The sequence below is a fragment of the Corynebacterium sp. L4757 genome (assembly GCF_043673995.1).
GTDB lineage: Bacteria > Actinomycetota > Actinomycetes > Mycobacteriales > Mycobacteriaceae > Corynebacterium.
This window is the reverse complement of record NZ_JBIMEN010000006.1, coordinates 1-57,103: the sequence shown is the minus strand read 5'-3', so window position 1 is coordinate 57,103 and position 57,103 is coordinate 1. Positions and strand designations below refer to the sequence as shown.

The following is a 57,103-nucleotide window of genomic DNA, read 5'->3' as shown; positions in this document are numbered from 1 at the left end:
ATAGAAACAGCAGTGGCACGGGAGCCATCATCAGGCACGCGAATGACCATCAAAGTATCGGTGTTTTCCTCGCCATCATCGACGCCGGCATGAAGAGCCGCCAACTCTTCATCGGAAAGCCTATTGCCGTGGGCATCGGTACGGGAGTCGGAGCCGACCAGCAAGATATCAACGGCGCCGTCAATATTGTTTTTGAAACCCTGGCCGCCGCCGTCTTCACCGCCCAAGTTGAGGTTCGACGCAGAAGACATGCCGCCGCCGAGCCTGCCGACGGTGAAATAACCAATGCCGGAAATAATCAAGATGATCACAGACAGTAGGGCAATAACGGTCTTTAATGCCACGGAACCTGTCTGAGAAGTCGCCGGAGCTTGCGTAGGCGCAGGTTGAATATCACGCGCTTTCCGGAAATTTTCAGAGCTCACTTAAATTTTCGCTTCCCTATTTGATTAGGCGGGCTGGTCTAGTGGGTACTCATTCTAGGACATGCAGCGATGAATCCCGCATCAATACCAAAGCGTTGGCGCAATGATCGGCCAAATCTGGCGAAAATATCTCAAACTTCTCCTTATAATATATGGACCATTTCACGGGGTTGTGGTGCGTCGGAGTAGCAAAGGCAAAATAGTTTCACGCCAATTGTGAGTTAGCGGTCACAGGTCGTGGCCCCGGCAGTGTCAAAGGCTGCTTGGGGACGTAGGTTTGGGTACGCTAAGTGCCATCGTGAACGACTTAACTACATCTCAACCAACTGCGGAAGCGCTTCCCCTAGGCATTGTCACGGTGACTTTTTCACCGGGTGACTACCTCGGACGCTTCATCGACTCGATTTCGCATGCTCTAAATCAAAACGTGCGAATCGTGTTGGCAGATAATGGCTCCACCGATGGGGTCCCGCAGGCTGCTGCCGCCAGCCACGAGTGCGTGGAATTTCTAGATACCGGGGGAAACCTCGGTTATGGCGGCGGTATGAATGCTGGCGTTGAGTCTTTGCGCGCCGCGCGTGCGGCAGGGGAGATCGACCCGGATTTTGTCCTTTTGGCAAACCCAGACGTGGAATTTAGCGAAGGCAGTATCGATAAGCTCATTGCTGCGGCTAGGCGCTGGGGGAATGCCGGCGCTATTGGCCCGCGCATTGTGGAACCCGATGGCACGAACTATCCATCAGCTCGTGCGGTGCCCACGATTATCAGCGGGGTTGGGCATGCTCTTCTGGGGAAGATTTGGCCTAATAACCCATGGTCGCGGGCATACCGTGATGATGAGGACATGACCACTGAAAGGTCAGCCGGCTGGCTTTCTGGTTCCTGCGTGCTGGTGCGATGGGATGCTTTTGAAGCCATTGGCGGCTTCGATGAGCGCTATTTCATGTACTTGGAAGATATTGATTTAGGTGACCGCCTTGCGCGGGCCGGGTATGTCAATGTCTTTTGCCCCTCAGCGGTGATTACGCATGCTAAAGGGCATTCCACTTCGGCGCATTCACGCAAGATGCTGCGTGCCCACCATGAATCTGCCTATCGGTTCATTGCGGACCGCCACCCGCAGCCTTATCAAGCACCGCTGCGGTGGGCAGTGAAACTGGGGCTTTCTGTGCGCTCACTCCTAGTGAGTTCTTAGGATTTAATCCCGCGCCGCAGCAATGAAAAGCCCTTATGGCGACATACAATCTGGGCAAGAATTCAATTAGCTTTTATTTTAGAAAACTGAAAGGTTGCCGTTCATGGCGAATAGCCTTCACAGCGATGCGGGTGAACAGAGTCCACAGCGAGATGTTGATGCGGTGATTTTGGTCGGCGGACGCGGTACGCGTCTGCGCCCTTTGACCATTGGTACACCAAAGCCAATGTTGCCTACGGCGAATCACCCTTTTCTTCAGCACCTATTGGCGCGGATTCAAGCGGCGGGCATCAAGCACGTGGTGATGTCCACGTCTTTCAAGGCGGAAGTTTTTGAAGAGTACTTCGGCGACGGCTCCGAGATGGGCCTGGAGATTGAGTACGTAGTTGAAGAAACCGCGCTGGGAACCGGTGGCGGCATCCGCAACGTTTATGATCGCCTGCGTCATGACACGGTCATGGTGTTTAACGGTGATGTTCTCTCCGGCATGGATCTTGGTGGCATTGTGGACGCGCATCATGAAAAGGATGCGGATCTGACCATGCACTTGCTTAATGTCCGCGATCCGCGCGCGTTTGGCTGCGTACCCACCGATTCCGATGGACGTGTACTGGAGTTTTTGGAAAAGACCGAAGACCCACCAACGAATCAGATCAATGCTGGTTGCTACGTCTTTAAGAAGTCTTTGATTGAGACTATTCCAGAAAACCGCGTGGTTTCTGTAGAGCGTGAGACCTTCCCTGGAGTGCTGGAAGCCGGCTATGACGTTTTTGGCCATGTGGATAATTCCTATTGGCGCGATATGGGTCGCCCCGATGACTTCGTCCGTGGCTCCTCTGACCTGGTTCGCGGCATCGCGCATTCGCCGCTGCTAGCTGGTCAGACCGGCGAGTCCTTGGTGGACCCATCGGCAGGTATTGCTGGCGGGGTACTGCTGCTCTCCGGCACGTCCGTGGGCCGCGGCAGTGAGATTGGCGCGGGCAGCCGCATTGATGGCACCGTCATCTTTGATGGGGTGAAGATCGAACCAGGCGCGATTATCTCCAATTCCATCATTGCTTCCGGCGCGCGTATTGGCGCGAATGCCCATATTGAAGATTGCGTCATCGGTGAAGGTGCCTCTATCGGTGCTCGCTGCGAGCTGCAGTCTGGTATTCGCATCTTCCCGGGCGTCGACATTCCAGACGCAGGCATTCGGTTTAGCTCCGACGCCTAAGCTTGACTCCGCACAGCGAGTTGCCTCATTCATTGCTTCGGTCCGCGTCCTGCGGATTGAAGCCCATCATCGATTGATGCGGGCGCCTAGTGCATCTGTCTATTGCGGAAGCTTTCTCATGTCCGCTGCATCCTAGCTGCGCTTTGCAGTGAAACCCTGCGTGGAGTCTGCTTCCCTCCCTAAGTGAAATCCGCGTGATGCACGCTTTTCTTTCCGTGGTGAAATCCGCGTGAGGCGGGTTTCATCCTCACAGGTGGATCCCAGAAAACTAGGGTTTTGTGGCGACACGCCGTAGTTTTCTGAAAATAGTTAACAGGATTAAATGGCGCTACTACATGTAGTACCCCCGATCGCTAACCCCTCTCGTGAACTTCTGTGACTGGTGTGACTGGTGGGGATCGTGACGTGCGCTTTCGGGGTGAAAGGGAAATATTCCCGCAAATCGGGTTGACGATATTTAGTGTTTCGGTGTGTAATCACATCAGTGTTATTCGCGCTTCCACACCAGTGTGTTGCGCAATATCAAACCATTATTTAACCCAACTACGGAGGAAGGAATCGGCGTGGATAAACCAAATAACAACGCCATTCTCCGTGGCGGTGCTGCTGCAGAGATGACGCTCGATGAACTCTTTGGTGCCGTCGAGCAGGAGTGGCAAGACCAAGCTTTGTGTGCGCAAACTGACCCGGAGGCGTTCTTTCCCGAAAAGGGTGGCTCGACTCGTGAAGCGAAGCGCATCTGCCAGGCTTGTGCCGTCCGAGATGAGTGTCTGGAATACGCATTAGAGCATGATGAGCGATTTGGCATTTGGGGAGGGCTCTCAGACCGTGAGCGTCGCCGCCTGAAGCGTCAGATTGGCTAGGACTGCCAATGCCAGCGAACAACTTTAACCTCACCATTACCGGTGGGGTTGTTGTTGTTTTCTACCAGTTGAAACGAGGGTCAATGACCTCCGGGTCGATGTTGAGGTAGTTCGCCACGAGCGCGGTGAGTACTGCGCTGATGAGTTCTTCGCGCTCTTGGCGGTTGGCGCAACGAGACTCGATGGGCTTTCGGAAGACCACCAGGCGCGCACGCGTGGGTCGGCCGTGGGAGTCAACGCCTGCGGGTACCACGCGTCCCAGTGGGACGGGGCCATCGGCCACGATGTCATCGGGAAGCACTGCCATGTCTGCCCGCAGGCGCATGCGTGGCACGGTGTCAACGGCGATGTCTAGGCCCATAAGTTCATTCAAATATGCATTGTGGATGGGGGAGTAGGCTTCAAGCACTTCCATGTCGAAGCGCTGGCCGCGGGTACGGAAGCGCGGGGTTTGTTGCGGCAACAAGGGCCCACGGGGGCCACGGCCATGGCGGTCGCGTCCGGGGCGGATGTGGTTGCGCGCGGTATTCATGGCTCACATTGTAGGACGCAGTCACGGATATTTCGGCCGCGCCACGAGCTCAAGGTGGGGTGAGATTGCGCTCAAGACTATCTAAATCTCAACTTAGGGTTTAGACTTGTTCGCGTGACTGAGATTCGTCGTTGTTCCCGCCCTGGCTGCGGCCGCCCGGCCGTAGCGACGTTGACCTATGCCTATAGCGAGCAAACAGCCGTTGTTGGCCCGCTCGTGGAGGAAGAGGACCCACACTCCTGGGATTTGTGCTCTGACCATGCGGATAAAATCACCGCTCCTCAAGGCTGGGAGTTGGTGCGCGTGGATCATATTGAGCTCTTTGATGATGAAGAACTCATGGCGCTGGCTGAAGCTGTGCGCGAAGCGGGCCGCGTAACCACGGGATTGGTTGATGATGACACCACGGGTGGTGGCCATGATCCGATTGACTATAAGGCCAACTTTGATGGCGCTGACCCGCACCGCTCAAACCACCCCGTCTTTCGCACCCGCCGCGTGGCTGATGCGCATCAGCGTCGCCGCGCACATCTATCGGTCGTACCTGACTCATCACCTGAGTCTGAGCTATGAATTCGCTAACAGCATCTCGTTCTTAGCCCCTCAATTGCCTATTTTGCGTGCTCCTGCGGTTAAACTTGGCCATTATGCGTAACCGTGAAGCACTGGATGCAGTGATTAAAGCCTATGACGTCCGTGGCGTCGTGGGAGAAGATATTGATGAGGCCTTTGTTGCTGAGGTGGGAGCGGCTTTTGCCACCATCTTGCGCGAGGAGGGTGAAAAGACCGTAGCCATCGGTCATGACATGCGCCCTTCATCGCCGCAGCTTGCCGATGCCTTCGCTCAAGGCGTAACTTCCCAAGGTCTCGATGTCATCCAGCTGGGATTGTGTGCCACCGATGAGCTTTACTTTGCGGCCGGCACGCTTAATTGTGCGGGCGCGATGTTTACCGCTTCCCATAATCCTGCGCAATATAACGGCATCAAGCTCTGCCGCGCCGGTGCTACCCCAGTGGGTGAGGAAACTGGACTGCGCGAGATTAAAGACCTCATGGCAGCAGGAACCGTTGCCATTGATGGTGTCCATGGCAGCATTTCACGCCGCGATATCCTGACTGATTACGCGGAGTTTCTCAATAACCTGGTGCCGCTGAGTCAATCACGTCCGCTGATTGTTGCTGTGGACGCTGCCAATGGCATGGGTGGACACACCGTTCCGGCGGTCTTTGAGTCTTTGCCTTTCGATGTCCGCCCGCTCTACTTCGAACTGGACGGCACCTTCCCCAACCATGAGGCGAATCCGCTGGACCCGAAGAACCTGGTGGACTTGCAGGCATTCGTGAAAGAGCAAGGCGCTGACATTGGCCTGGCTTTCGATGGCGATGCCGACCGCTGCTTCGTTGTTGATGAAAAGGGCGAACCGGTCTCCCCATCGGCTATCTGTGCGTTGGTGGCCGAGCGCTACCTGGATAACCATCCAGGCGCGACCATTATTCATAACCTGATTACGTCCAAAACCGTGCCAGAGCTGGTTGCGGAAAAGGGCGGCACCGCCGTGCGCACCCGCGTGGGCCACTCTTTCATTAAGGCGAAGATGGCTGAGCATAAGGCAGTCTTCGGCGGTGAGCACTCAGCGCACTACTACTTCCAGGAATTCTGGAATGCAGACTCGGGCATGCTGGCCGCACTGCACGTGCTCGCAGCACTGGGACAAAGCGATAAGCCACTTTCTGAGCTCATGGCGGAATACTCCCGCTATGAAGCCTCCGGTGAAATCAACTCCACCGTTGCTGACCAGTCCGCGAGCCAGCAAGCCATCCTGGACCAGCTCGCCGAAGAGATTGAATCCACCGATGACATGGACGGAATCACCGTAGAACTCAAGGGCACCGATGCCTGGTTCAACGTCCGCGCATCCAATACTGAGCCGCTGCTGCGCCTCAACGTGGAGGCGAAGACCCGCGAAGAAGTCGACGCCATTGTCGAGCGCGTCCTAGGCATTATTCGGGCCTAAAACCCCAGGATAAGAATAGACTCGTCTGTCTGGTTAGGGCCAGGTAGGCGAGTTCTTCATTGTTTATATTCTCTCCAATGCCTTGGCGTTGCTACAGGTCATGATGGTTATATTCTCACAATCTCAAATAGACCGCATTGTCTGTATTGTTTGAACTGAGCTGTTTGGTAGGTTAGTCATATCCGATTAAAGCCCCAATGTGAGGACCAAACATGACCACTGCAACTAACCAAAAGCCACGTGCGAAGCGTGCGCCAAAGCCGGAGGGCCAGTGGAAAATTGACGGCACCACTCCGCTTAATGATGACGAGCGCATCAAGCAGGAAGACCCCGGTCTATCCGCTAAACAGCGCGTTATCGATATTTACTCGAAGCAGGGCTTTTCCTCTATTCCACCAGAGGATTTAGCACCACGCTTTAAGTGGTTGGGAATTTATACCCAGCGTAAGCAGAACCTTGGCGGTGAGCTGACCGGCCAGGTTCCTAACTCTGAGCTGCAAGACGAATACTTCATGCTCCGCATCCGTTTCGATGGTGGCCGCGCCACCCCGGAACAGCTGCGTACCGTGGGACAGATTTCTCAGGACTTCGCGCGATCCACCGCGGACTTTACTGACCGTCAGAATATTCAGCTGCACTGGATTCGTATTGAGGATATGCCTGAAATCTGGGACCGCCTCGAAGCAGTCGGTCTATCTACCATGATGGGCTGTGGCGATGTTCCTCGCGTTATCTTAGGTTCCCCCGTTGCAGGCGTGGCAGAAGATGAAATTATTGACGCCACCCCAGCCATTGACATCATCGTCAATGAATACATTAACCGCGATGACGTGCAGAATTTGCCTCGTAAGTTTAAGACCGCGATTTCCGGCAACGCCCGCCAGGACGTAACCCATGAAATCCAGGACGTATCTTTCGTCGGCACCAACCACCCGGAGTACGGCCCCGGTTTTGATTGCTTCGTCGGTGGCGGCCTGTCCACGAACCCAATGCTCGCACAGTCCTTGGGCGCATTCGTTCCGCTGGAGCGCGTCCCTGAGGTATGGCACGGCGTGGTTGGCATCTTCCGTGATTATGGCTTCCGCCGCCTGCGCAACCGTGCGCGCCTGAAGTTTCTGGTTGCACAGTGGGGCATTGAGAAATTCCGCCAGGTCCTCGAAGACGAGTACCTAGAATCCCCGCTGCAGGATGGCATTCCTACCGTTCCACACATGGGCAACCGCGACCACGTTGGTGTGCACAAGCAGCAAGACGGCAACTACTACATCGGTGTGAAGCCAACCGTGGGTCACACCACCGGTGAGCAGTTGGTTGCGATTGCTGAAGTAGCAGAATCCTTCGGCATTGAGCGCATCCGCACCACTCCGATGAAGGAATTGCTTTTCCTGGATGTTCCGAAAGACAAGATTGAACCGCTTTCCGCAGCGCTCGACGAGACCGGCTTGTACTCCAAGCCATCGGAGTTCCGCCGCGGCGTCATGAGCTGCACCGGCCTGGAATTTTGCAAGCTGGCGCACACCACCACTAAGTCCCGCGCGATTGAGCTGGTGGACTCCCTGGAAGAATCCATCGGTGACCTTGATGTTCCTGTGTCCATTACTCTCAATGGTTGCCCGAACTCGTGCGCTCGCACCCAGGTCGCTGATATCGGCTTCAAGGGCCAGACGCTGACCGATGAAGATGGCAACCGCATTGAGGGTTTCCAGGTTCACTTGGGTGGCGCGATGGGTCTGAATGCTGACTTTGGCAAGAAATTGCGCGGCCACAAGGTCAAGGCTGATGAAGTGCATGATTACGTCACCCGCGTGGTCACCAACTTCAAGGATAAGCGTGAGCCGGGTGAGCAATTCCGCGATTGGATCCTGCGCGCTGATGATGAGGACCTTTCATGAGTTTTCGCCGCAAGCCGAATCCGAATCGCAATCATCCGCTGCATTGCCCGTATTGCGCCAGCGAATTGCTCTTTCCGGATGAGGAAACAGAGTTCGCCTGGGCTTGCCAGGACTGTTTGCGCGTATTCTCTGTCCAATTTCATGGCCAAGATGATCCGCCATCTACCCCGCAGCCGGCCCCTTCCTCACAGGAGGCGCTGCAAAACTCCCTGAAGAGGAAGGGACATGAGCTATGAAACGTGCATTCATCGCGCTCTCGCATGGCTCGCGCCATCCCCAGGCCGCACGTGGTGTTGATGAGCTAGTCGCCGCCACCGCACGGGCCACAGGGGCATATGGCGTGGCAGCCCACTTGGAGTTCAACCAGCCAACGCTTGCCGATGCCACCTTGGCTCTACAGCGCCGTGGCTTTGAACAGGCAACGGTCATGCCGCTGCTTTTTACCAATGGCTTCCACATGCGCCATGACGTTCCCAATGTCATTTCACATACCAGGGGAGTGGATTTACACCTCACTTCCGGTATGGGCACTGGCGAGGGCGTGTTATCAGCCTTACAGCAGCGGCTGGCGCGCGATATCGCGCCCGGAGAGAACCCGCACGTGATTTTATATGCGGTTGGCTCTTCAAATGTCCCAGCCAATGAGGCGGTCATGCGCCTGAGCGTGCGGCTGGCGGATGCCACCGGCTTTTCCACCAGCGCGCTCTTTGCCACATCCGGTGCCGGTAAAGCCGGCTATCTCTGGGGTAATGAGGGCTTGCGCTTGCAAGCCACCGCGCATCCTCGAGTGCATGTCCTGCCACTCTTTGTCACTCAGGGCCTGCTTTTGGACCATCTGAATGCAGAACTGCCGGGGCTGATGGACACAACACGCTCCCATATCACCAGTTCAGCGCCCTTAGGAACGCTTTTATCTGATGTCTTAGCTCACCGATTCACCCAATCCCTGCGTATCACCTCTGCATCTGCTGCAGGCGCGCACCAAACTACTTAGGATAATGACATGCCAACGCTCATTTTTATTGCTATAGCCGGCTTTGCGGCGCAACTTGTTGATGGCGGAATTGGCATGGGCTTCGGTGTCACCTCGACCACGCTGCTGCTTTTTCTCGCGGGCCTCGGCCCTGCCCAAGCTTCAGCAGTCGTGCACGCTGCGGAGCTCGGAACCACCTTGGTTTCTGGTTTTAGTCACTGGCGCTTTGGCAACGTGGACTGGAAGATTGTCTTCTCACTCGCGATTCCTGGCAGTATCGCCGCATTCATCGGCGCCACTCTGCTGTCGAATTTGTCGCTCGAGGCAGCATCGCCGATTACGTCAACAATCTTGTTCATCATTGCGTTGAACCTGATCTGGCGCTTTAGCCGCGGTCGCGTGCGCCGCAAGGTCAGTGCCAAACCGCACCGCGCATCATTCCTCATTGGTTTGGGTTCTCTCGGCGGTATCGTCGACGCCACCGGTGGCGGCGGCTGGGGACCAGTTACCACCTCCACGCTGCTGGCCGTTGGTAAGGAAAAGCCCCGCCGCGTGGTCGGTACCGTCTCTGCCGCGGAATTCCTTGTGACCCTAGGCGCAACCCTAGGCTTTGTTATCGGGCTGTGGGAAGACATGGTCACCCACTTGGGCGCGATTGTTGCACTACTCATCGGTGGCGCCATCGCTGCACCGATCGCCGCGTGGTTGGTCTCGCACCTGAACCCAATCGTGCTCGGCGGCTTGGTTGGTACGGCTATCGCAGCGCTGAATATCTCCAATATCTACGAAGGCCTGGGCTTTAATCCATCCTCCTTCTGGGCGTGGACCATTCACCTGGTTATCATCGCTTTCGGTATTGCAGCGACCACCCGCGGCCATTTCAAGGCGCGCGAACAAAAAGAGGAGCGGACTCCCGAATACAGCGAAACGGAGCCAACTCCCAAGCAGGAAGAAATCCCTGCGCGCTAAGCTTCAAGCCCTGCTACAGCACCAATGACGAACACCGCCGGTGGCACAATCTTTGCCTCGGCGGTGACGTCTCCCATAGACGCCAGCGCGGTCTTTATCACGCGCTCCTCAGCCAGCGTGCCATTTTCAATAACAGCTACCGGGGTGGCGGAATCGAGCCCGCCTGCCATCAACGCATTCGCAATCGCCCGCGCATTGCGCACGCCCATAATCACGCACAAAGTCGCACCTGATTGCGCCAGAGCTTCCCAATTAACCAAGCTCTTCTCATGCCCCGGCGCCAGATGCCCGGAGACGACCGTGAACCCGTGCACCATCCCGCGTTGAGTCACGGGGATACCAGCGCTCGCAGGAACTGAGACTGCTGATGTCACTCCCGGAATCACGTCAGTAGGGATGCCCTCCTGCGCCAAGGCTTGCACCTCTTCAAAGCCGCGGCCGAACACAAATGGGTCGCCGCCTTTCAAACGCACAACCTTCTTACCCGCGCGCGCGTGCGTAATCAGTAATTCATTGATTTTCTCTTGAGATACCGACTTCTTATACGGCAGCTTCGAGACATCAATAATCTCCTTAGATTCGACATCGCACAGCTTGTCCAGCTCGCCGGCAGGGCCTAAATGGTCAGCCAGGATGACATCTGCTGCCTGCAATGCGTGCATGCCGCGCACAGTAATTAAATCCCAGGCACCCGGGCCACCGCCGATTAGTACAACTGGCTGCGGTGAAAGCGTGGAATTTGCTGAAAAAGTCATGCCAACAGATTACAGGGTGAACACCTAACAATCGCTTTTTACTAGGCTTGAAGCCATGACTGACGATGGCTATTTTTCTGGCGCGAACTATGACCCAGAAACCGTGCGCTTTTTCGATGTCGCCCATGCCGGCGCCCACATTCGCACCATTGCCGCTCACACGCAGTACCTCAGTACCCTCCGCGGTACGGAGTTCCGTGCGGTGGCTATCTTGCCCACGGACCAAATTGCCCATGCGACTGCAGAATTAACGGTTGAATTAATTTCCCCGCTCACAGTACCCATCACCATTGCAGACCGCCTTCCGCTATACGTTGGCCCGCTTGACTTAGTGGTGGTAGTCGGGGAGCGTGCTGATGCCGATTGGGCATCGCTGGCACTTATTGAAGCCGCCCGCCGTGGAGCAACCACCGTGCTCATTGGCCCCAGCCGTGGTCCCATTCATGAGGATGCCCCAGAAGACACCATCACCTTTCCCGTTCCGCCCACCGCAGGTGGGGCTGCACCTAGCCGCTACCTCGCAGGGCTAGTGGCATTGCAGTGGTCTGTCACCCAGGATGAAATTATGGTGGCAGATAAGTTGCATGAGCTTGCCGATGCCGCCGATGCCGAACTTGAACAGCTCTCCCCAGAACGTGACGTCACCGTCAATCCGGGCCGCGAGCTGCGCGATTTCGTCGAAGGAGCACGCGTGGTGCACACCGGGTCTCGCTCCTTGGCATCACCCGATTTCCCTCACCGCGTTGAGGTTGGTCTGAGTATTGCACGCTGCGCTGCCACACTCTTTTCCGCCCATGGCCTAGCGGGAGAATTCTTAGAACCGGAACTTATCCCCGTAGTATTGGACCGTCAGCCTAGCTCACCTGCATCAGATGACATCTTCCATGACCCGTTCCTCGACGGGGAAAAGTCTCAAGTACCCTTGAAAATAATCGTGTGGGGGCAAGCTGAGTCTCATTTGCCAGGCTCGCTTGCTGTGGCCTGCACCGACACGGACACCAGCGATCTGGTGTGCGCCGTCCAATTGCTGACGCGAGCATTTGCCGCGACAGCCTACGATATTTCAAAGGAAGATTAATGCAGCTGCTCAAAAGTGCCACCCGAACCTATTCATGGGGTTCTCGGACACTCATACCGCATTTGCAACAACGCGCAGAGTCTACTCATCCCATCGCCGAGCTATGGTACGGCGCGCACCCAGGTGCACCTGCGAGCGTTGAAGGCACGCCACTCAATGAGGTTATTGCCGCAGACCCACAGGGCTCGCTCGGGGAGCACGTCGCATCGACCTATGACAATCAGTTGCCGTTTTTGCTGAAACTCTTGTCTGCTGATGAACCACTCTCGCTCCAGGCACACCCTTCCAAGGCTCAGGCCGAGGAAGGCTTCGCGCGCGAGAATGCCATGGGGGTTGCCCTTGATGCGCCTAATCGCAATTACAAGGATGACAATCACAAACCTGAGCTCATTGTCGCGCTGACGGATTTCTACGCCATGGCTGGTTTCCGTCCGCTCATGCACACCCGTGAGCTCTTTCATGCGCTCAACTGCGATGAGCTCGACCGGTACGTCAATATGCACATTGCTGATGGCCGTCTCACTAGCGATGATGAAGCAGATAGCCTGCGGGCGTTGTTTACCACCTGGATTACCATTCCCGCTCCTACCCGCCGCACGCTCATCAAGGCACTCATTGAGTCGGCACAACAGCTAGTACCGACGCTTGCCTCCGGCAATTGGATGCGCCAGGTACTCACCACCATCATCGAGCTTGACGAGCTGTACCCGGGCGATGTCGGCGTGCTGGGTGCACTGCTGCTCAACCATGTGCAGCTGGCCCCCGGTGAAGCCATTTATCTCGATGCAGGCCAGCTACACGCTTATGTGCGCGGCATGGGTGTGGAAATCATGGCGAATTCCGATAACGTCCTGCGCGGCGGTTTGACCCCGAAGCACGTGGACGTCCCCGAATTGGTCAAGGTACTCAGCTTCAACTCCGTCTCTGATCCCCGCGTGCTGCCCAACGAAGGACACTATCCGGTACCCGTTGAGGAATACTCACTGAGCTGTCATAACTTAAGCTCAGGCGATCCAGCGACCATTAGTCATGATGGCCCCGCTGTCATTTTGTGCACTGGCGGAGTATTAGTGCTTTCCTCCGAAGACGGTAAGACACTTCAGCTTGAGCCTTCTGAGGCCGCCTGGATTCCTGCCTCCGACGGCGCCATCACCGTCGCTGCGGAAGATAAAGCAGCGCAGTTATTTATCGCGCGCGTTTAATTAGTGCTTGGCTCGGGCGAAACCGAGCCACTGGCACCATCATTAAAGGTGGGGCCTGGGTTCTCTGATTCCTCTGGCTCTTCTGATGGCTGCGGCTCATCCGTGGGCTCAGTTGGTTCCGTTGGTTCGGAAGGCTCGCCTGGTTCACCTGGTTCGGTTGGCTCTAGTGGCTCCGTTGGCTCAGATGGGCTTGGTAGGCCGCCAGCATTATCCTCGTCACGGTCATTGTCTCCGTCCGTGTAATTCGGACGGGTAGAGGTAGGCGCGTCGTCATCCGATGTCGGAGGCTGTGGGCTCGTCGCGGTCTCCGAACCTGGCGTGGTGCCGGATGGGTCGGATTCAGTCGGAGTCTCTGATTCAGGCGTCACTACAGGAGCAGCTGGTTCCTCATACTGAGGTTGCTGCTGTTCCCCAAAGATGGGTTCCGGGCGGTACACATTCGTCGGGGTAGTGGTGGTCGCTTGACCCTGTGGGTTAATAACAGAATTAGGCGCCAAGAATGGGTCATTAGAATAATCCGGCACTGGAGCAGCATCTGCATCATCATCGGATGAGCCACCGCGCGGAGGCCTATTCGTGGTGGTGTTTTCCGTGTCCTCACTATGTGAGGTTGTCCGCGGGGTCGTCTCTGCCGTTGACTGTGTTGTCATGGTCGGATTAGCAGTCACGGCCGAAGGAGCGCCCATTCGCCACACACCAATACCCACAGCGACCGCAACCAGCAGGCCAACCGTGAAGAAAACGGTGACGCGACGAATGTCTGAATTCACAGGCGCCCTTTCTGTTGGTAACAAATTAATAACAAGATTACCACGTCGTCGTAATATTGAAAATAGCTAACACGATCTTTTTCCCGATTGGAGATCGCCAGCTCATGAGCCCTTCGTCTGAGGAACTCACGTTGCTGTGTTGAAACTCACGTGCATTCGCCACGTATGGATTGTTATTAAGAAGTCGCGATTCCGGCGGGTTTTACAACGCTGGGCACATCACTTGGCTAGTGTCGTTTGTGCAGTACTGTCATGGCATTAAGATTCGTTTAACAATGTGACGATTACTAATAAGGAGCAACGCCCCATGAGCACTTGGGATGAGCATATTTTCACCGAAGACGTGAACGTTGAGTTCCTCGAAGACCTCAACAACTTGGAAGAAGATGACATCATTGAAGCCGTCCGTGATGCCGTCGTCCTCGCCACTGATGACTCTTCCGCAAGCGAGGATGAAGAACTCAACGCACTGGCGGCAGCAACCATCGCCGCAATTTGGGCCGGCGCGCCGTTTACGGCCGGTGAGGTTGTCTCCAATTACCCCTATATCCGCGACCTTGTCGGCTACTCTTCTGAAGCATTGAATGAGAAAGCGACCGAATTGCTGGAAGGCGTGGAGGAAGAATATGACCTCGAAGCTTTTCTCGAAGCGCTTGCCTAAATGATTATCGCCATCGAAGGAATTGACGGCGCGGGCAAAAACACTCTGGTCACAGAACTTCGCCAAGCGCTCGACGTAGAGGTCGATGTACTGGCTTTTCCACGCTATGAAACCTCCATTCACGCTCAGCTCGCGCGTGAAGCGCTCTATGGGCGCATGGGGGATTTAACCTCGTCGCCTTATGCCATGGCAACGCTTTTTGCCCTGGATCGACATGGTGCGAAAGGCCAGCTGGATGCGGCATCGGAAAGCGAAAGCTTATTAATCCTGGACCGCTACGTGGCGTCCAATGCGGCTTATTCTGCCGCACGGCTTGCCGATGACTCCGTGATTGACTGGGTCTTCGACCTCGAATACGGCCAGCTGGAGCTACCGAAGCCTGACTTACAGATTTATTTAGCCACAGATGTGGATGTGGCTGCCCAACGCGCGTTACAGCGCGCGGATGCAGACGCCACGCGTGCTAAAGATGAATATGAAAAAGATGGGGACCTTCAATCCGCAACCGCTGCGGCCTATGGCCGACTCGCCGAGCGCAATTGGGCAGGCCAGTGGATTGCAACTAGTGATAAGGGTATTATCATCGACAATGTCCGAGACCTTGTAGGAGAGTAAAACGTGGCGCCAAAAATCCTGGTGGTAGATGATGATCCAGCCATCTCGGAGATGTTGACTATTGTTCTGGAATCTGAAGGGCTCACGCCGATTCCGATTATGGACGGCAATGATGCGGTTGAGGCTTTCGAGCAGAATAATCCGGATCTCATCCTGCTGGACTTGATGCTGCCGGGCATGAATGGCGTGGATATTTGCCGCGCCATCCGCCGTGATTCCAATGTGCCGATTGTCATGCTGACCGCCAAGACCGACACCGTCGATGTTGTGCTGGGCTTGGAATCTGGTGCGGATGATTACATCACCAAGCCTTTTAAACCGAAGGAATTGGTCGCGCGTATTCGTGCGCGCCTGCGCCGTACCGATAACACCGATGCAGAGCTGATTGAGGTCGGCGACCTGCTGGTGGATGTTTCCGAGCACACCGTGACCCGCCGTTTCGCCAACGGTGCTGCCGATGAAGAGATTTCATTGACCCCGCTGGAATTTGAACTTCTGGTGGAAATGGCACGCAAGCCGGGCCAGGTGCATACCCGTGAAGAGCTGCTGGAAAAAGTCTGGGGCTACCGTCACGCGTCTGATACTCGCTTGGTGAATGTTCACGTGCAGCGCCTGCGCGCAAAGATCGAGCATGATCCGGAAGATCCGCAGATTGTGCTGACTGTGCGCGGTGTGGGCTATAAGACCGGCAAGAACGACTAAGTTCTTCGTTTTCTGGAGGCGCTGAGTTATTAGGGACCGGCTGCGTCGATTACGTGACGCGTTAAGTGAGCTGTGGCGTACCTCTTTGCAGGTACGCGTCATTGGCATGATTTTGGTGGCTTCCACCGTGGTCATGATCATTTTGGCGTACGCTCTGGTCTCCGTACTGACCCAGCGTTTGGTGGATCAAAAGATTGATATCGCTGACCAGGAAATTGAGCGCGCCCGGATTGCGGTGGAGCAGCAGATTAATGCGACCGGCTCAGCTAATTCAGTCCAGGTGCGCATCAACTCAGCGCGTGCTTCATTGACTCAGCTGACTGCTGAGAGCGGGGAGTCCAACGCGGTATATGAGCCGGTTATCGTGGTGGAAAATAATAATGGTGAGCTCACGACCTCACCGGAGGGCTACCGGATTTCGGAACCTTTGCGTAATTCTGTGGCCAATGACCAGGTGATGTACCAATTCACCACCATTGAACAGCCCGGCGGCTCTTCCTACCGCGCGCTGGTGGTGGGCACGCCGACGATGGCGGATATCCCAGATCTGCAGTTGTATTTGGTGATGTCCATGGAAAGCGAAGAGTCCACGATGGCGCTCATGCGTGGTCTGCTGTCCGCAGCCGGCGTGGTGGTCGTGGTACTGCTGGTAGGTATTGCGTGGCTGGCTATCCAGCAGGTGATTACTCCGATTCGTTCGGCCTCACGCATTGCACAACGCTTGGCGGCAGGGCATCTGCGTGAGCGCATGGTGGTTGACGGCGAAGATGAAATGGGCCGTTTGGCGGCCTCTTTCAATGACATGGCCGATAAACTGTCTAAGCAGATTACGCAGCTGGAAGAATACGGTGACCTGCAACGGCAGTTCACCTCTGACGTCTCGCATGAGCTGCGCACACCGTTGACCACGGTGCGCATGGCGGCCGACTTGATTGCGGATGATGCAGAAAGTTTGGAGCCGCACACCCGCCGTGCCAGTGAGCTGATGATTCGTGAGCTTGACCGATTTGAGGAATTGCTCGCGGACCTGCTGGAAATTTCCCGCCATGACGCTGGCGTGGCTGATTTGCAATCGGCGAATATTGATATCCGCTCCTGCATTGAATCCGCCATGCAGCAAACGGAGCATCTGGCCAAGGAACTCAACGTAGAGATTCGATGCAATACGCCGGAAACGCCCGTCAGCGTGCAAGCGGATTCCCGCCGCGTCGAACGCGTGCTGCGTAATCTTTTGGCTAATGCGATTGACCACTCTGAGGGAAACCCGGTCAGCATCGATGTGGGCCAGACCGAAACTGCGGTCGCGATTGCCGTCACTGATGAGGGCGTGGGCTTGAAACAGGGCCAAGAAGAGCTGGTGTTCAACCGCTTCTGGCGTGCCGATGCCTCCCGCAAGCGCCATTCCGGTGGCACTGGCCTGGGGCTAGCGATTGCCCGCGAAGACGCAGCGCTGCATGGTGGCACCTTGGATGCCACCGGTGTCCCTGGCTATGGTTCACGTTTCCGTCTGATCATTCCACGCACCCCAGGTGCCGCATTCGGCGATGAGCCTTTGCCATTGATTGTTCCCAATGCGCCCGTGGAAGAAGATGAGGAGGTAGAGACCTCATGAAACGTGTGATTGCTGCAGTGGCCGCGGCGTCGTTGGTGTTGGTTGGTTGTTCCACCTTGCCCAGTGCTTCCGACCCACAGGTTCTGCGGTCTTTTGCGCCTGAGCCCGAAGTAGACCCGGCCGTTGGCCCCACCCCTGGCCAAGAAGCTGACCTTTTGGTCCGCGAATTCTACTCAGCCTCAGCTATTCCTTCCTCGGATTACAGCGCCGCCCGGTCTTTCCTGGCTCCAGAAGCAGCAGAGAATTGGAACCCGGAAGAATCCATGCGCATCGTGGATGTCATTGAATTGACCTCTCAAAATACTCAATCTTCCGACCAGCGCGCATTTACGGTCCGCGGCACGGTTATTGGTTCGCTCGCATCAGGCGGCAGCTATGTGCCAGAGAACTCCGGTTATGAAACCACCATCCGCATGGAACAAGTCGATGGCGAATGGCGCATCACGGACTTGCCTGATGGTGTGGTCTTTGAGCGCACGGAGCTGCGCAACCGTTACCAGCCGCTGCCGGTTTATTTCTACCGGCAGACCGGAAGCGTGCTGGTGACCGACCGCCGCTGGCTGTTTGGTAATCAATCCTCGCTGGATGCGCAGCTGATTACGTTGTTGCTGGAGGGGCCATCGGAACGCCTTGCTCCCGCCACGACCACCGTGGTGCCGGAAGATGCAACGTTCGTGGGCATTGAAGACGGCGATTATAACTTCGCCGGCATGCAAAGCATGTCAGCTGATGACCGTGTCCGGTTTGCCGCCGAGCTAGTTTGGACGCTGTCGCACGCGGGCATCCAAGAGCCTTATTCCGTTTCCGCTGATGGTGCACCGCTGGTGGAGGGCATGGAGACCATGACCACCGATGACTTTGCCGAATATAACCCGCGGGTTGCTTCCAACACGGTGGCGCCGCTCTATGCTCTCAATGAAGGCAGTATCTTGCAGGTTTCCGGCAATACTGCCGAGCCGATTGAAGGCCCGCTCGGTGATTCTGGCAACCTCGAATCAGCAGATATTTCTGCAGATGGCGTGATCGCGGCCGTGCGCCGCAATGGCGAAGATGAATCGGAACTGCTCTTTGGCGACATCGACGGTGCCATCGAAACGCCTCTGAGCGCTGACACTATCTCCCGCCCGACCTTTGAAAATGCCGGCCAAGCCGCATGGGCCGTGGTCGGGGGAGACGCCGTGATGCGCATGGTGCGCTCCCCACAGACCGGGGAAGTGACCACCGCGCGCGTGGATACCTCGGAGCTAGAAGATTATGGCGATGAAATTTCGGTGATTCGCCTATCCAACTCGGGCGCGCAGGCTGCCATGATCATCGGCGGCGATGTCTATGTCGGCGTGGTGGAGCGCCTGCAAACGGGTGATTTCCGCTTGACTAATGTTTATAACCCCGCCACGGAACTCAATGGCACAGCGCTCAGCTTGGACTGGCAGGCCGATGGTTCACTCGCGGTAGGCACGTCCATGCAAGAAACTCCGGTCTGGCGCGTGGAACAAGATGGCTCGGCGGTGTCCGCGCTGCCTTCGGGCAATATTTCCATCCCCGTGGTGTCTATCGCAGCGTCACCGTCGACGCTGTACATCACCGATTATCACGCGACCTTGCAGCTGCCGGTGGAAGGCGAATCTACTTATTGGCGTGAAGTGCCAGGGCTGCAGGGGATGCGCTCAGCGCCGATTGTGGCGAATTAAATGGAGTTGCTGCTGCCCAAGCATTGCGCTGGGTGTAAAAGCCCCGGTGCGGTGTTGTGCGCCGCGTGCCAAGAAGCGTTGCGGCAGGCACCGGTTCGCGTGCATCGGCAAATGCTTGCCGATGCCCCCTTTTATTCCTTAGGCGCCTATTCCGAACTGCGGCGCAACGTCATCATTGCGATGAAGGAATATAACAACCGTGCTGTCCGGCCTTATGTGGGTGCCGTGGTGGCAGCGGGGCTGCGTCATGTCATCGCGCGCGGGGACATCCCCGATGAGGTGGTGTTAGTACCGGCGCCCACCCGGAAGAAATCTGCTGCATTGCGCGGCGGCGACCCAGTGCTGCAGATATGTCAACAAGCCGGAAAGCAAGTGCAGATGCCCGTGATCAATTGCGTGCGGATTAAAGCGGGGGCATTAGACCAATCGGGGTTGAATGCGCAGAGGCGGCGGGAAAATATGCGGCGTAGCGTGGCAGTAATTTCACGGGTACCTAAGCTGCCGGTCATGCTGGTTGATGACGTGATGACCACGGGTTCTACGCTTATGGCCACCGCAGAAGCCCTGCGGGGAGCGGGGGCAGAAATAGCCGGCGGAATTGTTTTTGCTCACGTCTAGGACATAAAGGTTATGACCACTGGTAGGATAAGAGGTGTCACACACAGTAGATGTTAGAAGCTTTCGTCACACCTACTGATTGTGAGTACATCCGGCCCCAGGGGTCAACAATGTTAAGGCCCCGCGAATACAGGGAGGCAGTCATGACCGACACCACCACCGCAGCACAGGTCACAATCACCGGACGAAATGTGGAGGTGCCAGAGCACTTCTCCGACCGGGTTAAAGCAAAACTCGCGAAGATTGAACGCCTCGATCCGACGCTGACCTTCTTCCACGTAGAGCTGCAGCATGAGCCAAACCCTCGCCGAGATTCTGAAGCAGAACGAATCCAGATCACCGCAACTGGCAAGGGACACATTGCACGTGCGGAAGCCAAGGAAGACTCCTTCTACGCAGCACTAGAAACTGCAGTAGCCAAGATGGAGCGCTCGCTGCGCAAGGTTAAGGTCCGCCGCGAAGCCACCAAGTCTGGTCACCGTGCACGCAAGGGCACTGGTGAGCTGGCTGCGGAAATCGTGGCAGATGCTGAGGCAGCACGTCAGGAACAGCGTGAGGAACGCTACGTTGATCCATACGCAGAGACCATTGAAGACACCCGCCCGGGTCAGGTTGTTCGTTCCAAGGAGCACCCAGCAACCCCAATGAGCGTGGATGAAGCGCTCAGTGAGATGGAATTGGTGGGACATGACTTCTACCTCTTCATCAATGAAGAAACCCAGCGTCCATCGGTGGTCTACCGCCGTCACGCCTTTGACTACGGTCTGATTTCTTTGACTGAGGATCCAGAAGAGTAAATCTTTTCTCCGCTTAAGTTCTATGCCCAGCCGCACTCAGAAAGTGCGGCTGGGTTTTCTTTGTGATTGAGGGAGCTGAAGGCAGGTAAGTTGTATTCCTTGCGTACAATAGCGGGGAGCTAGTCAACAATGTCGTGGAAGTAAAGGAATAATTTAAAGTGTTTGGACTTTCCAAGCTGCTACGTGCGGGTGAGGGACGCACTGTTAAGCGGCTCGACAAGATGGCTGACCAAGTCATTGCCCTTGAAAGCGAGTACGAAGCTTTATCGGATAATGAGCTCAAGGCAAAGACCGATGAGTTCAAGTCCCGCTTAGAAAAAGGGGAGGACTTAAACGACATCCTCCTTGAAGCATTCGCGACCGTCCGTGAGGCAGCGTGGCGCGTACTAAACCAGAAGCACTACAAGGTGCAGATTATGGGTGGTGCAGCGCTGCACTTCGGCAATGTTGCCGAGATGCGCACCGGTGAGGGCAAGACCCTGACGTCGCTGCTGGCGGCATACCTGAACGCCTTGGAGGGTAAAGGCGTACACATCGTTACCGTTAATGACTACCTGGCGCGTCGTGACGCGGAGATGATGGGCCGTGTTCACCGCTGGTTGGGTCTGTCTGTCGGCGTGATTTTGAATGAGATGCGCCCGCCGGAGCGGAAGGAAGCCTACGCGGCGGATATTACTTACGGCACCAATAATGAGTTGGGCTTTGACTACCTGCGTGACAACATGGTTCGCAATCTTAAGGATTGTGTGCAGCGTGGGCATAATTTCTGCATCGTCGATGAGGTGGACTCCATCTTGATCGATGAGGCACGTACCCCGTTGATTATTTCTGGTCCGGTTGATGGTTCCTCGCAGTTCTATGGTGTTTTTGCGACTTTGGCGCCACGCATGCGCGCTGGAATCCACTATGAGGTGGACATTAAGAAGCGCACCGTTGGTGTCCTAGAGGAGGGCGTGGAATACGTCGAAGACCAGCTGGGCATTGATAACCTTTACGCTCCTGAGCACTCTCAGCTAGTGAGCTACCTGAATAACGCATTGAAGGCTAAAGAGCTCTTTGTGCGCGATAAGGACTACATCGTCCGCGACGGCGAAGTACTCATTGTTGACTCCTTTACCGGTCGTATTTTGGGCGGCCGCCGCTACAACGAAGGTATGCACCAGGCGATTGAGGCGAAAGAGGGTGTGGAAATCAAGAATGAAAACCAGACCCTGGCTACCGTTACCCTGCAGAACTACTTCCGTTTGTACGAGAAGATTTCAGGCATGACCGGTACCGCTGAGACTGAAGCAGCAGAGCTGAACTCCATCTACGGCCTTGACGTTGTAGCAATTCCTACCAACCGCCCTGCGCAGCGTGAAGACCACCCTGACCGCATTTACAAGACGCAGGAAGCTAAGTTCGCGGCTGTTGTCGATGACATTGCGGAGCACGTAGAAAACGGCCAGCCAGTGCTGGTGGGTACTACCTCGGTGGAGCGTTCAGAGTATCTTTCGCAACTGCTGGATAAGCGTGGCGTGAAGCACTCGGTTCTCAACGCTAAGCACCACGAAGAAGAGGGTAATATTATTGCCCGCGCTGGTCGCCCCGGAAACGTCACCGTGGCCACCGACATGGCTGGCCGTGGTACCGATATCGTGCTGGGCGGAAACCCAGAAGTCATCTTGGATATGAAGCTGCGTGAGCGCGGCTTGGACCCATTCGATGATGAAGAAAAGTACCAGGAAGCCTGGGACGCAGAGATCGAAGAAGAGCGTGAGCGCTCCAAACGCCTCGGCGATGAAGTCCGCGAAGCAGGCGGCCTGTACGTTCTGGGCACCGAACGCCACGAGTCCCGCCGTATTGATAACCAGCTGCGTGGCCGCTCTGGCCGCCAGGGTGATCCTGGTGAGTCTCGTTTCTACCTGTCCATGCGTGATGAACTGATGGTTCGCTTCGTTGGTCAGTCCATGGAAAACATGATGAACCGTCTGAATGTTCCAGATGATGTGCCAATTGACTCCAAGATGGTCTCCAACTCCGTTAAGGGTGCTCAGGCGCAGGTAGAAAACCAGAACTTTGAAATGCGTAAGAACGTCCTGAAGTACGATGAGGTTCTCAACGAGCAGCGCAAGGTCGTATATGCGACCCGTCGTTCCATCCTGGATTCTTCAGATATCAAGGACAATATTCGTTCCATGATTTCTGACACCGTCACTGCTTATGTCGCGGGTGCGACCGCAACCGGTTACGTTGAGGACTGGGATCTTGACCAGCTTTGGAACGCACTCGATGTACTGTACGGCCCAAGCGTGGACGCACAGGAACTCATTGATGGTTCCGAATATGGTGTGCCAGGTGAGCTGACTGCAGAACAGCTGACCCAAGCTTTGGTTGATGACGCTTTGGCACAGTACGACGATCTGGAGGAAAAGATTTCCGAGATCGGCGGCGAGAAGCAGATGCGTGATACGGAACGCATGGTTATCTTGCCAGTCATTGATAATAAGTGGCGTGAGCACCTGTATGAGATGGACTATCTCAAGGAGGGCATCGGCCTGCGTGCTATGGCTCAGCGTGACCCACTGGTGGAATACCAGAAAGAGGGTGGCGATATGTTTAACGCAATGAATGAGGGCGTGAAGGAAGAAACGGTGCGTCAGCTATTCATGTTGCGTAAACAGATGAACCAGCAGCAGGAAGAAACTAAACAAGCCTAAAGCAGCCGGAAAGCGCGGAGTTTTTCCTCGCTGATGATAAACCGGCCAGTGAAGGCAAATTTTCTTTCTTCAAGGATGGCAGTACCAAAGTACTCGCCATCCTTTCGCCCATGCAGGGCCTGCATCCACATTCTTTTGGGCCTGATAGCCGTGCCATTACGGCGGGTCCAGGCGCTCAAATGAGTGGTGATGGATGGATCGAAATACGTTGGCGTGAGATGTATTAAAGGGCGTAAGCCTGATGCAACATCGAGTGCGACGCCAACGAGTTGGCCAAGCAAAATCCGTTGTTCTTCATCCAAATTTTGGGTTAATGAAGAACGGACATCTGGTTCTTGAGGTTGAAAGCGCAAAAGTTGCGCACTACCTGGAATTGGTTGGTACAAAATCGGGAAACCTTTCTTAGCTTCGAAAGGTCCCAGGCGGTACATTGTGGGCTTAAGCCTTAAGATTACGCTAGTCTCGAGATAAATTCTTAAACTTTTTGGAGGAACCACACACATGCGAGGACTGATCGTTGATTATGTCGGCGTTCTAGACGGACCAGACGAAGATGTAAAGCGTTGGCAGACCCTGTTATCGGCGGCTAAGGCTAATGGCGTCGACTTGGCGATCTTGTCTAATGACCCAGGCGGCCCAGCTGCGGAACCAATCCGTGAATGGGAATACAAAGGCCTGGTAGATGCGGTAATTCTCTCTGGTGAGGTTGGTGCTGAAAAGCCGGACCGCGCAGCTTTCCAGGCAGCAGCGGACGCACTCGAGCTGCCATTGAGCGACTGCGTGATGATTGATGACAACATCCTCAACATCCGCGCGGCCGTAGAAAATGGCATGGTCGGCATGCTGTACACCGTATTTGACCGAACCAGTGTAGAAATCCAAGCGGTCTTTGATCTTGAAGGTGAGTTCTAAGTGCGCGTATACCTACCCGCAACTTTCAATATGTTGGTCGAGCTCAACCAGAATAGTGAGATTTTTGCACGCTCTGGTTGGGGTTTCGCATCAACTGCCGCGTTGAAAGAGTTCTACACCGAAGGCGATGAAGAAGAGATTGCCTACTCGGCCTTCTTGGAAGCCTCCATGGCGTCCCTGCGCCTGTTGGCCATTGGGGATGAGCCACACTTCCCGAAGCGTCGCGTGGTGATTTCTGCGGACATCGATGATTCGGTGATTACTCCGATGCCAGATATGGGTGACCCAGTGGTCAAGCTGGAGCCAGCCCGCGTCTCCCTCGATGATGTTGTGTGCATGCACGTAGACGTCGAAGAATCCGAGGAGGCTACCGCCAAGGCGATGGCGGCGATTGATACCGCCGACCTTGGTGATGAAGACGCAGAGCTTGCTGTCGGCGATGCCCTGGACAACTTCATGGCATATTACGACGTGAGCGAGCTGCCATTTCTGGTAGAACTGCTCTAATATTCGTCGTTGCTACGTAGCGCAACGAGCAAGGCACGGACAGCGTCCCGGCGACGGGCGGTGGACGTGCCTTCTTCGATCTTGTCTAAAGCACATTCTGGGTCCGCTGGGGGACCGGAGTGGGTGCAGCCACGAGGACAGTCTTCGACGATGGCATCAAGGTCGGAGAAGACATCGAGGACGGTATCAGCGTCGACGTGAGCAAGCCCGAATGAACGGATGCCCGGGGTATCAATGATCCAGCCTTCATCATCAGGTAATCGCAGCGCGACGGATTGCGTGGACGTGTGGCGGCCTTTCCCGACAGCGGATACTTCGCCGGTCTCGCGGAAGGCGTCCGGCACGAGCCGGTTGACGAGCGTTGATTTGCCGACACCCGAATGACCAATCAGTGCAGTGACATGGCCGGAAATCAGGTGTGAGACAGCATCTAGGGGGTCATCGACGCCGGCTTCGACGACGGTGACTTCTAGGTCTGAGAAAGTTTCTGCAAAAGGCGCAGCATCGGCGAGGTCGGTTTTGGTCAGGCACAAGATGGGGTGAACGTTACCGACGAAAGCAGCGATCAGTGCACGCTCGACGAAGCCTGCGCGTGGTGGAGGATCGGCGACAGCAGTCACGATCAGCATCTGGTCGGCATTAGCAACCACGATGCGCTCATACGGGTCCGTGTCATCAGCAGTGCGGCGCAGAACTGAGGTGCGTTCTTCCAGCTTCACAATCCGCGCGAGTGTGTCCTTTTTACCGGTGGTATCACCGACGACGCCGACGCGGTCACCTACTTCGACGGCGGTGCGGCCCATCTCGCGGGCACGCATGGCAACGACCACCGGGCCATCATCGAGGGCTACACCCCAGCGGCCACGGTCTTTGGTGATCACCATGCCGAATTTGGCGTCATCGTGGCGGGGGCGGTCCTTGGTACGTGGGCGAGAGCCCTTCCCAGGGCGGACGCGGACGTCTGATTCGTCGTATGTTCTAGCCATTGCGTTGAAGCATCTTCTCCCACATCTGAGCAAAACCCGGAAGGGTCTTAGCGGTGGTCTCGATGTCTTCTACTTCAACACCCTCAACGCGCAGCCCGATAATGGCACCGGCGGTGGCCATGCGGTGGTCAGCGTAGGAATGCCACAGTCCGCCGTGCAGCGGGGCAGGGATGATCTCCAGGCCGTCCTCGAGTTCAGTGACATTGCCACCGAGGCTGTTGATTTCGGTTGCGAGTGCAGCCAGACGGTCAGTCTCATGACCGCGCAGGTGCGCGATGCCGGTTAAGCGCGATGGTGAATCTGCCAATGCAGCCAAGGCAGCGACAGTCGGGGTGAGCTCACCGATATCGGACATATCAAGGTTGATTCCGGATAGGCGGCCTTCAGGATTGCCGACTGCGCGCAGGTATTCCGGGGTTTGCTCGGCGGTAGCGCCCATGTCCATGATGATCTGACGGAATGCATCACCCGGCTGGGTGGTAGTAGCTGGCCAGTCATTGATGGTCATTGTGCCGCCGGTGACCAGCGCTGCGGCAAGGAAAGGAGTGGCATTGGAAAGATCTGGCTCAATATTCCAGGTTCCGCCCTCAATGGTGCCAGGATGTACCTTCCACCAATTCTTGCCTTCCTCGACAGTAATTCCTGCCTGGCGCAGCATGGCAACAGTCATCTCAATGTGCGGCATCGACGGCAGCGTGCCACCTTCGTGGCGCACGGTGATGCCATTGTCATAGCGTGGAGCAGACAGCAGCAAGCCAGAGACAAACTGAGAAGAGCCAGAAGCGTCAATGGTGATTTCGCCGCCGGCAGGGACACCAGTGGAGGAGACCGTCATCGGCAAGCTATCGGCCGAAACTTCCACGCCGAGCTCACGCAAAGCCTGGGCCATCGTCGCCATCGGTCGCACGCGGGCTTGCTCATCACCATCAATCTCGACGGGGCCCGAAGCCAGGGCTGCTAGCGGAGGAAGGAAACGCATGACCGTACCAGCCAAGCCGCAGTCAATGGTGCCACCGGAAATCTCACCGGGGGTGATACGGACATCAGCACCGTCGACCTCAACGCCGATGCCCATCGTGCGCAGCGCCTTCGACATCAGTTCAGTATCACGGGAGGTCAAAGGGTTGCGAAGCAGTGACTGGGAGTCCGCAAGCGCGGCCAAGATGAAGGCGCGGTTTGTGATCGACTTGGATCCAGGAATCTGTTGGGTCCATTGAATGGGGCCTTGGGCCACGGGTGCAGTCCACGAATTTGTCATATCGTCCATAATAGGGGCATGTGCGGACGATTTGTATTATTCACCTCCGAGCTCCTCGACCACGTTGGCAACCTGCCCGGAGTGGAGGAAGTTCATGCCCCGGACGGGGTTCCAGGTCCTCGGTATAACATCGCGCCGACCACAATGGTGCCGGTTATCAGGGTGCAAGAGGCCTTAGCTCAGGTAGACCCTGGCCGGTGGGGGCTGGTGCCACATTGGAAGAAAGACCTGGAAGGCCCACCGCTATTTAACGCACGCGGGGAAACCGTGGCATCCAAGCCATCGTTTCGTGATGCATATAAAGGCAAGAATGGCTCCGGACGATGCCTGATTCCGATGAATGGCTACTACGAATGGCATGAAAAACAACCTCATTATGTCTCGCGCCCAGATGGAGAACTCATGTGGGTGGCGGGCCTGTGGGCGACAGGTCTGGACCGACTTTCAGCGACCATGGTGACCACAGAAGCACTAGAGCCCATGGACTGGCTGCATCATCGCTTGCCGCGATTCTTGCTCGAAGAAGAGATGCGGCCCTGGTTGGAAGGCTCCATGGATGAGGAGCTGTTGGGACCTTCGCCTAAGCAGCTGCGTGAGCTTTTTGAGGTGCGCCCGGCAGATAAGGCTGTGGGGAATATCAGGAATGATTACCCTGAGTTAATTGGGTAAAAGGGGCATCGGCAAGCATGGCAAGATCGTTAGGGGCGAGCTCGATATCTAGGCCACGACGACCGGCGGAGACGTAAATTGTTTCGTGATTAAGTGCTGAGGAATCAATGACCGTGGGAAGCTTTTTCTTTTGCCCCAACGGGCTCATGCCGCCGGGAACATAACCAGTGGAACGCTGCGCGCGAGCGGCCTCGGCCATCGCGGCCTTGGGCACACCCAGAGCTTTGGCGGCCAGCTTCAGACTGAGCTTTTCTGGCACGGGGATGATGCATACAGCAAGCGAGCCCGTGGAAAGTTCAATCACCAGCGTCTTAAATATGCGCGCCGGGTCCCCGCCAAGAGAATCCGCTGCTGCCGCGCCAAAGTCACTGGTGCCGGATTTAAACTCATGAATCTGGTGTGGGGTGCCAGCCTGAGCCACAACCTGTAGTGCCGGAGTCTTAGCCATGAGCTCAACCATATACGGCTAGAATAAGAAAAATGGCTGCCGAAACGACAAGGAGGACGCCTGTGGCTGGTTCTTTCGAGGAACAAGCGCTCCCACTACTGGATCAGCTCTATGGCGGTGCGCTGCGCATGACCAGGAATCCGCAAGACGCGGAAGACTTGGTGCAAGAAACGTACCTGAAAGCATTCAATGCTTTTGATTCCTATAAACAGGGCACGAACTTAAAAGCGTGGCTGTATAGGATCATGACCAATACCTATATCAATTCTTATAGGAAAGCTAAACGCCGGCCGACGGAATCCTCGGCAGATGAGTTGTCGGACTTCCAGCTCTACACCACGTCCGGGCATGACTCGACGGGTTTGGAATCGGCTGAGGTTGAAGCGCTCAAGGCGATGCCGAATTCGACGATCTCGGATGCGATGAATGACCTCCCGGAGGAATACCGCATGGTGGTCTACTACGCCGATGTCGTCGGTTTAGCGTATAAGGAAATCGCAGAAATTATGGACACTCCACTTGGAACGGTGATGAGCCGGCTTCATAGGGGAAGAAAATTACTGCGAAAGGCGTTGAAGGATGTAGCCCGTGAACAAGGAATTGGATTAGGACACCCGGATATGGAGGACAATTCATGACATCGGCAGATCACCAAAAGTGTAGCTCCGAGGAAATTGAGGCTCTGTGCTGCGAACTTCTGGACAATTGCACGTCTGAAACGCGCGCAGCAGAAATCCGCGCCATCATTTCGGAATGCCAATGTTGCTCTTCCCGCTTGGATTCGGAAGAGCTAGTGCGGCAGATGGTGAAAGGGTGTGACAAGTCCACGCATGCGCCAGAGACGCTGCGTGAGAAGATCAGTTACCAAATTCACATTTCGCAAACTGAAGTGCGCTGGCAGGGCTAAGCCTGGTTCGCCAGAATATCGGCAATGGTTCCGCGCCAACCGTGTCTAAAGACCGGGTTGGGGTTGTAGTGGAATACGCCATCGGGGGAGTATTTCCATGCCGGCCATCCATCTTCGTCGCGTTCAGCGCGGCCGTTTCGTGGTGGCGCGTTGGGATTGTCATCATTGAGCGAGTTATCTTCCGGGCACAGATTAGTTAAATCCTCCCAGTCACGCGGTCTGCGACTGTGTGCCCATGCTTCAATGTGGTGTGCGTGGCAGAAGATTGCCGGGGTATCGCACCGAGCACACATGAGGGTTTCGAGCATGACGCCGAGGCGGTGGGTGCCGGTGGAAAAGCGCGTATTGATGATGGGCGCGATAAATTCCAGCTTGGCTTTGCTGCCGGTTTGTGAAACACCGAGGACCCAGCCGGTGTTGCGCAGCGAGTAGTTGATGGCGTCCGCAATAGGGATGGAGGCGCCGGAGGCGGTGTTGATGATGCCGCGCTCTAAATCCACATTGGGGTCAACCGACATGACAACGGCAGGGGAGTATTCATGCTGTGGTGCGGTTGCTTGGGTGGAGTTTCCGCGCAGGATGGTGTTGACCATGAGATTAGCCATGGCAACATCGGCGGTGAGAGCCTCGTTTTCTTTAATAGCCGCGCGGATAGCAGGCTGGAACTTTTCCTGAATGCGGCGGGCATCTTCGGCACGAAGCTTGCCCAAGATGCTCACCATATTGTTGGCATCGGGTTTACGCGCGAAGTTGATGCGATTGATGCGCGCGGAACGTGTCGGGCGGATGGCTTTGGCGACGATATCGTCTAGGAGGGCCTCGGCGTGCGCCACAGATTGGTTGTGGCAGGCGCGCAGCATGTTTTCAAGAAACGCGCGGGCATCATTGAGCCGTGGGTTGACTTTATTGATCGCTGCGGAGATGAGGTTTAAGACTTCAAGGCTGTGGCTGAGTTCGCGGGCAAGTTTGCGGCAAGGCTTGATGCGGGCGAAGGTAATCTGGAAGCGTTTCGCCTGAGCTTGGCTGATGCCATCGTGGTGGGCGATGGTTGCGGCCGGCAAGGAGCCGTGGCGCGCATGGAATGCCTCAATCAGCTCCCAGCCGCGCGCTGTGGCGGCGAGGTAGCTTGCGTAGGCATCGTCTTGATTCATGACTCATACGCTATGGTGCTTGCGCAAGTGGCGGCAATAGAAGAGCGAAAAACCTGTGGATAACTATGTTGAGGCGTCACCCAAAACCGGGATTTGGGAAAAGTTATCCACAATGACGAAGCCTCCATCACGAAAGTGATGGAGGCTTCAGTGCATGTCTTATGAGTTAGGACGCTTGCCGCGGTTAGCGGACTTCTTACGGCGATCCTTACGCTTACGACCACGCTTGCTCATCGCATACTCCTTATTTTGAGGTTAAATGAACTTCTGTTTATTTTAGCGGCAAAGAACGCCGAGGCATAATTACTGACTAGGCAGAAACGCGGGTACGGCCGCGGCCACGGTTGCGACGACGCTTGAGAGCGCGACGCTCTTCTTCAGACAGGCCGCCCCAGACGCCAGCGTCCTGGCCGGATTCCAGTGCCCACTTCAGGCAAGCGGAAGAGACAGGGCAACGGTTGCAAACAAGCTTTGCCTTTGCGATCTGGGTCAGTGCTGGGCCAGAGTTTCCAACTGGGAAGAACAGTTCTGGGTCTTCATCTCGGCATACTGCTTCGTGGCGCCAATCCATGATTAATTCTCCTAACAAGTTTGTGTGAAAGACAGCGGGGTGATGCGTTGCACGGGGAGTCCAACACATACTGGGTGTTTACGGGGTGGTGCCAAGTTCGAGGCGAGTCAGTGGGAGCGGGTCTGCGCCTACTCGCGTCGCTGCCATTCGATTTACCTGGCGTTAACTTCAGGCTTTCCTGAAGTTAAGAACTGATTAATCAGTTCGTTGTTTTTGCTACCTGAAAATAATCGCATGTTTCCTTACAGTTGGCTAGGGGTAAAGGTCAAATTGTGACCAAGCTAACCAGAATTCCTGCTGGTGACGTAGGAATTTAAACGCCAAAAGACTATTTCTGACGCAGGAAACCGGACTTCACCTGCATTTTATGTGCCCGATATTTGAGTAGGGCATGCCTAACTTCGTCAAATCGCTGGGAGGGAGGGGCAGCAAGGTTAACGCCTGATGTAAATCCAAAGTATGATGTGGCGCGTGAGTGAAAAGAATTTGAAGTCGGGCCCTAAACCGCCAGCCACCGTGATCACTGCTGCAGCGATTGCGTCGCTGCAGTCTCTGATTGCTATTGGCTTCGGCATTTTTCTGATGATGCGCGATGTAGCCGGTGCGGAAAATGAGTCGATGGAAGCATCCACTGACATTGCGATGCACGTGGGTACGGGCACCGCAATCTTCATCTTTATTGTCTTTGGCTTCGTGCTGGCATCATCCTGGGCCATGATTAAGGGCCTGCGCTGGGGGCGCGGCGCGATTGTGCTGGTGCAGTTCATTTTGGCCGCCAGCTCATTCCAGATGATGAGTGGCGGCGCAATGCTGCTGGGCATCGCAACGTTGATTTCTACGTTGCTGGCTCTGTACCTGATCTTCTTCGCCCCAGCATCAAGCGAATGGTTCAAGCTTAATTATTAGCTAGCGCAACAAGCTCGCCTTCGCGGGCTTCGATGATGTTGCCATCGGCAAGCGCAAGATGCACATCCCCGTTATACCCCTCGCGGTTAACGGGGATTATTCTTTCCTGCCCACCGGTCGTCCAGTTGAAGACAGCAATGCCATCGCGGACGGGGATGAGCGCGCGGTCGCCGGCGGAAACACCGGTGCCGATGGCGGACTCGATGACGTGATCCACCCGCAGTGCTGTTGGGGTGAACAAGTAAAGGCGTTCGCCATCGAACCAAGTCATGTGGTGGGGCAGGTCCGCTGTCGCAGGGGCAAACGGTGAGGCGGAGTTATTGATGGCTGCCGATGGCGCGACATCGGTACGCGAGGTTTCATTGCCGGCGTTGTCATAAGACACAATCGCCGAGGTTTCTCCCGGGACGTAGACGGCGGCAGCAGATTGTCCGACCGCAACGAGGCGCACGCCATCGCCGGTGACGGGGACGTCCTGGCTAATTTCGGGCTGGCGGGAATCTTCAGGTGTGGTGTTTTGGAAGCGCAAGAAGTTGGTTCCGGGCTGCGTTGGGCAGGTCTCAGACACCACGAGCAACTCCGTGCGGGTGAGTGCAGAGTTGATGGTGCAGGCTTCATTGGGCTGAAAACCAGGCTCTTGCTTGGCTTCTACATCGCCATATTCGACGGTGCGCACCAAATCAGAGCGCCACAGCTCGACGCGGTCTGAGGAGACTGTGCCGACGCGGTCATTGGAGGAAATCGCATGCACGTTCTCAGAATTATTGGCGCTGCGAGTATCGGCATACGTGCCGGTGGCGGAATCGATAGATACGGCATCGCCGCAACCACGGCCATTGCGAAACGTTATGATGACCCGGTCCCAAGCGGTGGCCAAAGAACAAATCTCGACGTTATCGCGTGAATAAGTCCAGGCGGTACTGCCATCGGAATTGGTGGCTGTCACCGTGTGGTCATCATTGCTGATGACCAAGCCGCGGGAAACAACTGGCTTATACTGACCGGACACGCCCTGATTAGGCACACGGAATGCTTCGGTCAGGTTGTCAGGCGCCTGGTCCAGAATCTCTGCTTGATGCTCGGCGCCGGGGACAGCTTCTTGCTGCAATGACGCGTGCGAAAAATCGGAATTAAACCAGCTGAACCCAATGGCTACGGCGGCAATCGTCGTCAAAGCGCCGACCGCAAGCCAATCTTTCTTGGTGCGGCGCAAAATCGGTGCGCTCATCGGCGGCGGCCACCTCCGCCGGCGACCTTGCGTGCTGGGCCTACGGAATCCTGCGCATCTGCTGGGATGTTCAAAGCTTCAATGAATTCTGGAGAGGTGCTAAACCACTGTGGGGGTTCGGGCTGGCCCAGGCCAAGTTCGGAGTCAATGCCTTGCCATTTGCCGAGCTCATCGAAGCCCACCAGGGTGATAGCGGTGCCCGTATTGCCCGCGCGGCCGGTGCGGCCAATGCGGTGTACATAGGTCATGGCATCATCTGGAACCTGATAGTTGATGACATGCGTGACATCATCGACGTCAATGCCGCGGGCAGCGACGTCAGTGGCAACGAGGATGGGCACATTGCCATCACGGAAGCCCATCAACGCGCGTTCGCGCGCTTGTTGGTGCAGGTCGCCATGGACGGCACCGACAACATAGCCTAAATCGGCAAGCTCTTGCGCCACCTGCGCTGCGGTGCGCTTGGTGCGGGTAAAGACAACGGTGCGGCCGCGGCCAGGAATCTGCAAAATGCGGGAAAGCACCGGCAATTTATCCATTCGGTGTGCCTGGAATACCACCTGCTTGGTGGAAGAATGCGTGGGCTCGGCGGACTCCGCATCAGCGCGAATATGGAAGGGCCGCTGCATAAATGTCCGCGCTAAGCGGACGATGGCGCCTGGCATGGTGGCAGAAAAGAGCATGGTTTGATGCGGGGTGGAATCTAGTGCCTTCAAAATCTTTTCAATATCGGGCAAGAAGCCTAAGTCCAACATTTCATCGGCTTCATCCAGAACCAAGATGGAGACCTTATCGAGGACTAAATCTTTGCGCTGATAGAGATCAATCAGGCGCCCGGGAGTGCCCACGACGACGTCGACGCCGGAGCGCAAAATCTGCTTCTGCGCCTCAAAATCATGACCGCCCACGACGGTGGCAATCCGCACTGGGATCTGGGCTGCTGCGACCTTCAGATCACTGGCCACCTGCACCGCTAGTTCGCGGGTAGGGACAATCACCAGTCCGCGTGGGGTTCCGTCCAGCTCAGGGACATCAGCGGCATCGAAAACGCGGTCAAGCAAAGGCACGCCAAAACCATAGGTTTTGCCCATGCCGGTACGCGCCTGACCAATCAGATCAGTGCCGTTTAAAGCAATAGGTAAAGTCAGCTCTTGGATGGCAAAAGTATGGGTGATTCCACGGGCGCTGAGCGCGTCGCAGATCTCCGCTGCAACACCCATGGCCGCGAAGGTCGGCGAGGACGTGTTGTTCATAGGCACACCTCGATACTAACCGTCGGGGTTATAGTGGGGCTAGTAAGTGTAAAAGTAAAGGAGATTACTTCATGGATATTAAATTTGGATTTGCTGATACTGCACGTGAGCTTGTTATTCGCGTGACTGGTGAGCAGGATGAACAGCTCGGCCGCATCAATGAGGCATTAGCAAATAACTCCACCCTGGAATTGGAAGATGAAAAGGGTAAGAAGTACATCGTTCGTACCGAGCGTGTCGTGTACGTTGAGCTGGGTTCTTCTTCCCAGCGTCAGGTTGGTTTCGCGGGAGTATAAAATCCCGGTAATCTAAGGCACATGAATTCTTCTAGGCATAACTCTGACCAAGCGCCCGAGCGTCTAGAAGCCAACCCGATTGTGCGATTTGCTGAAGAATACGGGTGGTGGCGTGTCATCGCCATCCCCGTTTTGGCAGTTTTAACGGTGTGGGTGCTCGTGGATATTTTCATTCCGCGCAACACGGAAAGCCCAGAAACACCGCCAGCTAATACGCCCGCCTCTAGTGCTCCTGCGGAGGCTGAGCCGGACCCACTGGCAACCGGTCCTGACCCGGCTGAGGTCAGCGCAGCGGTTGCCGCGGTTACGGATTCTTTGCCGGCAGGTGGCAACTATTCTGAGGGCGGCGATGGCACATTCCGCCCGGTGGGTACACCTGGTCAGGATGTGGGTGAGGGCACGGAAACGACCATTCGCTATTCCATCGAGGTGGAAAATGGGGTCAATACCATTCCTTATGGTGGGGATAGCGCTTTTGCGCAGATGGTGGATGCCACGTTGTCTGATCCACGGGGCTGGACTGACGATGAACGCTTCAAGTTCATTCACGTGCCCAGTGACCAAAACCCAGATACCCGCATCCAACTGACCTCACTGTCCACCGCAGCTGAGCTGTGCGGTGCGGAGCTGGAGATGGAAACTTCCTGCCATACCCGCATCACGGGCGAGTCAACGGTGTTGCTTAATGAAGCACGCTGGGTGCGCGGTGCTGCTTCTTTTGAGGGGGATTTGGGCAGCTACCGCCAGTACTTGGTCAATCACGAATTTGGCCATGCCATTGGTTATGCCGACCACCAGGCATGTGGCGGGGATGGCCAGCTGGCTCCGGTGATGATGCAGCAGACGTTGTCACTGAATAACGCGCGTCTGAATTCCATTGACTCTGAAGAGGTTTATCCGGATGAGGATGTCACCTGTCAGGCCAATCCTTGGCCCTATCCGCAAGCTAATTAAGTAGGGAGATTTCATGCCGCAGATTGCTTCCCCGCAGCCCTCTGAGCAGGTGCTGAGTGCTTTTAATACGCGTATGTCCACGCCGGAAAAGATGGGTTCGGCGTGGGATTATGGTTGGCGGATTGGTGATGTAGTCTTTGCGCGTGCCACAGATTTTGCGGCATGGTCGGCAAAGCTGCGCTTGAAGCTGGATATTCCGGGCGCGCGTGTGGTGCGTCCTCTGCGCTCCACCGATGGCCGCTTTGTGGTTGGTGGGTGGAAAGCCAACCACGTGGTTACAGGTAGCTTGAGCAAGCGGGTGGATGAAACCGCGGCATTGGCTTTGCGCTGGGATGCAGAAATGCTCACCCGGGACGATTCTTTAGTGCAGCGTGACGATGTTTTCGCAGCCGCCGAAGACGCCGCCTGGGAAGAAACCGGTGAAGGTTATCAAGCGCTGCCAAAGCTGCCAGAAACCATCGGGCATGCGGATCTTTTGGCATCCACGATTTACTCCGGCAATAATCCGCCGGCCATCGTGGATGTTATCCCCACGGCGCGGCTGCGCCCGAAAGGCTATTCAGCGGCGCTGGTGATCGTGGACGGTTTGATTGCTGGCGCTGTTGATGATGGGATTTGTGACCGTTTCGCGCATGTGCCGGGTATTGACCAGCTGCTGCTGCGTGCGGTGGCTTATCGCCGCCAGGTGAATAACCTGCACCCGGAATCGAAGTCGTACACCCGTTCGCACATTGAAAGGGTGGAGGAACATCTTTTGTCCCGTGTGGGTGCGATAATGGATTCATGAGTCTTGAGGCAACCACCGATCCGCAGGTAAGGCTTGTTGAGCCCGATGATGACATCACGAAACGCACCTGGGATATTCCATTCCCCACCGACGGCAGTTATGTTATTCGCGGCCATGCGGGGTCAGGTCTGACCAGCTTTTTGGCAGATACGGTGTTAAACCACATCGAGAATGGTGCCAGCGCGGATTCGATTTTGGTGGTCGCTGCATCCAAAGAATCTGGTGCGTTGCTGCGTGAGGACCTCACCACGCGGTTGGCTGCGGGTAATGATGATTTTGTGGCTGAGGCGTCCATGGTGCGCTCGGTACACTCGCTGGCTTTTGCGCTCTTGCGGCAAGATTCTGAAGAAGATATCCGCCTGATTACCGGTGCGGAGCAAGACGCGGTAATTCGTGAGCTGCTTCAAGGACACGTGGATACCGGCGCGGGGGCGTGGCCGGCAGATATCCGTCCGGCCTTGGGCTATGTTGGTTTTGCGCGTCAGCTGCGAGATTTTTTGCTGCGCGCGATTGAACGCCAGCAAACCCCCGATAGCCTCATTGAACTGGGCAAGCAATATTCGCAGCCGATGTGGAGTGCGGCCGGTAAATTCTTGCGCGAATATGAGCGCGTCATGGCCCTTTCTGGCATCCATTCTTATTCAGCTGCTGAGCTGGTTACCCAGGTGCTGTTGCGTCCGCACCTGACGGATAATCATCCGTGGGAGACCATCGTGGTGGATGAAGCACAGCTGCTAGATCCCACCTCGGGTGAGCTGATTCGCCGGTTGGCGGCTACCGCGAAGTTGGTGGTCATCGGCGGTGACCCAGACCAGGCGGTCTTTGCCTTCCGTGGCGCGACCACGGACTTTTTAGAAACGTTTCCCGCAGAGCACCATATTGAATTACACGCTGGGCAGCGCGCGCCAGAACCGGCGTGTGTTTCGATCGTGGATTCTGAGCGCACGCAGCGTGATGTGTTGGCGGATTTCATTCGTCGCCGTCACTTGGATGATGGAGTGGCGTGGAAAGACATCGCGTGCATTGTGCGTTCGTCGGGGGATTTGGGCCCCGTGCGCCGCACCCTTTTGGCAGCCGGTGTGCCCGTACACATCAACCCAACTGATGTGGTGCTCTCTGAACAACGCCTGGTCTCCGCCATCTTATTGGCGGTCAAAGCACTGGATACGAATATTCAGCTCACGAACTCAGAAATCGAAGACCTCTTTACTGGTCCCATTGGTGGTGCGGACCCGGTGGGCCTGCGTCGACTGATTCGCGCGCTGCGACGCTGGCAGCCGGAGCTGCGCGGCATGGATATGCTGCGGGATATCATCACGCGTGGAGTGATTGAGCCAGACTTGGCGGCGGTGCTCAATGATTATGAGCTTTCTACGTTGCAGCACACCGTCGATATTCTTAACGCCGGGCGTGAGGTGCTCGGCGGCAGCCCCGAGGATGTCTTGTGGGCGATTTGGTCAAAGACCGGGCTTGCTAATCGTTTATTAAATTCCTCACTGCGCGGTGGCGCGACCGGTTCGCAGGCTGACCGTGACTTGGATGCAATGATGGCGCTTTTTGACGCCGCGGGTGACTACTCCGAGCGCCGCCCAGGGGCGAGCTTGGAGGCTTTTACGGAGCACATCGTTGAGCAGGAACTGCCCACCGGCGTGCGTGATCGCCGCACCGCGGTGCCGGATGCGGTGAGCATTTTGACCGCGCACGGAGCAGTCGGCCGTGAATTCGATACCGTCGCGGTCATCGGCGCACAGGAAGGCAGCTGGCCAGCATTAGGTGAAACCGGCACGATCTTCGCGCAAGAAGAACTCATTGACTTAATTGATGATGGGATTGACCCGAATACGCCGGTCAATAATATTTCTGAGCGCCTGGTGCAAGAACGCCGTCTTTTCCACGTTGCCACCACCCGGCATACGGCCCGCATGCTGATTGTTGCCATCGATAACCCGGACGGTGATGAAGTTGCTGAACCTTCACGTTTCATCGATGAATTCACCCCGCGCCGCAACCTCATTGACACCATTGCACGCGCTGCCCGCCAGGAAGCCTTCCGCGCTGGCCGCATGATTGAAGAAATGGGGCTCACCAAGCCCGATACGGAAGAACCTGCTGTGGAATTGGAGACGGAGCTCGATCCACTGCAAGTCTCTGTGCTGTCTATCTCCACGTTTATCGCCAAGATGCGAAAGTTTGTGGGGGACAAGGAGGCATCGGAAAGCGAAAAAGCTCAAGCCGCACGCCAACTAGCCAGGCTTGCCGATGCCGGCGTTCCCGGCGCCCATCCATCAACCTGGTGGGCCACACGCACGGTGGCTGAAGAACGCAGTTTGGCCGACAACCCCCGGCTGAGCCCATCACGCATTGAGGCCCTATTGACCTGCCCGCTCAATGCCATGTTGGCGAATGCGGCGGATAATGCCTCCGAGCAATACCACCTGATACGCGGCAACCTAGCGCACGCCTTTTTGGAAGCACTCGGCCGCGGGGTGGACAAAGACATCGCGTTGGAGGAAACCGTTGCGGCATTTGAACAGATCCAAACCTCCCCGCAGTGGAAACGCAAGCATGAACGCGAAGAATTTGAGCGGCTTTTGCAGCGCACCCATCAATGGGTGGAAGATACCCGCGGCGTCCTTGAGCTGGTGGATGTAGAAGTACGCGTGGACGTGGAGGCCGCGCCGGGCGTGCGCATCAGCGGCTATATGGACCGCTTGGAGCGCGCACTGACAGAAGACCAAGGTTTGCGCGTTATTGACCTGAAGACTGGTTCTTATAAACCCAGCGATGAAGAAACTTCTGAGCATCCGCAGCTTCTGGCCTACCAGCTCGTTCTTGCTCATGGTCTGCTTTCCACCGGTGACAATGGCACACGAGTGCTCAGCGGTAAAGGCGAAGAACGCGATGGTGCGACCTTGGTGTACCCGGGTACGAGCACAAACAAGATTGCCACCGCGGAACAAGCCCGCAAAGACGATGAACAATTAGCTGAATTCGCCGAAAAGCTGCCACCACTGCTGGATGAATTACGTGGACCGCGCGTAACAGCACAGCTGAGCAGCGAATGCGAACGCTGCCCCGTGATTTCTATCTGCCCTGTCCACACGGAAGGAAAGGTGACCACCGATGCCAACTCCTAACCTCACCCCTGAGTTCATCGCGCGGGCAGTGGGCAAGAAATTCCCACCCACCGATGAACAAGCAACCGTCATTCAAGGCGGCCTCGGGCCCAAGCTGGTTACCGCCGGTGCGGGAGCGGGCAAAACCGAAACCATGGCCTCGCGCGTGGTGTCTTTGGTGGCCAATGGCCTGGTGCGTCCCGAGCAAGTCTTGGGTCTAACCTTTACCCGCAAAGCTGCGCAACAGCTGGAACAACGCATCCGTTCTTCCCTTATCCAACTGCGTGATACCGGATTATTCGCGCCGGGCAGTGATGTGGCTAAAGCTTTAGAAACTATTGCACCGAAGGTGTCTACCTATGACTCTTTTGCCGGTGAATTGGTTCGTGAATATGGTCTCTACCTGCCCGTTGAACCCAGCGCGCGGCTGATTACGGATGCGGAACGTTTTGCCATCGCGCATGAGATTGTCAGCAACCATCAAGGTGATCTGACCACCACCAATTCGGTGGCAACTGTGGCTCAAACCGTGCTGAAACTCGCCGATAACATGGGCAATGTGCTCATGGATCCAGCAGATATCCGTGAGCACGCACGCACCATGCTCTCCGATGCTCAGGAACTGCCGAATTACCGGAAGAAAGACACGGGTTTTTCCAAAGAGCTGCAGAAGATTCTCGACGTTCAACAAGCGCGTGTGGAATACCTGGAACTGGTGGAAGCGGTCCAACGCGAGCAACATTCACGCGGTGTGGTGAGCTTCGGTGAGCAAATGTCTTTTGCTGCACGCGTGGCACATGCCAACCCAGGCATTGGTGCCATCTCTCGTAACCGTTACCGCGTGGTCATGCTGGATGAATACCAAGACACCTCGCACTCCCAGCGTGTGCTGCTGCGCAGTCTTTTCGGCGGCGCCCCGCATCCGGGTCTTTCGGTGACCGCCGTGGGTGACCCAATGCAGGCCATCTATGGATGGCGCGGTGCCACCACGGAGAACCTCAACGCGTTTATCCGGGATTTCCCTGCGGATGAGAACACCCCGGCCCCGCAAGATCAGCTGACTATTTCTTGGCGTAATCCTTCGCGCGTGTTGGATTTAGCAAACCTGGTGGCTGATGACCTTTTTGCCAACGTCAACCCGCGCCCAGTGGATAGTCTGCGCCCAGGTCCTGCCGCTGGTGAAGGCGACGTCCAGCTGGGCTATTTTGAAACCTCGGAGCAAGAATGTGACTTCGTGGCTCGCCGCATGCGGAAGGTCTACGATGACTCCATTGACAGCGGGCAGCCACTGAGTGCCGCCGTGCTGGTCCGTACCAACCGTGCATCGGCGGAAATTGGCCGCCACCTCGAGGCACATGGCGTGCCTTATGAAATCGTCGGCTTGGGTGGTCTTTTATGGGAGCCCGAAATCCAAGATTTAGTGGCCCTTGCCACCATGCTGGTGCGCCCACAAAACTCAGCGGCAGCACTGCGCATTCTTTCCGGTCCGCTGTGCGGTTTGGGCATGGCTGATATTTTGGCACTGCAAAAGCGCGTGGAAAATATGACCGGGCGCGCTGATGAGCGCGTGGTATTTGAACCAGGCACTGATCCCCTGGAGCATCTGCGTGCGCAATTACAGCAGCAGGTGGATAACGCCACCACCAAACGCCCCGAACAAGTTTTGGGTTTGGCTGATGCAGTGGCCGATATGGGTGAGCCAGAACGCTATACCCCACAGGGACGCGAGCGCATTGAGCACCTTGCATCAGGCTTGAGGCATCTGCGCAATTATTCGCTATCCAAGTCCCTGTCGGATCTCTTCTCTGATATCGAATCCAGGTTCAACCTGCGCACGGAAGTTTTAGCCCGCGGTGATGCCGGTGGAACCACGCACCTGGATAAATTTGCTGACATCGTGGCTGGCTACCAAGGCGACACCCTGACTGGTCTGCTGGATTACTTGGAGCTTGCGCGTGAGCATGAAGACGGCCTGGATCCGGGTGAGGTACCCGCTGCGACTGACCGCGTGCTGGTTCTTACCGTCCATAAATCCAAGGGCCTGGAGTGGGAGCATGTCTCAGTCCTGCATGCGGATTCCACTACTTATGGTGCCAAAGCCAATTCTTTCATTACCAAGGTGGAGCAAGTCCCCGGAGAAGATGACGTGATTGAACCGGAGCCGAAGCTGGATAAAAACGGTGATCCGAAGGAATTAACGCGCACGGACTATGCGAACGCTGCGAAGGCCGTGGATAAATACTATAAAGAAGGCAATGCCGAAGAAGCCGCGCGCTTGTTCTACGTTGCTATTACCCGCACCGAAAAGTCTCTGACCGTCACCGGTGGCGGCACCAACTCTTTTGCCGCAGGCCACGGTTCTAAGAAGGGGCCATACCGCTACTTAGGGATGCTCGCGGAGAGATTCCCAGACCTGGTGGTGGAGTGGTCCATCCCGGAAGAAGTCATCGAAGATGCAACCCCCACCGGCCCTGAGTCAGCGAGCTTCCCATTCTTGGAACCCACCGCAGAAGCCCTGCGCGGGGCAGCATTGGTGGAAGCAGCGCTGGAGAACCTGCCGGAGGCACGCTCTGGTGAAGAATTTGGCTTGTGGGAAAGCGATGCTACAGCGTTAATTGAAGAACATGATGCATTAACTACCCCGGTGATTGAAGTGGAAATGCCTAGTGAGCTCACTGCCTCTGATGTGGTGAACCTCGCCCGGGACAAGGACGAATTCGCCCGCCGCCGGCGCCGTCCGGTCCCTTTCAAACCGAATTCTTATGCCAAGCGCGGTACTGCATTCCACACTTGGCTCGAAGACCGCTTCGGCATGCCCACGCTGCTGGAAGAAGATGAACTTCCCGGTACCGGCGAAGAACCGATCGCGGATGTTGAAGCATTGAAAGATAAATTCCTGGAATCTGAATGGGCAGACCGTACCCCATTCGCCGTGGAAGCACCGTTTGAGTTCTCCGCTGGCCGCGCGGTGTTGAAGGGCCGTATGGATGCGGTCTTTAAAGAACCGGATGGCTCCTGGTTCATAGTGGACTGGAAAACTGGACGCCCTCCCCAGGGGCGCGATATGGAACATGCCGCCAGGCAGTTGGCCGTCTACCGCGAAGGCTGGCGTCGGCGCGTCGATGACGGCCAGCCAATTCGCGCAGCATTCCATTATGTTGCAGATAACTTCACCTTTGAGCCACGGAATCTTCCCACAGGTGCAGAACTTTCGCAGCTATTGAATGATGTGGTGGACTAAGAAGGTATATGCTTAGCAGTCTTATACGCGGACAGGAAGGCGTTGTAGATTATGCCCACTAGGGTGCGTCGGATGAAAAACCGGATAGCGGAGACTTTTCGGCCGGCTGTGGAGCTGTCTTCGCAGCCTGACCATGCGCTCATTGATGTCATCACGGTGCCACGCAATATTGCTGCCAGCCCGTGGCGGCAATTAGCCATGCGTTTGATGTGGGCCTTTGCCTTGCTAGTGTTCGTCACGGCTGTTGTCTATATCGACCGTGATGGCTATAACGAACACCTCACCATCATTGATGCGGCGTATTATTCCTCCGTTTCGCTCACTACAGTGGGTTATGGCGATATCGTGCCGGTCACCCAGGAAGCTCGTCTGGTGAACCTGCTGGTTATTACGCCAGCACGCCTAGTCTTCCTGGTGTTATTGGTGGGCGCGACGTTGTCTGTGCTCACTGACCGCGCCCGCCGCACATTCCAGATTTCACGTTGGAGAAAAACTTTGCGTAACCACACCGTCGTTATTGGATATGGCACCAAGGGTGCCGGCGCTGTTGCCGCCTTGCTTGCCGATGGCATTTCGCCATCCCAGATCGTTGTCATTGACCAAAACCGCCAAGCACTGGCTCATGCTGAGCACCATGGCCTGGTCACTATTTATGGCACGGGCACGAAAGCCGATGTCTTGAAGATTGCTGGTGTTTCGCACGCGCAAGCGGTCGTGGTGACCCCGTCCATGGATGATACGGCGGTGCTGTGTACGTTGGCGGTGCGTGAGCTTGCACCTTCGGCAAAGATTGTGGCGTCCGTGCGTGAATCAGCTAACCGTCATTTGCTCTTGCAATCCGGTGCGGATTCGGTGGTGACCTCCGCTGAGACTGCTGGCCGTCTGCTGGGACTGGCAACGGTGACCCCAACTGTGGTGGAGATGATGGAAGATTTGCTCTCACCCAATGAGGGCTTTTCCGTAGCAGAGCGTGCTGTGCGTGAATATGAGGTGGGCTCCAACCCGCGCCACCTGGCTGATATCGTGCTGGCCGTCCTCCGCAACAGCGAGCTACACCGCGTGGATACCGCCAGTGCTTCGGCACTGAAACCCGGCGATCGTCTGCTGTATATCAAGCATGACACCGAAGACCCCGCCGAGATTGTGGATGATGATTAAATGTTTGTCCCCGTCACTGAATTAGGCTTGGTGCCCGTTGACGAGATGGGTAAACCGGTGCTGCTGGATGAACCCGCTGGTGATATGACGGTGCGGGTGAGCAAGCATCCGGAGCTGTGGGCCTGCGCAATTTCTGAGGAGCATGCGCGCTCTTTAGGTGAGCTGGTCTCCGCCCGCGCTTTTTTCGGTGACAGGCTCATCACCCGAGCAATCGGCATGATGAAATACCGCTATCTCAACCGCTTTGATGCTGCCACCGGGCAACCACTGGAGTTTCCACACACTGGTGTCGTTGGCATCCCGGAACAGCGTACGGGGATGCTCTTTCCCCGCGTCGACCCGGCGGTGATAACTCGGGTGCACCATCCGGAAGAAGATGCCATCTTGATGGGGCGCGATATTAAACGCCCAGATTTCTTCTCACTGATTGCAGGCTATGTGGATATTGGCGAATCACTCGAGGACGCAGCTGCACGCGAGGTCAAAGAGGAAACCGGCTTCGATGTCCAAGACGTGCGCTATTTTGGATCACAGCCATGGGTTCTCTCCGGTTCGTTGATGGTGGGTTTTACGGCCATAGCCACGGAGGAGTCTCTTGCTCACCCCGGTCCGCGTGATGGTGAGCTGGTGGAAGTACGGTGGGTTAATAGGGATGAACTTGATTCTTTGAAGCGTCCGGGGGCTGGTTCGATTGCGCATAAATTATTAGAGGAGTGGTATTTCCAGTGAGTTCCTTCAAGCTTGATCTGGAGGCGTTGGATGATGACCAGCGCGTGGCAGCAACTGCCGCCCGCGGGCCGGTGTGCATTTTGGCAGGTGCGGGCACGGGTAAGACCCGCACCATTACTTACCGCATCGCGCACCTTGTGGACCAAGGATTTGTGTCTCCGCAGCGCGTGCTCGCCGTGACATTCACGGCTAAAGCCGCCGGGGAGATGCGTGACCGTCTCAATTCCATGGGCGTCACCGGCGTCCAAGCGCGCACCTTCCACGCTGCTGCCTTGCGTCAGCTGAAGTACTTCTGGCCCCAGGTTGCCGGTGACTTGCCGTGGCGGCTTTTGGACAATAAATTCCCGCTGGTATCTCGCGCCGTCCGCAACGTGGGCATGGACCCCACAAAGGAAACTGTGCGCGATATCCTGAGCGAAATCGAGTGGGCGAAGGCGTCGTTGATCTCTGCTGATGGCTACGTAGAGGCACTCAAAGCGCACGACCGTATCGCGCCGAAGGACCCTGAAAAGGTCGCGCGCGTCTATGCCAACTATGAGGATTTTAAGTCCCAGCCTGATGGCATGCTGCTGGATTTTGATGACCTGCTTATTCACGTCGCTGGTGCGCTAGAAAATGCCCCAGCCGTCGCCGAAGAATTCCGCCAGCAATACCGCACCTTTGTGGTTGATGAGTACCAGGACGTCACCCCACTGCAACAGCGTGTGCTTAATGCTTGGCTGGGGGACCGTGATGATTTGACGGTCGTGGGTGATGCCAACCAGACCATTTACTCCTTTACCGGCGCATCACCAGATTTCCTGCTGGATTTTTCTAAGAACTATGACAATTCCACTGTGGTGAAGTTGCAGCGTGACTACCGCTCCACACCGCAGGTTACTGATCTTGCCAACACGGTCATTGAAAAGGCCATCGGCCGCGCAGCCGGTACCCGCCTGCGTCTGGAGGGTATGCGGGAGAACGGACCCGTGCCGAAATTCCACGCCTATGAATCCGAAGAGATCGAAGCCAAGGAAGTTGCCGGCGAGATTCTCACCCTGCTCAATCAAGGGGTTGCAGCCAGTGAGATTGCCATCCTATACCGCACCAACTTCCAGTCTGCGGTCTTTGAGGAAGCCCTCGCTGATGCCGGGATTGTGTATCAAGTCCGCGGTGGTGATGGATTCTTCCACCGCCAAGAAATCATTGAGGCCACCCGTGCCCTGCATCGCGCTGCGCGCCGCACCGACTTACCGAATGACCCAGTTTCTATTGCTAAGGCCGCATTCGTGGGACTCGGGCTCAGCGATTCCGAACCGGAAGGCGCACAAGCACGTGAGCGCTGGCAATCCCTGCGCGCTTTAGTGGACCTGATTTCCACCATCGTGCGTGATAACCCAGGCATTGACTTGCCCGGTGTCATCATAGACCTGCAGCGCCGTGCCTCTAATAAGCAGGCTCCCACCATGGAAGGTGTTACGTTATCCACGCTGCACGCCTCCAAGGGATTGGAATGGGATGCGGTCTTCCTCGTCGGACTGACTGAGAAACTCATGCCGATTAACCAGGCGATTAAGGCCCAAGAGGACCGCGGCGATGATGAAGCAATCGAAGAAGAACGCCGCCTGTTCTATGTGGGCATTACCCGCGCCCGTATTCACCTGTTGTGCTCGTGGGCGCTGGCTAAAACCACGGGTTCTCGTGCCTCGCGCAAGCGGACCCGCTTCCTGGATGGCGTCGTGCCGGAATTAGGTGATGCCTCCGCGCATAGCTCCCGCATCTCGCGTCCCAAGCGCTGCCGGGTATGCAATGGCTACCTCAACGCGCCTGCGGATAAAGTACTGGGACGCCACGAGACATGTGAGTCACCGGCTGATGAAGACGTATTTTCCGCACTGCGGCAGTGGCGGGCGCGGGTATCCAAGGATATCGGCAAGCCAGCCTATGTGGTCTTTACTGATGCCACCTTGATGTCTATCGCCGAAGCCCTACCGACCGATAAGAATGGATTGCTTTCCATTTCTGGTGTGGGCCCGCGCAAGATTGAGCAATACGGCGATGAGGTCCTCCAAGTCATCCAGTCTGCGCAATAAAACACTCCGGGCATTGCGGGTGCTGTCCCAAAGCGCGTTTGGTGGAGGTGCCATAGACATCAACATCGAAGAAGTCCCCGGCATAAAACGCGCCCGGTTTCGGCGTACCAGGTGGAAATTCCCGGCCCACCAGCCAGTCCACGATGACCGCTGTCTTCGCAGTCACGGAGGCGATCACCTGCGGATCGGGGTTGATAGCTACTTCCTTAAGCTGCCGGGTCAGCACGGCCCAGCGTGGGTCCAGCTCTGCGCGGCGCAATTCAAAACACATCGGGCAGGGACCTGAACCACGAATGTGCAATGGGCCGATGAAGCCGCGCGAATCAATGATTGACAGCGGCACCCATGAACACGTGGGGTGCAATTCGTGCAAGGCGCGCGCGATCAGCGGGGTATTGTGCAACTGATCCACCACTAGGACCACGGTGCCCGGCTCCATGGTGGAAAGATAAATATGCAGGTTTTCCCAATTTAAAGGCTGCCGCACGCCTAAACCGCGGGCATCGCACATATCGCGGATGCTTTTTGCCAATGGCGAGGTGCCCAGCACCACCAGCCTTTTCTTATCTCGCTCCGCGCGCAAAATGCCATAATCCACCAGATCATGGAAGAGGCTGCGTGCCGCCAACAAAGTCATACCGCTGGAAGAAAAGAGCCGCTCCCACACATAGCGGCTCTTGGGCGGACCATGTTGGGCAGCGCGGATTGCGTTCACCAGCTTTTCAGCATTCGTAGATTTCACAATGGCCGCACGCGTCGAGTCCAATCCGAATTGGACATAGGTTTTATCGCGGACAAAGATTCCAATATCCGGCGTGAAATAGTATCCGCCGCGCTGGCTGATATCTGTCACGTTCATATTTTCACTCCTTGTGTCTATCTGGGCTTCCACAAAGTTTTAGACACGGGGAGATAAAATAAGGTTCCATGACTACCGCACACCAGCCTGAAGTAAAGGTAATTCGCTCTGCCAAGCGCAAGCGCACCGTGGCAGCTCGCCTTAATGAGGGAGTGCTTGAGGTTCGTATCCCCGGCTGGATGAGTGCGAGTGAAGAGAAAGAAGCAGTTGCGGACATGCTGGCGCGCGTGGCCAAACGCACGGTTTCGCAGCATACTTCTGATGAGCAGCTAGCTGCACGCGCAGACGAGCTGAATCACAAATACTTAGAAGGCCGTGCGACGGTGGGCTCTATCCGCTGGGTGAGCAATCAAAATACTCGCTGGGGGAGTACGTCTTTGGCCACCGGTGATATTCGGATTTCACACCGGCTGCAGAAAGTGCCTGATTATGTGTTGGATTCGGTGATCATTCATGAGCTCACACATACATTTATCCCAGGACATCCGGCAGAATTCTGGGAGTGGGCAGATAGGGCACCAAAAGCAGAGCGCGCTAAAGGATATCTAGAAGCCTTCGCGCGCTTTGGTCACAATGATTAAGACCTACTTGTCATCGTCTTTCTCATCGGAGTCAGAATCTTTGTCGGTGTCCTCATCCTTGGTCTGATCTTCAGCTGAGGTTCCCGTTTCACCATTGCGCAGCATCTCTTCGAGCTTGGCAAACTCAGCATCAAAATCATCAGATGGGGCATCATCCAACAAACCATCAATGAAGGCTGCTGGGTTCTCCAAGTGCTCAGCGGAAGGGATGAAGTCTGGGTGGTCCCAGACATGGTCACGCTTTTCTACACCAACGGCGATGGTGGAGCGGCGCCACAGCTCAGCGGCTGCTTCCACGTTTGGTGCACCGAACTCGATGCCCACGACCTTGGCGAATGCCTTTTCTGCGGAGCCACCGGAATTACGGCGGTTCGTCCATGCGCGTGCCATTGCTGGCGTGGAAGGGATGCGCGTGGACAGTGCTTCATTGACTACGTACTCGACCCAGCCCTCAACCAGAGCCAGCAGAGTTTCCAAGCGCGATACAGCGGCAGCGTTGCGCGAGGTAATACGCGGGCTTAAGTCCATGCCTTGCAGCTTGCCGATGGCCTCCTGAATTGCCTCCGGATCACCTGATTCCAGGTTGAGCTCGCGGGTGGCTTCTTCTAAGTGGGAGGTGTCAATCTCCAAGCCCATGGCGTATTCCTCAACAGAGGAGACAAGGCGCTCAACCAGCCATGGAACGTGCTTAAACAGGCGCTGGCGGGCAGCCTCACGAGCTGCGATATAGACCAGAATTTCTTGACCAGGAACCTTCAGGTCACGGGCGATGGACTGGATATTATGCGGCAAGATCGCGTTCACACCGCTCGGTGCGACCGGCAGGCCGAAATCCGAGCCGGTGAGAGCCTGACGTGCTAAATCACCTAAGGCGTGGCCCAGCTGCATGCCGAAGTTCATGCCGGACATCTGCGTCATCATATTTGCCATTGGGCCCATCATTTCGCGGGCTTCTTCCGGCAAGGACTTTAATTGGGCATCCGCCATGTGCTGCGCAACAGGGGAGACCATGCGCTTCCACATGGGCAGGGTGTTATCCAGCCAATTCTGCGCATTCCACGCTTCCACAGTGGAGGATGCTGTGGGCAGGTTAGTGTGCTCATCCAACCAGAGCTCGGCTAAACGCGTGGCCTCTTCGACCGCGCGGGTATCTTCGGAGCTAATCGGCTTCTCAGAACCTAATTGCTGGCGCGCGATGCGCTCTGCCATTTCATAATTAACCGGTCCTGAACCTTCGGGAGAATTCATGGAATTGCCCATGCCGGAAAGCATGGCGCCGAACTGGTTCAGCATGTCACCTAAGCCGCCGCCGTTGGCACCGGAACCGAAGTTAAAACCGAATGGGTTGTTATTGCGGTTGTTATCGTCGTCATCATCATTGCTATTGAATGAAAAACCGAATCCATTACTCATACTCCCAATGTACCCAGTGTCAGTGTGATTTCTCCACGGCGATCACGACGCTGACAGCGAACACGGGTAGGGTATTTGGGCGTGAGTAAACCCGCTAATCGTCGATTAACCACCCTGGCCTTGGGCGCTGTCCCGATTGTGCTGCTGGGCGGGTTAATGAGCATTGACCACATTCCTGGCACCGATATTTCTTTGACCGTGCCTTATGCGGCGCAGGGGCCCGGCCCGACAGTTGATACGCTTTCCGAGGTCGATGGCACCGAAGTCGTAGAAATTGAGGGCGCGGAAACTTATGAGACCTCCGGTCAGCTCAATATGACTACCGTGGCGGTTCGCACCAATATGTCTTTATCCCAGGCCATCGGTCGCTGGTTGACCACCGATGACACGATTGTTCCGCTGGAGACCGTCATCCCCATGGGCACCAGCACTGAGGAGATGCAAGAAGCGAATCAGCAGGCCTTCGTGCAATCTGAGGCTGCAGCGACTGTAACCGCGATGGAGTACTTGGATATCCCCGTCCATGTCGTGGTTGCTGGCGTTATGGAAGAATCTGCTGCCTTTGACGTGGTGCAGTCAGAAGACGTAGTCCTAGCCGTTGATGGACAAGAAGTGACAGAACCAGCTGAAGTTCAAGAACTGATTCGTGCCAAAGCCCCTGGAGATGAGGTAACTCTAACCCTGGAAAATGGTGGCGAAGAGCGCGAAGAAACCGTCGAGCTTGGCGAGCATCCCGATGATAATTCCATCCCGCTTTTGGGCGTGACCATGACTTCTGCGCCACGCGATGGCATGGAAGTAACGTATAACCTGCAGGATGTTGGCGGTCCGTCAGCCGGCATGATGTTCTCGCTCGCAGTGATTGACAAGCTCACCGAGGAAGATCTCACCGGCGGTCACTTTGTAGCTGGTACCGGCACTATTTCCGAGGACGGCACCGTGGGGCCAATCGGTGGCATTCAGCATAAGATTGACGCATCTCAAGAAGCTGGTGCGGAACTCTTCCTCGCACCAGCGGCGAACTGCGAAGCGGCCATGACCCGCGATGACGGCGACATGGTCATCGCATCCGTGGAAACCCTCGATGACGCCATCCAAGCCATGGATGACTTTGCCAATGGCGATGACGTCACTAGGTGCCAGAGCTAGTTGTCGGGGTTATAAAGACCGAGCTCAATAAGACGGTCTTCGGGGTCTTCCTGGTCAGTGGAAAGCATCTGCTGAACCACTAGGCCCTCATTGTTATCCACCACGGTCAGCACGGCGGTGCTGCCGAGGGTGGACCAGCCCACTACGCGATCACCACTATCTTCCAAGACGGTGGAGGAGCGCAGTTCGGTAAGCACCTGGGTGGTCTGCGACGCACGCGAGGAAGACTTGGAGAACTGCAGCTGGCCTACTTCTGGGCCGGAGCAGTTGTAATTGTCATTGTTTCCAACCGGGTCACAGGAATCAAACTCTTCAAAGAGCGAACGCGGCGCAATTGAGCCGAAGATTTCATAGGCCGCTTCTACATCATCAGTAAATTCACCTGCGCTGGCAGAAGTCGATTCAGTTGGCTCGGCAGCCTCTGATTCCGAGGCTTCCGCGGATTCCGACTCCTCAATTTCCGTGGTGCTTTCTTCCGTCTCAGAGCTGGTGGAGGATTCCGAGGGCTCTTCCGTGGTGGTCTCGGAAGGCTCTTCAGTCTCCACCGCAGAGGTCTCAGGAGCAGGGGAAGGAGCAGTCTCCTCGGTGGTGCCGCAAGCAACCAGGGTGGTGGCTAAGAAAGCAGCGCCAGTGAGTTGCAAAATGCGCGACGGGCGAGATGTGGGCACGGAACCTACTCCTTGGGAAGTGCGTGACGTTTTAACCGTTCACAGTCTAGTCGAATAACCTAAAGCAATTCATCTGGGTCTTGCTCGAGCCCATAACGAAGAGCTGCAACAACACCCGGGGCGATGGTAGGGCCGCCACGAAGCTGGATGTCATCTTCGGCAAATGGTCCGGCATCGGCAAGCTCTTGCTCCGTTGGGCGCAATTGCAACACAGTTAATTCCAAGCCTTCTTCGCGTAAACAGCCTGTAAAAAGTCTGGCAGGGCGCGGCTCTGGATCGTCTGATGATGTGTCTTTGAACATAATTTCTTGGGCCAACACCGCGCCGGCAATCTCACGCGGCCACGCGATGCGGGAGACATAATCAGCCAGCTCTTCAGAGCCAGCCTCAATATTTTCCGGAAGATTATCCTGAACAACCAAGGTCAGCGGACTATCATCTAAATCTTCACCTAATTGGTCAATGATTAACTCGGATGGGACGAGCGCGAAAAGCGTCGGCGGGGCTTCCCACCCTTCGGCGTGGACAAACTCGACTGCCTCCATCATGGCTTTGTTAAGAGCTTGTTGATTAAAACCTGGGGAACTCATGAGCAACCTCGTTCGTTAGCTAAATGGTACTGGCCGTAAAATTGGCCACCTATAGATAATTTTGGCACACGATATTGATTGGAGCTGGCGTTGGTTTCTCAAGCCCAACCCTCTGCCCCTATGAAAAGACCGCCCCGCGTTCTCGCGTGGGTGCTCGGCATCATTGCAGTAATTCTCTTCATCGGACCAATGTTCGTTGGAGTGTATACGGACTGGAAGTGGTTTGGTGCGATTGACTATCGCGGCGTTTTCACCACTGCGATTGTTGCGCGAATTGTTCTTTTCATAGTCGCCGCGCTGGTGGCCGCCCTCATAGTTTGGGTAGCGGGATACTTTGTTTGGCGTGGACGTCCTGATGACATGGACTTAGGTGATTTGAACTCACCTGTGTACCAGTACCGTCAGGCGATTGAAAAGTCCGTCGGTACCTTCCTGAAGGTACTGCCGTTGGTCATCGGTCTGATTGCAGGCTTCTTGCTGCAGTCTTCTTGGCGTAATGTCCTGCTATTCATCAATGGCACGGAGTTTGGCGAAACCGATCCACAATTCGGCTTAGATTATGGTTTCTACGCCTTTGACCTTCCGATCTACCAGCTCATTGTCTCCACGTTGTCGATGCTGGTGCTGGTGGCACTGCTCATCGCACTGGTCGGACACTATGTTCTGGGCGGTATCCGTATTGGTAACCAAGCTGCCAGCATCAAGGGCTCTTTGTCCAGGCCAGCACGTATCCAGCTGGCGGTCACCGCTGGTGTCTGGATGCTGCTGAAGGTCGTTGACTACTGGCTGCAGCGCTATGAGCTGCTGCACAGCCGCAATGACATGTTCACTGGTGCGTCCTTTACCGACTTGAATGCACAGCTGCCAGCAAAGATCATCCTGATGGTTCTGGGCGTATTCGTTGCCATCGCATTCTTTGCTGCCGTGGTCCTAAAGGACCTGCGTATCCCGGCGCTCGGCGTGGTCTTGATGCTGGTCTCCGGCATTGTGATTGGTGGCGCATGGCCACTGCTGATGGAGCGTTTCTCCGTTCAGCCAAACCGTCAGGCAAAGGAAGCGGAATCTATTCAGCGCAATATTGACGCAACCCGCTACGCCTATGGACTGACTGATGAAGAAGTAACCTACATCGAAAACTGGGGTGCGGAAGAAACCCCTGACGCCAAGGTCGCGGCGGATGAAGCAACGATTTCTAACCTGCGTCTGCTGGATCCGGACAAGTTGTCCCCAACCTTTACCCAGATGCAGCAGCTGCGTAACTTCTACGGTTTCCAGGACACCTTGTCCATGGACCGCTACCAGGTAGACGGTGAAATGCGTGACTTCGTGGTCGCAGCACGTGAGGTGGATCCGAATGCACTGCGTGAGAACCAGCTGAACTGGATTAACCGCCACACGGTATACACCCACGGCAATGGTTTTGTCGGCGCTCAGGCCAACCGCGTTGATGAGGTTGCTGAGGACGCTGGTTCCACCCGTGGTGGTTTCCCAGTCTTTACTGTTTCTGACCTTCAGACCCAGGCTGGCCAAGAGGCTGAGGGCGAAGGCGAGACTCTTGACGCTGAAGCTGAGCTGGGCATCCAGGTGGACCAGCCACGTATCTACTACGGTCCTGTGACTGCATCAGCAGAAGACGGTGCTGATTACGCTATTGTCGGTGACACCGGCAATGGCCCAGTGGAGTTTGATACCAATAACTCGTCATATACCTATGACGGCCAGGGCGGTGTTGACATTGGCAACATGTTCGACCGTGCTGCTTATGCGCTGCGTTACCAGGAAATGAACCTGATTCTGTCGGACCGCGTTGGTTCTGAATCCAAGATTCTTTATGATCGCGATCCACGTGAGCGCGTTGAGAAGGTCGCTCCATGGTTGACCACTGACTCTGAGACCTACCCAGCTGTTGTTGATGGCCGCATCAAGTGGATTGTTGATGGATACACCACTTTGGACCGTCTGCCATATGCGCAGAATGAGTCCTTGACTGAGGCAACCGCTGATGCACTGAACACCGAAGGCACTCAGCAGCGTCTGATTTCTGATGAGGTTGGCTACATCCGTAACTCCGTGAAGGCGACCGTTGATGCTTATGACGGCACCGTGGAAATCTTCGAGTTCGACACCGAAGACCCAGTGCTCAAGGCATGGCAGGGTGTATTCCCAGATGTGGTGAAGCCAGAATCTGAGATCTCTGATGAGCTACGTGCTCACTTCCGCTACCCACAGGACATGTTCAAGGTGCAGCGTTCCGTTCTGGCCCGCTACCACGTTGATGATCCAAACGTCTTCTTCAATAACGATGCTTTCTGGTCCGTACCTGCGGATCCAACCGCTTCGGATGAAGAGAACTTGGATCAGCCTCCGTACTACGTTGTGGCTGCTGACCCTGAGACTGGCGAGCCTTCCTTCCAGCTGATTACTTCCTTCCGTGGTCTGTCCCGTGAGTTCTTGTCTGCTCACATGACGGCATCTTCGGATCCGGAGAACTACGGCGATATCACGGTTCGCGTTCTGCCAACCAATACTCAGACCCAGGGCCCGAAGCAGGCACAGGACGCGATGATGTCTTCGGACCAGGTCGCACGAGATATGACGCTGTGGCGCGGCTCGAATGACCTTCACAACGGTAACCTGCTGGCTCTGCCAGTGGGTGGCGGCGAAATCCTTTACTTGGAGCCAATCTATTCTCAGCGTAAGGACCAGGAATCTGCGTTCCCTAAGCTGTTGCGTGTTCTGGTTTCCTACAAGGGCCGGGTTGGCTATGCACCAACAGTGGACGCTGCGCTTGAGCAGGTTGGTATTGACTCCGACGCTGCCCAAGATATTGAGGTAGTTGATGACGGCGGTGACACCGACACCCCACCTGCAGAGGACACTCCGCCAGCAGATGATGCTCCAGCGTCACCACTTCCTGAAAATGCTGAGGAAGCGATGAACGCAATCAATGACGCATTGACCGGCCTGGAAGATGCACGCTCCGGCTCCCACGAGGAGTACGGCCGCGCATTGGATGAGCTGGATAACGCAGTCCAGCAGTTCCAGGACTTGCAGGATCCAGCTGAGGGCGAAGGCGAGTAATCACCTTTCCCAAGTGCCAAAATCTAGATAGAAAGATTCGGGTCCTCCCAATAAGGGAAGGCTCGAATCTTTTGCTTATCGCCAGTGATTTGGGTGTTTGCCTACCAATGTGTACACTTGAATAAGTCGCCGATACTTGAACTTCAAGTAAAGCGCATATGAACTTCCATGTTCATTCGTCGCGGGGTGGAGCAGTTCGGTAGCTCGCTGGGCTCATAACCCAGAGGTCGTAGGTTCGAATCCTGCCCCCGCTACTAACTTCAAATAACCGCAGTCAGTAGAAACGCTGGCTGCGGTTATTTTTTATTCTCATGCATTCTGAGATCAGTGCCAGCGTGACCGCAATTTTCATTCACCGGCGAAAACCACACTGGCATGCTGCATTAATCGAGAGCAAGAATGTCATCATGCGGGAATGCTGTCCTGAATGCGCGAAACACTACACTTTTTATGCGTGAATAGTTCTGATATTGCTGTTACTTCGGAGCAGGTGAACGGCACGAAACGTGCTCTTGAGGTGCGACACCTAGTAATGATTGCGCTGGGTGGAGTCATTGGCTCGGGTTTGTTTGTTAGTTCGGGGTTCACCATTGGGCAGGCTGGACCGCTAGGCGCAGTGTTGGCCTATATCGTAGGAGCAGTAGTCGCGTGGCTGGTGATGTCTTGTTTGGGGGAGCTGGCTGTGCAATATCCCGAGTCTGGTGGGGCCGACCCCTGGAAAGTAGACACAGGGGATTTATTAGGAAGTACGTTTTAGGATAGCAGGACCCTGAGTTTCAAATACCGCAGATGCGAGATTGCCACACCAGGAATGCCTGCGTTTGGTGTTGTACTTGGTGCACCACCAAAATACCTCCCGGCGGCACACCAACTGATTTGAAAATGTTTTGGAATCTTGCTTCACTTCCCGTTTGAGTGTGGTGTTAAACGACTCCGCCAGCGAATTATCCGCACTGGTACCAACAGTATCCATCGATTGACGAAACCCCAATTGTGTGCAGGTGTCCTGGAACGCCTGCGAGGTGTACACACTGCCGTGGTCCGAGTGGAACACCGTGCCCTTTAGGCTGCCTCGTTGGCCTTTAGTCATCAGCAACGCATCCTGAACCAATGAGGTGCGCATATGGTCCGGAATTGCAAATCCCACCAGCCTGCGCGAATAGTTGAAGTGCCCCGAGTTTTGTTCCTAGGCGTTTGCCTTGATTTCCATTATTTCCTGTGGCGGGGTCTGCTTCCAAAATTCGGTTTCCACCTCGACCGGAGTTCGGTATCCCAAGCTTTGGTGGAGCCTAGTCTCGTTCCACCATGACACCCACTCGAACGTCGCGATTTCTACCTCGATCACGTCATCCCACCTGCGGGTATGGATCAGCTCGTTCTTGTAGGAGCCGTTAACGTTTTCGGCCAGAGCATTGTCGTAAGAGTCGCCGACACTTCCGGTGGAAGCGGCAATCCCGTGCTGGGCAAGTCGCTCGTTGTAGACCACGCTGACATACTGCGACCCGTGATCCGAATGGTGAATGAGACCTGTTGTTTCCTCAGCACACACGATCGCCTGGTTGAGAGCTTGCAGTGGCAGTGCTTCGGTCCGCATCGAGTCTGATAACGCCCACCCAACAATCCGTCGGGAGTAAACGTCGGTGACAAACGCGGCATACACAAAGCCTTTCTTCGTGCGCACATACGTAATGTCGGCCACCCACAGTTTATTCGGACCCTGGGCTTTGAATTCACGCTCGACTAAGTCTGGGCGCAGATCAGGCGTGTTAGCTTTTCGGGTTGTGATAGGTGATCCGCCTTTGCCTTTGCCAGAAACACCGGCCAAGCGCATCAGCCGGGCGGTTTGTTCACGACCGATATCAATTCCTTCACGGCGAAGCGCATGCCACATTTTCCGCACACCGTAAACACCGTAATTATCCCGATGAACAGCACTAATGCGATCAACCAGCGCAGCATCGCGAAGGCGACGAGCACTTAATCCACGGGCCTTGGATTGGCGATACCCACGCGAGGTGATAAACCCACCAGCCCGGTTATTTTTCAACGTCTTACAGATGAACTCGACGGAGAAACTACTCCGGTATTCATCGATGAACCGGATCATTTCCGACGTTTTGGGTCGAGTTCCGACGCGAAAAAAGCTGAGGCAGCCTTCAGAAGTTCATTGGTGTCGCGGAGCTCTTGATTTTCACGGCGTAGCCTCGCGTTTTCGGCAGCCAAATCTTCGGGCACGGGTTCTGGGATGTTTCCTGCACGGCGGGCCTGCTGGGTCCATTGACGAGCTGTGTGCCATGAAACCCCCAGCTTTGGGGCTACTGCCTGGCACGCGG

The 57,103-nt window shown here is 55.8% G+C and carries 56 protein-coding genes, 1 tRNA gene and 1 pseudogene (1 of these 58 cut by a window edge); 38 read left to right on the top strand and 20 right to left on the bottom strand.

Translation table 11 applies throughout. From position 1 onward, the window contains the following. Positions 1–425: the start of an LCP family protein gene (locus ACG98I_RS08600; RefSeq protein ID WP_394720037.1), read on the bottom strand. The gene continues 1,228 nt to the left of window position 1, outside the view; 425 of the gene's 1,653 nt are visible here — the first part of the coding sequence; its start codon is at positions 423–425; its stop codon lies beyond the left edge, outside the window. A gap of 298 nt (positions 426–723) precedes the next feature. Here ACG98I_RS08600 and ACG98I_RS08595 point away from each other — a divergent pair, with 298 nt between their 5' ends. From ACG98I_RS08595 to ACG98I_RS08585, 3 genes are all read left to right on the top strand, one after another. After that, positions 724–1,620, top strand: coding sequence for a glycosyltransferase family 2 protein (locus ACG98I_RS08595; RefSeq protein ID WP_394720035.1), 897 nt, complete (start codon positions 724–726; stop codon positions 1,618–1,620). Positions 1,621–1,723: 103 nt separating this feature from the next. Next, on the top strand, positions 1,724–2,836 hold the full coding sequence (locus tag ACG98I_RS08590; protein ID WP_394720033.1) for a sugar phosphate nucleotidyltransferase: 1,113 nt from the start codon (positions 1,724–1,726) through the stop codon (positions 2,834–2,836). A gap of 614 nt (positions 2,837–3,450) precedes the next feature. Beyond that, on the top strand, positions 3,451–3,699 hold the full coding sequence (locus ACG98I_RS08585; RefSeq protein WP_147581137.1) for a WhiB family transcriptional regulator: 249 nt from the start codon (positions 3,451–3,453) through the stop codon (positions 3,697–3,699). Positions 3,700–3,760: 61 nt separating this feature from the next. Here ACG98I_RS08585 and ACG98I_RS08580 read toward each other — a convergent pair whose 3' ends face one another. Further along, positions 3,761–4,231: a metallopeptidase family protein gene (locus ACG98I_RS08580; RefSeq protein WP_394720032.1), complete on the bottom strand. Its 471-nt coding sequence runs from the start codon at positions 4,229–4,231 to the stop codon at positions 3,761–3,763. Between the two features lie 114 nt (positions 4,232–4,345). Here ACG98I_RS08580 and ACG98I_RS08575 point away from each other — a divergent pair, with 114 nt between their 5' ends. From ACG98I_RS08575 to ACG98I_RS08550, 6 genes are all read left to right on the top strand, one after another. Continuing rightward, complete coding sequence (locus tag ACG98I_RS08575; protein WP_394720030.1) at positions 4,346–4,804, top strand: DUF3499 domain-containing protein; 459 nt, start codon at positions 4,346–4,348, stop codon at positions 4,802–4,804. A gap of 74 nt (positions 4,805–4,878) precedes the next feature. Beyond that, entirely contained in the window at positions 4,879–6,246 is a 1,368-nt protein-coding gene (locus ACG98I_RS08570; protein ID WP_394720028.1) for a phosphomannomutase/phosphoglucomutase, read from the top strand. Positions 6,247–6,458: 212 nt separating this feature from the next. Then, positions 6,459–8,138 carry a nitrite/sulfite reductase gene (locus tag ACG98I_RS08565; protein ID WP_394720027.1) on the top strand — a complete coding sequence of 560 codons (1,680 nt, stop codon included), beginning with the start codon at positions 6,459–6,461 and terminating at the stop codon, positions 8,136–8,138. Next, positions 8,135–8,374, top strand: coding sequence for a hypothetical protein (locus ACG98I_RS08560; protein WP_394720025.1), 240 nt, complete (start codon positions 8,135–8,137; stop codon positions 8,372–8,374). The genes ACG98I_RS08565 and ACG98I_RS08560 overlap by 4 nt, the downstream gene beginning before the upstream one ends. Continuing rightward, the gene (locus ACG98I_RS08555; RefSeq protein ID WP_394720023.1) at positions 8,371–9,132 is read left to right on the top strand and encodes a sirohydrochlorin chelatase; all 762 of its coding nucleotides are present in this window, start codon (positions 8,371–8,373) and stop codon (positions 9,130–9,132) included. The genes ACG98I_RS08560 and ACG98I_RS08555 overlap by 4 nt, the downstream gene beginning before the upstream one ends. A gap of 9 nt (positions 9,133–9,141) precedes the next feature. Further along, positions 9,142–10,080 carry a sulfite exporter TauE/SafE family protein gene (locus tag ACG98I_RS08550; RefSeq protein ID WP_394720021.1) on the top strand — a complete coding sequence of 313 codons (939 nt, stop codon included), beginning with the start codon at positions 9,142–9,144 and terminating at the stop codon, positions 10,078–10,080. On the opposite strand, the gene cobA is transcribed toward ACG98I_RS08550, so the two are convergent. After that, complete coding sequence (gene cobA, locus ACG98I_RS08545) at positions 10,077–10,835, bottom strand: uroporphyrinogen-III C-methyltransferase (RefSeq protein WP_394720020.1); 759 nt, start codon at positions 10,833–10,835, stop codon at positions 10,077–10,079. The genes ACG98I_RS08550 and cobA overlap by 4 nt on opposite strands. A gap of 55 nt (positions 10,836–10,890) precedes the next feature. Here cobA and ACG98I_RS08540 point away from each other — a divergent pair, with 55 nt between their 5' ends. Both ACG98I_RS08540 and manA read left to right on the top strand, forming a co-directional pair. Beyond that, complete coding sequence (locus ACG98I_RS08540) at positions 10,891–11,913, top strand: hypothetical protein (protein ID WP_394720018.1); 1,023 nt, start codon at positions 10,891–10,893, stop codon at positions 11,911–11,913. Then, the gene (gene manA, locus ACG98I_RS08535; RefSeq protein ID WP_394720017.1) at positions 11,913–13,115 is read left to right on the top strand and encodes a mannose-6-phosphate isomerase, class I; all 1,203 of its coding nucleotides are present in this window, start codon (positions 11,913–11,915) and stop codon (positions 13,113–13,115) included. Before ACG98I_RS08540 ends, manA begins: the two co-directional genes overlap by 1 nt. On the opposite strand, the gene ACG98I_RS08530 is transcribed toward manA, so the two are convergent. Continuing rightward, the gene (locus ACG98I_RS08530; RefSeq protein ID WP_394720015.1) at positions 13,112–13,885 is read right to left on the bottom strand and encodes a hypothetical protein; all 774 of its coding nucleotides are present in this window, start codon (positions 13,883–13,885) and stop codon (positions 13,112–13,114) included. The two genes, manA and ACG98I_RS08530, sit on opposite strands and share 4 nt — an antisense overlap. 307 nt (positions 13,886–14,192) lie before the next feature. On the opposite strand from ACG98I_RS08530, the gene ACG98I_RS08525 reads away from it, so the two are divergent. The 8 genes from ACG98I_RS08525 (at position 14,193) to secA (ending at position 23,280) form a co-directional block, all read left to right on the top strand. Next, on the top strand, positions 14,193–14,546 hold the full coding sequence (locus ACG98I_RS08525; protein WP_394720014.1) for a DUF4259 domain-containing protein: 354 nt from the start codon (positions 14,193–14,195) through the stop codon (positions 14,544–14,546). Continuing rightward, positions 14,547–15,161, top strand: coding sequence for a dTMP kinase (locus ACG98I_RS08520; RefSeq protein ID WP_394720012.1), 615 nt, complete (start codon positions 14,547–14,549; stop codon positions 15,159–15,161). It abuts the gene before it with no gap. Positions 15,162–15,164: 3 nt separating this feature from the next. Continuing rightward, entirely contained in the window at positions 15,165–15,863 is a 699-nt protein-coding gene (gene mtrA / locus ACG98I_RS08515; RefSeq protein ID WP_394720011.1) for an MtrAB system response regulator MtrA, read from the top strand. 106 nt (positions 15,864–15,969) lie between these two features. Further along, the gene (mtrB, locus tag ACG98I_RS08510) at positions 15,970–17,475 is read left to right on the top strand and encodes an MtrAB system histidine kinase MtrB (RefSeq protein WP_394720265.1); all 1,506 of its coding nucleotides are present in this window, start codon (positions 15,970–15,972) and stop codon (positions 17,473–17,475) included. After that, the gene (gene lpqB / locus ACG98I_RS08505) at positions 17,472–19,166 is read left to right on the top strand and encodes an MtrAB system accessory lipoprotein LpqB (RefSeq protein ID WP_394720010.1); all 1,695 of its coding nucleotides are present in this window, start codon (positions 17,472–17,474) and stop codon (positions 19,164–19,166) included. The genes mtrB and lpqB overlap by 4 nt, the downstream gene beginning before the upstream one ends. A 99-nt stretch (positions 19,167–19,265) precedes the next feature. Further along, positions 19,266–19,784, top strand: a complete 519-nt coding sequence (locus ACG98I_RS08500) for a ComF family protein (RefSeq protein ID WP_394720008.1) — start codon at positions 19,266–19,268, stop codon at positions 19,782–19,784. Positions 19,785–19,927: 143 nt separating this feature from the next. Further along, complete coding sequence (hpf, locus tag ACG98I_RS08495) at positions 19,928–20,581, top strand: ribosome hibernation-promoting factor, HPF/YfiA family (protein ID WP_394720006.1); 654 nt, start codon at positions 19,928–19,930, stop codon at positions 20,579–20,581. A gap of 158 nt (positions 20,582–20,739) precedes the next feature. After that, complete coding sequence (gene secA / locus ACG98I_RS08490) at positions 20,740–23,280, top strand: preprotein translocase subunit SecA (RefSeq protein ID WP_394720004.1); 2,541 nt, start codon at positions 20,740–20,742, stop codon at positions 23,278–23,280. On the opposite strand, the gene ACG98I_RS08485 is transcribed toward secA, so the two are convergent. Beyond that, a complete protein-coding gene (locus ACG98I_RS08485) occupies positions 23,277–23,711 on the bottom strand; it encodes a hypothetical protein (protein WP_394720002.1) in 435 nt (144 codons plus the stop codon). The two genes, secA and ACG98I_RS08485, sit on opposite strands and share 4 nt — an antisense overlap. Before the next feature lie 70 nt (positions 23,712–23,781). Between ACG98I_RS08485 and ACG98I_RS08480 the strand changes: the two genes are divergently transcribed. Together ACG98I_RS08480 and ACG98I_RS08475 are read left to right on the top strand one after the other, a co-directional pair. Next, positions 23,782–24,192: an HAD family hydrolase gene (locus ACG98I_RS08480; RefSeq protein WP_394720001.1), complete on the top strand. Its 411-nt coding sequence runs from the start codon at positions 23,782–23,784 to the stop codon at positions 24,190–24,192. Next, positions 24,193–24,699, top strand: coding sequence for a DUF6912 family protein (locus tag ACG98I_RS08475; protein ID WP_394719999.1), 507 nt, complete (start codon positions 24,193–24,195; stop codon positions 24,697–24,699). On the opposite strand, the gene rsgA is transcribed toward ACG98I_RS08475, so the two are convergent. Together rsgA and aroA are read right to left on the bottom strand one after the other, a co-directional pair. Further along, positions 24,696–25,685, bottom strand: coding sequence for a ribosome small subunit-dependent GTPase A (rsgA, locus tag ACG98I_RS08470; protein ID WP_394719998.1), 990 nt, complete (start codon positions 25,683–25,685; stop codon positions 24,696–24,698). The two genes, ACG98I_RS08475 and rsgA, sit on opposite strands and share 4 nt — an antisense overlap. After that, positions 25,678–26,943, bottom strand: a complete 1,266-nt coding sequence (aroA, locus tag ACG98I_RS08465; protein WP_394719997.1) for a 3-phosphoshikimate 1-carboxyvinyltransferase — start codon at positions 26,941–26,943, stop codon at positions 25,678–25,680. Before aroA ends, rsgA begins: the two co-directional genes overlap by 8 nt. Positions 26,944–26,961: 18 nt before the next feature. On the opposite strand from aroA, the gene ACG98I_RS08460 reads away from it, so the two are divergent. Further along, the gene (locus ACG98I_RS08460) at positions 26,962–27,612 is read left to right on the top strand and encodes an SOS response-associated peptidase (RefSeq protein ID WP_394719995.1); all 651 of its coding nucleotides are present in this window, start codon (positions 26,962–26,964) and stop codon (positions 27,610–27,612) included. Here the strand turns inward: ACG98I_RS08460 and ybaK are convergent. After that, positions 27,581–28,060 carry a Cys-tRNA(Pro) deacylase gene (gene ybaK / locus ACG98I_RS08455; protein WP_394719993.1) on the bottom strand — a complete coding sequence of 160 codons (480 nt, stop codon included), beginning with the start codon at positions 28,058–28,060 and terminating at the stop codon, positions 27,581–27,583. The two genes, ACG98I_RS08460 and ybaK, sit on opposite strands and share 32 nt — an antisense overlap. A gap of 32 nt (positions 28,061–28,092) precedes the next feature. Here ybaK and ACG98I_RS08450 point away from each other — a divergent pair, with 32 nt between their 5' ends. Continuing rightward, positions 28,093–28,698: a sigma-70 family RNA polymerase sigma factor gene (locus tag ACG98I_RS08450; protein ID WP_394719991.1), complete on the top strand. Its 606-nt coding sequence runs from the start codon at positions 28,093–28,095 to the stop codon at positions 28,696–28,698. Continuing rightward, the gene (locus ACG98I_RS08445) at positions 28,695–28,967 is read left to right on the top strand and encodes an anti-sigma factor (RefSeq protein WP_394719989.1); all 273 of its coding nucleotides are present in this window, start codon (positions 28,695–28,697) and stop codon (positions 28,965–28,967) included. Before ACG98I_RS08450 ends, ACG98I_RS08445 begins: the two co-directional genes overlap by 4 nt. Here ACG98I_RS08445 and ACG98I_RS08440 read toward each other — a convergent pair. The 3 genes from ACG98I_RS08440 to ACG98I_RS08430 form a co-directional block, all read right to left on the bottom strand. Then, positions 28,964–30,118 (bottom strand): HNH endonuclease, encoded by a 1,155-nt coding sequence (locus ACG98I_RS08440; RefSeq protein ID WP_394719987.1) that lies wholly within the window; start codon positions 30,116–30,118, stop codon positions 28,964–28,966. The genes ACG98I_RS08445 and ACG98I_RS08440 overlap by 4 nt on opposite strands. A gap of 159 nt (positions 30,119–30,277) precedes the next feature. Then, the gene (locus tag ACG98I_RS08435; RefSeq protein ID WP_095066802.1) at positions 30,278–30,352 is read right to left on the bottom strand and encodes a 50S ribosomal protein bL37; all 75 of its coding nucleotides are present in this window, start codon (positions 30,350–30,352) and stop codon (positions 30,278–30,280) included. Positions 30,353–30,428: 76 nt separating this feature from the next. Further along, a complete protein-coding gene (locus ACG98I_RS08430) occupies positions 30,429–30,689 on the bottom strand; it encodes a WhiB family transcriptional regulator (protein ID WP_394719985.1) in 261 nt (86 codons plus the stop codon). Positions 30,690–31,151: 462 nt separating this feature from the next. On the opposite strand from ACG98I_RS08430, the gene ACG98I_RS08425 reads away from it, so the two are divergent. Continuing rightward, positions 31,152–31,595 (top strand): hypothetical protein, encoded by a 444-nt coding sequence (locus ACG98I_RS08425; protein ID WP_394720263.1) that lies wholly within the window; start codon positions 31,152–31,154, stop codon positions 31,593–31,595. On the opposite strand, the gene ACG98I_RS08420 is transcribed toward ACG98I_RS08425, so the two are convergent. Then, positions 31,585–32,823 carry a hypothetical protein gene (locus tag ACG98I_RS08420; protein ID WP_394719983.1) on the bottom strand — a complete coding sequence of 413 codons (1,239 nt, stop codon included), beginning with the start codon at positions 32,821–32,823 and terminating at the stop codon, positions 31,585–31,587. The two genes, ACG98I_RS08425 and ACG98I_RS08420, sit on opposite strands and share 11 nt — an antisense overlap. Next, positions 32,820–34,076, bottom strand: coding sequence for a DEAD/DEAH box helicase (locus ACG98I_RS08415; protein WP_394719981.1), 1,257 nt, complete (start codon positions 34,074–34,076; stop codon positions 32,820–32,822). Before ACG98I_RS08415 ends, ACG98I_RS08420 begins: the two co-directional genes overlap by 4 nt. Positions 34,077–34,147: 71 nt before the next feature. Here ACG98I_RS08415 and ACG98I_RS08410 point away from each other — a divergent pair, with 71 nt between their 5' ends. The 8 genes from ACG98I_RS08410 (at position 34,148) to ACG98I_RS08375 (ending at position 46,429) form a co-directional block, all read left to right on the top strand. Further along, positions 34,148–34,372, top strand: a complete 225-nt coding sequence (locus ACG98I_RS08410) for a DUF3107 domain-containing protein (RefSeq protein WP_394719979.1) — start codon at positions 34,148–34,150, stop codon at positions 34,370–34,372. 21 nt (positions 34,373–34,393) lie between these two features. Then, entirely contained in the window at positions 34,394–35,326 is a 933-nt protein-coding gene (locus ACG98I_RS08405; RefSeq protein ID WP_394719978.1) for a DUF3152 domain-containing protein, read from the top strand. Between the two features lie 13 nt (positions 35,327–35,339). Beyond that, positions 35,340–36,113: a hypothetical protein gene (locus tag ACG98I_RS08400; protein ID WP_394719976.1), complete on the top strand. Its 774-nt coding sequence runs from the start codon at positions 35,340–35,342 to the stop codon at positions 36,111–36,113. Next, entirely contained in the window at positions 36,110–39,250 is a 3,141-nt protein-coding gene (locus tag ACG98I_RS08395; protein WP_394719974.1) for a PD-(D/E)XK nuclease family protein, read from the top strand. The genes ACG98I_RS08400 and ACG98I_RS08395 overlap by 4 nt, the downstream gene beginning before the upstream one ends. Next, positions 39,237–42,470, top strand: coding sequence for an ATP-dependent helicase (locus tag ACG98I_RS08390; RefSeq protein ID WP_394719972.1), 3,234 nt, complete (start codon positions 39,237–39,239; stop codon positions 42,468–42,470). The genes ACG98I_RS08395 and ACG98I_RS08390 overlap by 14 nt, the downstream gene beginning before the upstream one ends. 72 nt (positions 42,471–42,542) lie before the next feature. Continuing rightward, entirely contained in the window at positions 42,543–43,628 is a 1,086-nt protein-coding gene (locus ACG98I_RS08385; RefSeq protein WP_394719971.1) for a potassium channel family protein, read from the top strand. Then, on the top strand, positions 43,629–44,357 hold the full coding sequence (locus ACG98I_RS08380; protein WP_394719969.1) for an NAD(+) diphosphatase: 729 nt from the start codon (positions 43,629–43,631) through the stop codon (positions 44,355–44,357). It begins immediately after the preceding gene. Next, complete coding sequence (locus ACG98I_RS08375) at positions 44,354–46,429, top strand: ATP-dependent DNA helicase UvrD2 (RefSeq protein ID WP_394719967.1); 2,076 nt, start codon at positions 44,354–44,356, stop codon at positions 46,427–46,429. The genes ACG98I_RS08380 and ACG98I_RS08375 overlap by 4 nt, the downstream gene beginning before the upstream one ends. Here the strand turns inward: ACG98I_RS08375 and ACG98I_RS08370 are convergent. Beyond that, complete coding sequence (locus ACG98I_RS08370) at positions 46,410–47,288, bottom strand: hypothetical protein (protein ID WP_394719965.1); 879 nt, start codon at positions 47,286–47,288, stop codon at positions 46,410–46,412. The genes ACG98I_RS08375 and ACG98I_RS08370 overlap by 20 nt on opposite strands. Positions 47,289–47,356: 68 nt before the next feature. Here ACG98I_RS08370 and ACG98I_RS08365 point away from each other — a divergent pair, with 68 nt between their 5' ends. Beyond that, positions 47,357–47,869, top strand: a complete 513-nt coding sequence (locus ACG98I_RS08365; protein WP_394719963.1) for a M48 family metallopeptidase — start codon at positions 47,357–47,359, stop codon at positions 47,867–47,869. Positions 47,870–47,872: 3 nt separating this feature from the next. On the opposite strand, the gene ACG98I_RS08360 is transcribed toward ACG98I_RS08365, so the two are convergent. Continuing rightward, the gene (locus tag ACG98I_RS08360; RefSeq protein ID WP_394719962.1) at positions 47,873–49,282 is read right to left on the bottom strand and encodes a zinc-dependent metalloprotease; all 1,410 of its coding nucleotides are present in this window, start codon (positions 49,280–49,282) and stop codon (positions 47,873–47,875) included. 81 nt (positions 49,283–49,363) lie between these two features. Between ACG98I_RS08360 and ACG98I_RS08355 the strand changes: the two genes are divergently transcribed. Beyond that, positions 49,364–50,431, top strand: coding sequence for a PDZ domain-containing protein (locus ACG98I_RS08355; RefSeq protein ID WP_394719960.1), 1,068 nt, complete (start codon positions 49,364–49,366; stop codon positions 50,429–50,431). Here ACG98I_RS08355 and ACG98I_RS08350 read toward each other — a convergent pair. Both ACG98I_RS08350 and ACG98I_RS08345 read right to left on the bottom strand, forming a co-directional pair. Then, positions 50,428–51,099 (bottom strand): beta-N-acetylglucosaminidase, encoded by a 672-nt coding sequence (locus ACG98I_RS08350; RefSeq protein ID WP_394719958.1) that lies wholly within the window; start codon positions 51,097–51,099, stop codon positions 50,428–50,430. The two genes, ACG98I_RS08355 and ACG98I_RS08350, sit on opposite strands and share 4 nt — an antisense overlap. Positions 51,100–51,158: 59 nt before the next feature. Then, a complete protein-coding gene (locus ACG98I_RS08345) occupies positions 51,159–51,689 on the bottom strand; it encodes a PPA1309 family protein (protein WP_394719956.1) in 531 nt (176 codons plus the stop codon). Between the two features lie 120 nt (positions 51,690–51,809). On the opposite strand from ACG98I_RS08345, the gene ACG98I_RS08340 reads away from it, so the two are divergent. The 3 genes from ACG98I_RS08340 to ACG98I_RS08330 all read left to right on the top strand — a co-directional run bounded on the left by ACG98I_RS08340 (position 51,810) and on the right by ACG98I_RS08330 (position 55,527). After that, positions 51,810–54,770, top strand: a complete 2,961-nt coding sequence (locus ACG98I_RS08340) for a UPF0182 family protein (protein WP_394719954.1) — start codon at positions 51,810–51,812, stop codon at positions 54,768–54,770. 180 nt (positions 54,771–54,950) lie between these two features. Further along, positions 54,951–55,024: transfer RNA gene (locus ACG98I_RS08335), tRNA-Met, on the top strand. A 173-nt stretch (positions 55,025–55,197) separates the two neighbouring features. Next, positions 55,198–55,527, top strand: coding sequence for a hypothetical protein (locus ACG98I_RS08330; RefSeq protein ID WP_394719952.1), 330 nt, complete (start codon positions 55,198–55,200; stop codon positions 55,525–55,527). Here ACG98I_RS08330 and ACG98I_RS08325 read toward each other — a convergent pair. The 3 genes and pseudogenes from ACG98I_RS08325 to ACG98I_RS08315 form a co-directional block, all read right to left on the bottom strand. Further along, a pseudogene (locus ACG98I_RS08325) lies at positions 55,510–55,932 on the bottom strand (transposase); the annotation flags it as partial. The gene ACG98I_RS08330 and the pseudogene ACG98I_RS08325 sit on opposite strands and share 18 nt — an antisense overlap. 24 nt (positions 55,933–55,956) lie before the next feature. After that, positions 55,957–56,877 carry an IS3 family transposase gene (locus ACG98I_RS08320; protein ID WP_394719950.1) on the bottom strand — a complete coding sequence of 307 codons (921 nt, stop codon included), beginning with the start codon at positions 56,875–56,877 and terminating at the stop codon, positions 55,957–55,959. Continuing rightward, positions 56,874–57,103 (bottom strand): transposase (locus tag ACG98I_RS08315; protein ID WP_394719949.1); only part of this gene is annotated, 230 nt, incomplete at its 5' end. The genes ACG98I_RS08315 and ACG98I_RS08320, both read right to left, overlap by 4 nt.

Coding starts and splice junctions, on each gene's coding strand:
- ACG98I_RS08565 (WP_394720027.1), top strand. CDS start 6,459: ATGACCACTGCAACTAACCAAAAGCCACGTGCGAAGCGTGCGCCAAAG.
- ACG98I_RS08370 (WP_394719965.1), bottom strand. CDS start 47,288: ATGAACGTGACAGATATCAGCCAGCGCGGCGGATACTATTTCACGCCG.
- ACG98I_RS08365 (WP_394719963.1), top strand. CDS start 47,357: ATGACTACCGCACACCAGCCTGAAGTAAAGGTAATTCGCTCTGCCAAG.
- ACG98I_RS08340 (WP_394719954.1), top strand. CDS start 51,810: ATGAAAAGACCGCCCCGCGTTCTCGCGTGGGTGCTCGGCATCATTGCA.
- cobA (WP_394720020.1), bottom strand. CDS start 10,835: ATGACTTTTTCAGCAAATTCCACGCTTTCACCGCAGCCAGTTGTACTA.
- ACG98I_RS08395 (WP_394719974.1), top strand. CDS start 36,110: ATGAGTCTTGAGGCAACCACCGATCCGCAGGTAAGGCTTGTTGAGCCC.
- rsgA (WP_394719998.1), bottom strand. CDS start 25,685: ATGGCTAGAACATACGACGAATCAGACGTCCGCGTCCGCCCTGGGAAG.
- ACG98I_RS08420 (WP_394719983.1), bottom strand. CDS start 32,823: ATGAGCGCACCGATTTTGCGCCGCACCAAGAAAGATTGGCTTGCGGTC.
- ACG98I_RS08430 (WP_394719985.1), bottom strand. CDS start 30,689: ATGGATTGGCGCCACGAAGCAGTATGCCGAGATGAAGACCCAGAACTG.
- mtrB (WP_394720265.1), top strand. CDS start 15,970: ATGATTTTGGTGGCTTCCACCGTGGTCATGATCATTTTGGCGTACGCT.
- ACG98I_RS08585 (WP_147581137.1), top strand. CDS start 3,451: ATGACGCTCGATGAACTCTTTGGTGCCGTCGAGCAGGAGTGGCAAGAC.
- manA (WP_394720017.1), top strand. CDS start 11,913: ATGCAGCTGCTCAAAAGTGCCACCCGAACCTATTCATGGGGTTCTCGG.
- ACG98I_RS08425 (WP_394720263.1), top strand. CDS start 31,152: ATGTGGCGCGTGAGTGAAAAGAATTTGAAGTCGGGCCCTAAACCGCCA.
- ACG98I_RS08450 (WP_394719991.1), top strand. CDS start 28,093: ATGGCTGCCGAAACGACAAGGAGGACGCCTGTGGCTGGTTCTTTCGAG.
- ACG98I_RS08580 (WP_394720032.1), bottom strand. CDS start 4,231: ATGAATACCGCGCGCAACCACATCCGCCCCGGACGCGACCGCCATGGC.
- ACG98I_RS08405 (WP_394719978.1), top strand. CDS start 34,394: ATGAATTCTTCTAGGCATAACTCTGACCAAGCGCCCGAGCGTCTAGAA.
- ACG98I_RS08380 (WP_394719969.1), top strand. CDS start 43,629: ATGTTTGTCCCCGTCACTGAATTAGGCTTGGTGCCCGTTGACGAGATG.
- ACG98I_RS08410 (WP_394719979.1), top strand. CDS start 34,148: ATGGATATTAAATTTGGATTTGCTGATACTGCACGTGAGCTTGTTATT.
- hpf (WP_394720006.1), top strand. CDS start 19,928: ATGACCGACACCACCACCGCAGCACAGGTCACAATCACCGGACGAAAT.
- ACG98I_RS08550 (WP_394720021.1), top strand. CDS start 9,142: ATGCCAACGCTCATTTTTATTGCTATAGCCGGCTTTGCGGCGCAACTT.
- ACG98I_RS08460 (WP_394719995.1), top strand. CDS start 26,962: ATGTGCGGACGATTTGTATTATTCACCTCCGAGCTCCTCGACCACGTT.
- ACG98I_RS08415 (WP_394719981.1), bottom strand. CDS start 34,076: ATGAACAACACGTCCTCGCCGACCTTCGCGGCCATGGGTGTTGCAGCG.
- ACG98I_RS08480 (WP_394720001.1), top strand. CDS start 23,782: ATGCGAGGACTGATCGTTGATTATGTCGGCGTTCTAGACGGACCAGAC.
- ACG98I_RS08560 (WP_394720025.1), top strand. CDS start 8,135: ATGAGTTTTCGCCGCAAGCCGAATCCGAATCGCAATCATCCGCTGCAT.
- ACG98I_RS08320 (WP_394719950.1), bottom strand. CDS start 56,877: ATGATCCGGTTCATCGATGAATACCGGAGTAGTTTCTCCGTCGAGTTC.
- ACG98I_RS08525 (WP_394720014.1), top strand. CDS start 14,193: ATGAGCACTTGGGATGAGCATATTTTCACCGAAGACGTGAACGTTGAG.
- ACG98I_RS08540 (WP_394720018.1), top strand. CDS start 10,891: ATGACTGACGATGGCTATTTTTCTGGCGCGAACTATGACCCAGAAACC.
- ACG98I_RS08485 (WP_394720002.1), bottom strand. CDS start 23,711: ATGTACCGCCTGGGACCTTTCGAAGCTAAGAAAGGTTTCCCGATTTTG.
- aroA (WP_394719997.1), bottom strand. CDS start 26,943: ATGACAAATTCGTGGACTGCACCCGTGGCCCAAGGCCCCATTCAATGG.
- ACG98I_RS08360 (WP_394719962.1), bottom strand. CDS start 49,282: ATGAGTAATGGATTCGGTTTTTCATTCAATAGCAATGATGATGACGAC.
- ACG98I_RS08570 (WP_394720028.1), top strand. CDS start 4,879: ATGCGTAACCGTGAAGCACTGGATGCAGTGATTAAAGCCTATGACGTC.
- ACG98I_RS08345 (WP_394719956.1), bottom strand. CDS start 51,689: ATGAGTTCCCCAGGTTTTAATCAACAAGCTCTTAACAAAGCCATGATG.
- ACG98I_RS08385 (WP_394719971.1), top strand. CDS start 42,543: ATGAAAAACCGGATAGCGGAGACTTTTCGGCCGGCTGTGGAGCTGTCT.
- ACG98I_RS08330 (WP_394719952.1), top strand. CDS start 55,198: ATGCGCGAAACACTACACTTTTTATGCGTGAATAGTTCTGATATTGCT.
- ACG98I_RS08445 (WP_394719989.1), top strand. CDS start 28,695: ATGACATCGGCAGATCACCAAAAGTGTAGCTCCGAGGAAATTGAGGCT.
- ACG98I_RS08390 (WP_394719972.1), top strand. CDS start 39,237: ATGCCAACTCCTAACCTCACCCCTGAGTTCATCGCGCGGGCAGTGGGC.
- ybaK (WP_394719993.1), bottom strand. CDS start 28,060: ATGGCTAAGACTCCGGCACTACAGGTTGTGGCTCAGGCTGGCACCCCA.
- lpqB (WP_394720010.1), top strand. CDS start 17,472: ATGAAACGTGTGATTGCTGCAGTGGCCGCGGCGTCGTTGGTGTTGGTT.
- ACG98I_RS08520 (WP_394720012.1), top strand. CDS start 14,547: ATGATTATCGCCATCGAAGGAATTGACGGCGCGGGCAAAAACACTCTG.
- ACG98I_RS08590 (WP_394720033.1), top strand. CDS start 1,724: ATGGCGAATAGCCTTCACAGCGATGCGGGTGAACAGAGTCCACAGCGA.
- ACG98I_RS08400 (WP_394719976.1), top strand. CDS start 35,340: ATGCCGCAGATTGCTTCCCCGCAGCCCTCTGAGCAGGTGCTGAGTGCT.
- ACG98I_RS08555 (WP_394720023.1), top strand. CDS start 8,371: ATGAAACGTGCATTCATCGCGCTCTCGCATGGCTCGCGCCATCCCCAG.
- ACG98I_RS08440 (WP_394719987.1), bottom strand. CDS start 30,118: ATGAATCAAGACGATGCCTACGCAAGCTACCTCGCCGCCACAGCGCGC.